A 57,671-nucleotide genomic window follows, 5' to 3' on the forward strand; every position below is an offset into this window, starting at 1 on the left:
GCCCGCCGCGGACCGCGCCGGCGTGCTGGCCGCCGCCGCGAAGGCTCTCGAGGCCCGCCGCGGCGAGCTCATCGAGGTCGCGGCCTCCGAGACCGGCAAGGTCTTCGCCGAGGCCGACGTCGAGGTGAGCGAGGCCGTCGACTTCGCGAACTACTACGCGGCGACGGCGCGCGAGCTCGACCGGGTGAGCGGCGCGGTGTTCGAGCCGGCGCGGCTGACCGTCGTCACCCCGCCGTGGAACTTCCCGATCGCGATCCCCGCGGGCGGCGTGCTCGCCGCGCTCGCCGCGGGGTCGGGCGTCGTGTTCAAGCCGGCGCCCCAGGCCCGGCGCTGCGCCGCCGTGGTCGCCGAGGCGCTGTGGGATGCCGGGGTGCCGCGCGACGTGCTGGCCCTGGTCGACATCGACGAGGGCGGGCTCGGGCAGACGCTCCTCTCGCACCCCGACGTCGACCGGGTCATCCTCACCGGTGCATGGGAGACGGCGGCGCTGTTCCGATCCTGGCGGCCCGACCTGCCGCTGCTCGCAGAGACCAGCGGCAAGAACGCCATGATCGTCATGCCGACCGCCGACCTCGACCTCGCGGCATCCGATCTGATCAAGAGTGCATTCGGTCATGCGGGGCAGAAGTGCTCGGCGGCGTCGCTCGCGATCCTCGTCGGACCGGTCGGTCACTCGCAGCGCTTCGCGCGTCAGCTGGTGGATGCCGCGGCCTCGCTGCGCGTGGGGCCGCCGTCCGACCCGCTCAGCGAGGTCGGACCCGTCGTCGAGGCGCCGCGCGGCAAGCTCCAGTGGGCGCTCACCACGCTCGACGAGGGGGAGTCCTGGCTCGTCCAGCCCCGTCAGGTCGACGGACCGCCCGAGTATGCGGGCCGGCTCTGGACGCCCGGCATCCGCACGGGCGTGCAGCCGGGGTCGCGCTTCCACCAGGAGGAGTTCTTCGGGCCGGTGCTCGGGATCATGCACGCGTCATCGCTCGCGCACGCGATCGAGCTGCAGAACGCCGTGTCGTACGGGCTCACGGCGGGCCTCTACACGCAGCACCCCGGCGACCTGGCCCTGTGGCTCGACCGGGTCGAGGCCGGCAACCTCTACGTCAACCGCGGCATCACCGGCGCTATCGTGCAGCGGCAGCCCTTCGGCGGCTGGAAGCGGTCATCGGTGGGAGCCGGCGCGAAAGCCGGCGGCCCGAACTACCTCGTCGGACTCGGCCGCTGGCGCGCGACCACCGGTGCGCCGCCGTCGGCGACGCTGCACCTGCGCGGGCTCGACACCCGCATCGCCGCCCTCATCGAAGCCGCCCAGCCGTCGCTGGACTACGAGGCGTTCGAGTGGCTGCGCCGCGGCGCGCTCTCGGACGCGATCGTGTGGGATCGCGAGTTCGGGCAGGTGAAGGACGTCTCCGGCCTCGGCATCGAGCGCAACCTGTTCCGCTACCGCCCGATCCCGGCCGTCGCGCTGCGGGCGACGGCGGACGCCTCGTGGCAGGCGGTGCTGCGCGTGGTGGTCGCCGGACTCCGGGCGGGCTCCGGTCTGACGCTGAGCACACCCGTCGGGCTCCCGGCCGCCGTGCGTCGCGTGCTCGCCGACGAGGACGTCGCCGTGTACGTCGAGACCGACGAGCAGTGGCTGCAGCGCATCGTGGTGGGCGACGACCTCATGGCGGCCGTCGCCGACGCGGACCCGGCTCCCCGGCCGTCGCGCGCGCGCCTCATCGGCCCGCGGGAGTCCGTCGCGGCGCTGCACGCCACGGTGGCAGCGGCTGTGGGCGGCGACCCCGACCTCGCGATCTACGACAACGAGGTCACCACCGCCGGGCGGCTCGAGCTGCTCCCGTTCCTGCGTGAGCAGTCTGTGACGATCACGGCGCACCGCTTCGGCAACCCCGACCCCTGGTCGGAGGCGGTCATCTGACGAAGGATCGCGGATGCCGCGGGCGGCGGCACCCGTGATCCTCCACGGCGCTAGTCGGCCGTGGTGTCGGCGAAGCCGGTCGATTCGCGCCGCACGATGCGGAAGGACGGCTTGACGGTCTCGGGCGGCCGGCGCTCGCCCTTCTCCTTGATGCGCGCGATGAGCCGGTCGACCGCGATAGCCGCGATCTCGGCGCGGCCGGTGTCGACCGTCGACATCGAGGGGACCGAGTAGTTGCTCTCGTCGATGTTGTCGAAGCCGATGACGGCGACGTCGTCGGGAACGCGCAGGCCCTCCTCGCGCAACGCGCGCAGCACGCCGAGGCCGAGGGTGTCGTTGAGGGCGAAGACCGCGTCGAACTCCACGCCCTCGCGCACCATGAGGTGGGTTGCCGCCGCGCCGCCGGCCCGGTTCCAGCGGAGCATCGCGGTCGGGCGGACGAGCTCCGGATCGAGCGGGATACCGGCCTGCTCGAGGGCACGCAGGTAGCCCTTCAGGCGCAGATTCGCCGAACTCGCCTCGTCGCGTCCGTGCAGGTCGGCGCCGACCAGCGCGATGCGTCGGCGCCCGATCTCGAGCAGGTGCTCCACCGCCGCCTGAGACGACGAGGTGTTGTGCATGGTGACGTGGTCGGTGGGTCCGCCGAAGATGCGTTCGCCGAGGAGCACGAGCGGTCCGTCGACGGCGAGCGCTTCGGCATCGTCCTGTCCGAGGCTCACCGGGCTGAACAGCAGGCCGTCCAGGAAGCGTGGACGGTTGCCGGTGACCGCGCGCAGCTCGGCCTCGCGCTCGCCGCTGGTCTGCTCCACCATGACACCGAGGCCGCGCTTCTCGGCCGCCCTGATCACCTCGTCCGCGAGTTCGGCGAAGTAGTTCTCGCGCAGTGACGGCACAGCCAGCCCGATGACACCTGTGCGGCCGGACCGCAGCCCCCGCGCCGAGAGGTTCGGGCGGTAGTCGAGCTGCTCGATCGCTTCATTGACGCGATCGCGCGTGCCGGGTCGGACGTGCGGATAGTCGTTGATGACGTTCGACACCGTCTTGATCGAGACGCCGGCCACTCGGGCGACGTCATGCATCGTTGCCCCCATCGATGCTCCCGCCTTCCCATGTGCGATCTCTGCACTCTACTGCGTTCCCGAGTCGGCGAGCGGTGTGCGCCGAGGGAGCCGCGGAGCGTATGCGACGCCGCAATGCAACGTTGTAAAAGAAGTGTATCGTGCCCGCGGTGCGCGTCATGGCGGACCGACGATGCGCCGAGGACGGAGTCCGGACGCGATCCCTTCCGTCGACTCCCGCCTCGCGTCGCGCCGCGGCCACCGCCCGCCATCTGCTCGACGCGGCTCGCAACGCGATCGCGACCGGGGCCGGAGCGCGCGCCGGAGATCGCGGCCTATCGCGATGAGGCGTACGCGGCCCTGTTGGCGCTCCTGGCCCGCCTGGGCAGCGCGCCGGTCACCTACTGACGGCAGAAGTTTCGCCCGCCGCCCAGAAAATCCCGCCGGCGTCTTGACAGCCGATGCGGCCGGTGGGAAAGTGACTACAACGTTGCTCTACAACGTTGTAGACCACCTGGACCGACCGTCGCCACCCGGGGCGGACCGGCCCTCGGAACGGTCGTGCACCGACGAAGAAGTCAGCAATACCGAAAGGAAACTCCAGTGAAGACGAAGCCTGTCCTTGCTGCAGTCACAGCGCTCGCCCTGGTCGGCGCTCTGGCTGCCTGCACCGCCGGAGGTGGCGGCGACAATGCCGACGGCGGCGGCAACGACGACGCGAACTGCACGAACTCCATCCCCAAAGAGGATCTGCCGGTCGTCACCATGTGGGCCTGGTACCCCAACATGGAGCTCGTCGTCGACAATTTCAACGAGCAGAACGACGAGGTCCAGGTCTGCTGGACGAACGCCGGTGCGGGCGGTGACGCCTACGACAAGTTCCAGACCGCGATCTCAGCCGGCAGCGGCGCCCCCGACGTCATGATGGTCGAGGCTGACCGGATCGCGACCTTCCAGGCGCAGGACGCCCTGGTCGAGCTGAACGACCTCGGCTACGAGGACGTGAAGGACAACTTCAGCGAGGGCGCGTGGAAGGACGTCTCCGTCGGCGACGGCGTCTACGGCGCTCCGGTCGACGGCGGCCCGATGGGCATGATCTACCGCACCGACATCTTCGATCAGTACGGCATCACTCCGCCCACCACGTGGGCTGAGCTCGAGACTGCCGCGCAGACGGTGAAGGATGCCGGGGGCCCGGTCTTCGCCAGCTTCGCCGCGAACCAGCCCGCCGAGGTCACGGCGCTGATGTACCAGAACGGCGCGCAGCCGTTCGAGTACGACCCCGCCAACGAAGGTGAGATCGGGATCGACCTCAACAGCGCCGAGGTCAAGGAGGTCCTCGACTACTGGAGCGGACTTGTCGAGAAGGGCCTGGTCGGCACGGAGGACCAGTTCACGCCCGAGTACATCGCGGGTGTCATCAACGGCGACTACGCCACCTACCTCTCGGCCGCCTGGGCTCCGGGCTACCTCCAGGGCGCGGGTGTCGGCGAGGGCGCGGATGCCGGTGTCTGGGCGACTGCCCCGATGCCGCAGTGGGATGCGAGCAACCCCATCGCTATCAACTGGGGTGGCTCCGCCTTCTCGGTGTCGAGCCAGGCGAGCGACCCCGACCTCGCGGCCCAGGTGGCGTTCGGTGTGTACGCGGACCAGGCTTCGCTGGACGACGGCTGGCAGAACCAGATCATCTTCCCGCTGAACGTCAACGTGCTGGAGTCTCCGGAGTTCCAGGACTATGAGGTGCCCTTCTTCGGCGGCCAGCAGGCCAACAAGGAGGTGTACGTGCCGGCGGCCAATGCCTACGAGGGCATGACCTACACGCCGATCGGCCAGTACTACTACTCGCAGCTCACGGAGCAGATCGCCCGCATCAACGAGGGGTCCGCAACCGGCTCCGAGGCGGCGGACGCCCTGCAAGAGGCCGTCGTGGCATATGCGGAGGAGCAGGGCTTCACCGTCAAGTGACGTGACCGCAGGGCCGGTCCGTGCTCCTGCGGACCGGCCCTCGGCCATCCCCTGCCAGACCTGGAGAAATCATGACTGCCTCAACCGCAACTCCCGCGAAGACGAAGCCCAGAAGGTCGACCACGCGGCGCCAGAACCTTTACGGCTGGCTCTTCGTCGGACCCTTCGGGATCGTCTTTCTCGCCCTTCTCATACTCCCGATCGGGTTCGCGCTCTATCTGAGCCTGTTCCAGAAGTCCCTCATCGGCGGGACGAGGTTCGTTCTCTTCGGGAACTATGTCAAGGCCTTCAGCGATCCGTCCTTCCTCGACGGCATGTGGTTCGTCATCCGGTTCTCGCTGGTGCTCATTCCGCTGCAGATGGCGATCTCGCTCGCGATCGCGCTGATCCTCGACATCGTGATCACACGGTTCGCGCGATTCTCGCGCCTGATGATCTTCATGCCCTACGCGATCCCGACCGTGATCGGTGCTCTGATGTGGGGGTTCCTCTACAGCGACAACTTCGGTCCCCTCGCGGAGATCTTCGAAAGTTTCGGCAGACAGGCCCCTGATTTCCTGAGCAGCAGCCTGATCTTCTACGGCCTGCTCAACATCGTCACCTGGCAGTGGGTCGGCTACTACATGATCATCCTGTACGCCGCGCTGCAGGGCATCGATCCGACGCTCTACGAGGCTGCTCGCATCGACGGCGCATCCCAATGGCAGATCGTCCTGCGGATCAAGATCCCGCTGCTCTCTCCAGCCCTGCTGCTGATCCTGGTGTTCGCCCTCATCGGCACCCTGCAGTTCTTCAACGAGCCCCAGATCCTGCAGCAGCTGGCCGCCGGAGCGATTCCGAACGACTTCACGCCGAACATGTACGCCTACCAGCAGGCGTTCTCGCTGGCGAACTACAACTACGGCGCGGCGATCTCGTTCGCGCTCGGGGCGGTCGTCTTCCTGTGCGTCTACATCTTCCTGTTCGCCACCCGCAAGCGAGGGAGCTTCTTCTCATGACCGTCACACCCATGGAGCTCACCGGCACGAACCCGAAGCCCCGGAGGCGCCTCGAGCGTCGAACGACTCCGCAGAAGCGCGGCCGCATCCCGATGAACATCGTGCTTGCGCTGCTGATGGTGTACTTCCTGATCCCGTTCTGGTGGCTCATCGTCAACAGCTCGAAGAGCTCGGCCGGTCTGTTCGGGGGTGGCAGTGCGCTCTGGTTCTCGGACGACATCGACTACATCGGCAATCTGGTCGAACTCTTCACCTACAGCGGGGGCATCTACGCACGGTGGCTGGCGAACTCCGCCCTCTACGCGATCGCCGGCGGCGTCGGGGCGACGGTGCTCGCCGTGCTGGCCGGCTACGGATTCGCGAAGTACAGCTTCACCGGCCGGCGTGCCGCGTTCGCGATCCTGCTGGGTGCCGTCATGATCCCGACGACGGCCCTCGTCATCCCCACGTTCGTGCTGTTCGCCCAGGTCGGCTGGACGAACACCATCTGGGCGGTGATCTTCCCCAGCCTGCTCAATCCGTTCGGGGTCTACCTCATGAACGTGTACGCGCGGGATGCGGTGCCCGACGAGCTGCTGGACGCCGCACGCGTCGACGGTGCGGGCGAGTTCAGGACGTTCCTGCAGGTGGCGCTGCCGCTCCTCCGCCCGGCGATCGTGACGGTGGTGCTGCTCTCCGTCGTGGCGTCGTGGAACAACTACTTCCTCCCGCTCGTGATGCTGTCGGACAACCGCCTCTTCCCGGTGACCGTCGGCATCGGGCTGTGGCAGTCCACCGCATCGACATACGGCGCAGCGGGCGGGCAGAGCCTGTGGAGCATCATCATCCTCGGCGCGCTCGTCTCCGTGATCCCGCTCATCATCGCGTTCCTCGGGCTTCAGAAGTACTGGCAGGGCGGGCTGTCGATCGGAAGCCTCAAGTGACCGCGCGGCACACGCCCCTGCCCCTTTCCCTCGTCGTTGGAAGAGAAGAATGAACCGAGCACACCTCACCCTCGACCCGCAGTTCACGATCGGACCCGTCGATCGCCGGCTCTTCGGCTCGTTCGTCGAGCACCTGGGCCGTTGCGTGTACGACGGCATCTACGAGCCGGGGCATGAGAATGCCGACGAGGACGGCTTCCGCACCGACGTCATCGAGCTCGTGCGCGAACTCGGGGTTTCGACCATCCGGTACCCGGGCGGCAACTTCGTGTCGGGCTACCGCTGGGAGGACGGCGTCGGGCCGCGAGAGGAGCGACCGCCACGGCTCGACCTGGCCTGGCACTCGACCGAGAGCAACGAGATCGGCCTCGACGAGTTCGCGACCTGGCTGAAGAAAGTCGACAGCGAGCTGATGTACGCGGTCAACCTGGGCACGCGTGGGGTGCTCGAGGCCCTCGACGTCCTCGAGTACGCCAATCTGCGCTCGGGCACCCATTGGGCGCAGCGACGCGTCGCGAACGGGCATCCCGAACCGCACGGCATCCGGATGTGGTGCCTGGGCAATGAGATGGACGGCCCGTGGCAGCTCGGCCACAGCACGGCTGAGGAGTACGGCAGGCTCGCGGCGAAGACGGCGAGCGCGATGCGGCAGATCGATCCCGATCTCGAGCTCGTCGTCTGCGGCAGCTCGAGCGCGCAGATGCCGACGTTCGGCGACTGGGAGCGTGTGGTCCTCGAGCACACCTACGACGACGTCGACTTCATCTCGTGCCACGCCTACTACGAGCCCAAGGGCGACGACTACGGCAGCTTCCTCGCGTCGGGCGTCAACATGGACCGCTTCATCGAGGCTGTCGTCGCGACGGCAGATCACGTGAAGGCGACCCGTCGCAGCGACAAGACCATCAACATCTCGTTCGACGAGTGGAACGTCTGGTACCAGTCCCGCTACAACGAGGTGGACAAGATCACCGACGTGGCCGAGTGGCCGGTCGCGCCGCGGCTGCTGGAGGACTCGTACTCGGTGCTGGATGCCGTCGTACTGGGCAGCCTCATGATCTCGCTGATCCGCCACGCCGACCGGGTGACCGCCGCCAGCCTCGCGCAGCTCGTCAATGTGATCGCGCCGATCATGACCGAGCCGGGCGGCCCCGCGTGGCGGCAGACCACGTTCCACCCGTTCTCGCTCACCTCGAGACTGGCCCGCGACGTCGCGCTCGAGCTCAAGCTCGACAGCCCGACCTACGACACCGAGCTCTACGGCGAGGTGCCGGTCGTCGACGCCGTCGCGACCCACGACGCGGCCGGCGGCGGAACGACGGTCTTCGCCGTGAACCGCAGCCTGACGGAGGAGGTCACACTCGACATCGACACCCGTGCGGTGGGTGCTATCGGCGACGTGCGGGCGACGTCGCTCTTCGACGGCGACATCCACGCGGCGAACACCCTGGATGATCCCGAACGCGTCACCCCGCGGGAGAACACCTCGGTGAGGGTCGGCGAGGGCACGGTCAGCATCACGCTGCCGCCTGTCTCGTGGACGGTTCTGACGCTCGACTGAGCGCAGCCGACCGATCCGTCTCAGACGTGCACACCGAGGAGGAGAGTCGATGACGCCGCACGGCATGCTCCGTGTCGACGGGACCCGCATCGTGGCCGACGACGGGCCGGTGACCCTGAGGGGGTTCGGGCTCGGCGGCTGGAACATGGCTGACGCCTTCTCGTTCGCCCACTGCCGGATCCGCGAGGGGCTGGCGACGATACTCCGGCGCGCGGCGCGCTAGCACGGGTGGTGTGATGGCGCGGGCCCAGCGGGTGACCCTCAAGGAGATCGCCGCACAGACCGGGGTGTCGCTGACGACCATCTCGAAGGTGCTCAACGGTGCGGCCGACGTGTCGTCGGCGACGCGCGCCCTCGTCGAGGAGCAGCTGCGCAGGAGCGGCTATCGACGCCGGAAGAGCAAAGAACGGCGCGAGTACATCGAGGTGGTGCTGCACGAACTCGACGGCGACTGGGCACTCGCCGTCATCGAAGGGGTTCGCGAGAGCGCCGCCGAGGTGGGCCTGGCGATCTCACTGTCGGTCAGCGGCGACAGGCGTGCGCCCGGACCCGAGTGGATCGATGCCGTCGTGCGCCGCGGACCTACCGGGATCATCCTGCTGTTCGCCGATGTGCCTCCGCAGGGTCGCGCAACGCTCAAGGCGCGAGGCATCCCGTTCGTCACCATCGATCCGGCAGGGGACCCGGCACCCGGCATCCCCTCCGTCGGGTCGGCGAACTGGTCCGGCGGTCTCGCGGCGACGAGGCACCTGCTGGAGCTGGGACATCGCCGGATCGCGGCGATCACCGGTCCCGAGGATGTCATGTGCTCCCTGGCGCGACTCGATGGCTACCGAGCGGCGATGACCTCCGCCGGGCTGGCGATCGAGCCGGAGTGGATCCGCTACGGCGACTTCCGGCGTGAGGGGGGCGAGAGGCATGCCTCCGAGCTGCTGCGACTCGCCGATCCGCCGACCGCGATCTTCGCGGGGAACGATCTGCAGGCCCTAGGTGTGGTGTACGCGGCGCAGGCGAGGGGAATCGCGGTGCCGAGCGGGTTGTCTGTCGTCGGCTACGACGACCTTGCGATCGCCGAGCTCGCGAGCCCGCGGCTGACGACCGTTCATCAGCCGCTTCGCGAGATGGCCGAGCAGGCGACGAAGCTGCTTCTCCAGCTGCTCGACGAGCCGCGGCCGGACGTCACCCGGGTCGAACTGGCCACGACTCTCGTCGTCCGCGATTCGACGGCCGCGCCCGCTCGATAGCTCGATGCAGAGCGTCAGACTGCGTGCGAGAAGGATGCCGGCAGTCGCTGCAGGCCTCGCACGAAGGCCGTGCGGGCGCCAGGCTACCGCCGATCCACGACGTTGTGAAGCGCCGTTTACGACGTTGTACTTTTCCCTTGACCAGATGTGACCGGCTCTGCAAGAGTGAGCGAGGACGGGAATTACTACGTTGTAAATGCGCGCGCTTCGCTGCGCGCCCGCCCGTCGCAGCCAGTCGGCCCCGGGGGCCAGCGTGCTCCCGGAGCCGGTCGAGTCACACGAGATGAGGAATCGATGGAGATCACATCCGAGGACCGGCGCTCCCGCCGGTTCGGGAGAGCGAGACGAGCCGTTGCCGTCGTGACTGCTGCAGTCCTGGCACTCACCGGGCTGATGGCGGCCGCGCCGGCGAGCGCGGCGGACCCCTGGATCGCGCAGCAGGAAGGCGGATATCTGCGGATCGCCGTCCCCAACGCCGCCGTCGAAGCCGCGGTCGGGCCGGTGTCGCAGGTGGTCGTCGAGGGCAATTTCGGACCCTCGCACAACTGGGCGCAGATCGGGCTGCAGCGCAGCGGCGCCAACTGGACCGCGACGTACGGGCCCTTCGAGCCCGGCCTGTACTACTACCAGGTCACGGGGGACGACAGCAAAGTCCTGAAGGACACGAGCAACCCGACGAGCGTCGCATCCGAACCGGAGTGGAGCACGTTCTTCATCCCCGGCGAGTCGGCGGCGCTGCTGGCGGATGCGCCCGAGCAGGCCGGCGTCGTCCAGACGCTCTCGTACGCCAGTTCCGTCGCGGGCGAGGAGCGCGAGGCGCTCGTCTGGGTTCCGCCGACCTACCGGCCCAAGGGGAAGAAGCTGCCCGTGCTGTACCTCCAGCACGGTGGCGGCCAGAGCTACCGCGACTGGGTCGAGGTGGGGCGTGCGGAGCAGATCCTCGACAACCTGTGGCTGCGGGGCCAGCTCGAAGACATGCTCGTCGTGATGGGCAACGGCAACGTCGACGACTTCTCGGCTGAGCTGCTCGAGAACATCGTCCCTGCCGTCGAGCGGACCTACAACGTCTCGCCCTCCAAGAACCATCGGGCGCTCGCGGGCCTGTCGATGGGCGGGGGCCAGGCATTCGAGGTGTTCAGCGAGCACCCGGGCGAGTTCGACGCGATCGGCACGTTCGGAGCCGGACGCTTCGGCGACCTCGACGCCATCCCCGTCGACAGGATGAACGACCGAACCGAGCTGTTCCGCGTCTATGTCGGCAACAAGACCGACATCGCGCACAACGACGTCTACGACTCGTTCCAGAAGTTCGACGAGCTCGGACTGGACTATCAGTTCGACGGTGTGAACCCGGATGCCGGACACAACTGGAACGCCTGGCAGGAGAACCTCATCGATTTCGCGCCGCGGCTGTTCACCGGTGTGGCATCCGATCCCGCCATGAGCGAGGGGCACACGGCGCTCACGGAGCGCTTCGAGCCGCCCGCCGCGGGCACGACGCCCACACCGTGGCTCACCGAGGACGACTTCGTGACGTTCGAGACGACGACCGACTTCGCCGATGCCGAGTACGTCTCGGTGTGGGCGAACTGGGCGCCCGGTGGCAGCTGGCTGCGGGTGGAGATGAACAAGGTCGGTGATCGCTGGAGGGCGACCGTCGGCCCGCTCGAGGAGAAGTTCTACCACTATCGGCTCATCGTCGATCGTCAGTCCGTCAAGGACACGTCCAACCCGACGAAGGTGACATCGGAGCCGGCGTGGAGCACCTTCCTCGTCCCCGGAGAGGGATCGCGACTGCTTGCCGACGTCGCCGAGGGTCAGGGCGGGGACCTGGACGTCATGACCTACGAGAGCACCGTGGCCGGCCAGCAGCGCAGTGCCTACGTGTGGACCCCGCCGGGATACGACCCCGACCGCGCCGAGCCCTATCCGCTGTTCGTGCTCAACCACGGCGGCGGTCAGAGCTGGACCGACTGGGTGGAGGTCGGGCGTGCACGCCAGATCCTCGACAACCTGTCGCTAGACGGCGCCATCGAGCCGATGGTCGTCGTGATGCCCAACGGCAACGTCGGGGACTACCCGCGGGAGCTGCTCGAGAACGTCGTACCGGTGACAGAGGAGCGCTACAACGTCAGCAGCGATCCCGCCGACCGGGCGCTGGCCGGGCTGTCGGCCGGCGGGGCGCGCACAGTGTCCGTGCTCAAGGCGCATCCCGGCGAGTTCGCCTGGATCGGGACCTTCGCAGCGGGCTTCGGCGGGACGGCAGGCGTCGACGTCGAGGCCATCAACGCGGGCACCGAGCTGTATCGCCTCTACACCGGTGACATCACGGACTTCACGTACGGGTCGGTGATGAACTCCTTCCGGTGCTGGATCAGCTGGGCATCGATTACGAGTTCGACGGCGTGACGGTCGGCCCTCACGGGTGGGACGTCTGGCAGAAGAACCTCATCGACTTCGCCCCTCGGCTGTTCCAGGACCCGAACGGGTAGCGGGCGGCAGCCGAGCCGACGCGCCGCCGTCTTCCCTCACGGGGAGGCGGCGGTGCCGTACGTCGCAGGTTCGAGTGTCACGATATGTGCCTTCACAGGCGCTGAGTCCACACAACGTGGCACTCGAACCGAGGGCTCCGCCCGGACGGGGGCCTCGACGCGAGCTGATGCCTCGGCCCACGGCATCCTGGAAGACTGGGGCGGGTGAGCGCATATCGAGTGATCGGCCGGAGTGACGGCGTCGCCGTCCGCGCTTACGAGGAAGGCGACCTCGAGGCGTACCGCCGTTGGCTGCAGCCCGAGCAAGACTGGCACAGGTGGGATGGGCCGTACTTCCCGAAGCTCTCGTCGTCCGAGATCGACGAGCGCCTCGATCGGTTCCGCGGCCACATCGCCTCGGGGGAGTATGCCGCCGAGTCACCTCTGGCGCGAGCCGTGATCGTGATGGACGAAGAGCCCGACGCGATGGTCGGCTCGATCTCGTGGCACTGGGAGTCCGAGGAGTCGGACTGGCGCCGCATGGGCCTGACCGTCTACGACCCCGCGACCCGGGGCCGCGGCGTGGGCACGGAGGCGCTGCGGATCTGGACCGACTACCTCTTCGCGGCGACCGAGGTCGTGCGTCTCGATTACTCCACGTGGTCGGGCAACTCGCGCATGCTCGGGGTCGGGCACCGGCTCGGCTTCGTCGAGGAGGCGCGCTTCCGCAACGCCCGCGAGGTGCGCGGCGCGCGCTACGACTCCGTCGTGATGGGTGTGCTGCGGGCTGAATGGGATGCTCTGCCGGTGCACGCGACACTCGCATGATCGGGCGACGGATGTCATGACGGATGCCGCTTCCCACGGCATCCGCGTCACCTGACCGGCTCGCCGATCAGTGCTACGGGGGCGGGCGCGATCGAGGTTGATTCCGCGGGTCGGAGTTCGAGCGCGACGCCGAGCTGCGCGTTGCCGAAGCTCTCGGCCGCGAGGGGGCCGCACCAGCAGAGAGCCCGGCATGCCGAATACGGCGAGGGCCAGGTAGGAGCTCGCCGGTCCAGCGAGGGGTCGCAGACGAACATTCATGTCGGGTCCTCTCAGATGTGTAAAAGATTCTTGACATGCGCGGCAGACCGGCCTAAGTTCAGTGTCAAGAATCTTTTACACACTGCCGGGGGCATCTCATGGTCTACGAAGAGCGCAACATCTGGGCGAGCCTCATCGCGAGCGTGGTCGGGGTCGCTGTCTACCTGATCCTGGTCATGCAGCAGGCGGGTGGCGGGCCGTTGACGGATGTCGACTGGGTGCCGCTGATGCTCTGGACGATCGGCGGCAGCATCGTCGCGGCGATCGTCATCAGCATCGTGTGGGGGATCCTCGCCGGCATGCGCGACCCCGACGGCGTCGGCACCAGCGATCAGCGCGACCGCGACATCAGCGCTATGAGCGGCAGGGTGGGCCAGGCGTTCACCGTCATCGCCGGTCTCGCCGTCATCGTGCTGTGCGCCTTCGAGGCCGACTGGTTCTGGATCGCCAACACGATGTTCTTCGGGTTCGCGATCTCGACGATCGTCGGCGGCATCGCCAGCGTGATCGCGTACCGCCGCGGACTCGTCTGATGGTCAAGCCGACCAAGGTCACCAACTCGATCCGCGCCGTGCGCGAGGCGGCCGGCATCACCCAGGCCGAGCTCGCCCGCCGGATCGGCGTGACTCGACAGACCCTCATCGCCATCGAGCAGGGCAAGTACTCGCCCACGCTCGAGCTCGCCTTCCAGCTCTCCCGCGCCTTCGGCGTGGGTCTCGACGACCTCTTCGACTATCCGGAGGAATGACATGTCCGATCCCCGTCCCTCGACGCTGCGCACCGACACGATGCCCGCGTGGACCCAGCACCGCTACGGCGAGGCCGACGCCATCGCCCGGGAGACGGTCGACGTCCCCGCACCCGGACGCGGCGAGGCCCTGCTGAAGCTTCGCGCGACCGGCCTCAACAACGGCGACATCCGCGTCATGCGGGGTGAGCCGCTCCTCGTGCGTCTCGCGTTCGGCCTGCGCCGGCCGCGTCAGCCGGTGCGGGGGATGGATGCCGCGGCAACCGTGGTCGCGATCGGCGACGGCGTGACGCAGGTGGCCGTCGGCGATGAGGTCGTGGGGGAGCTGCCCGGCGGCGGCGGGCTCGCACGCTACGCGCTGTCACCGGCCGCTCGGCTCGTGCCCCGCCCTCCCGCTCTCGACGCCGTCGTCGCGGCGGCACTCCCGATCGCGGGCGGGACCGCGTGGCAGGCGCTCGAGCGCGGCGGCGCGGCATCCGGTCATCGCGTTCTGGTGATCGGCGCCTCGGGCGGCGTCGGCACGTTCACCGTGCAGCTCGCGGTCCTGCGCGGCGCCGAGGTCTGGGCGCTGTGCGGTGAGCAGAACCGTGACCTCGTCGAAGGGCTGGGCGCGACGCGCACCTTGGACTATCGCCGTGTGCAGCCCGGTTCGCCGGAGCTCGAGGACGGCTCGTTCGACGTGGTCGTCGACATCGCCGGCACCGCGCCGCTGCGTGTGCTGCAGCGCCTCGTGCGCGACGGCGGCCGGGTCGTGCTCGTGTCGGGGGAGGGCGGTCGCCTGCTGGGACCGATGGGGCGGATCCTGGGCGCCTCCCTGCGCTCGATCGGCTCGCGACGGCCGCTTCGCCCGCTCGCGGCGACCGCGAAGCCCGACGTGCTCGCGGAGCTCATCGCCCTCGCCGCGGCCGGGTCGCTGCGCCCCGTCATCGAGCGGACGTTCCCGTTCGACGCCGCGCCCGCCGCGCTCGCCCACGTCGCCGCCGGGCACACGGTCGGGAAGGTCGTGGTGACGGCGGCCTGAGGCTGCCGCCGGGCCCACGCCCGGAGGCTCCGCAGCTGCGTGGAAACGGCGCGGGGACCTGCTCCCAGGGCGCGCACAACCTTCGTGAGAGAATGGTCGCGGCGTGCCCGGTTGTCCCCTTCCGTCGCGGTTCCTGAGCGAGCGCAGCGAGTCGAAGGGCCGCCGGGCCCCTGGACAGCGTCCGCCGCCCCTCGTACAGGAGCAAGATGTCCACGCAGAACACCGCGCCCGCCACCTCGACCAGTTCGGCGACCGAAGGTGCGACCGAGACCGCCGTCGCCGCGGGTCGCATCCAGCAGGTGCGCCGCTACCTGATGTGCCGCCCCGAGCACTTCATCGTGAGCTACCGGATCAACCCGTGGATGGAGCCGGCGAACCCGACCGACACGGCTCTCGCCGTCCGTCAGTGGCAGGCGCTGTACGACACCTACATCGCACTCGGCCACGAGGTGCACCTCATCGACCCCATCGATGGCCTGCCCGACATGGTGTACACCGCCAACGGCGGCTTCGTCATCGACAACGTCGCCTACGGCGCGAAGTTCCGGTTCCAGGAGCGTGTGCCCGAGGGCCCGGCCTTCATGGACTGGTTCCGCGCGAACGGCTTCGAGGTCGCCGAGCCCGTCGAGGTCAACGAGGGCGAAGGCGACTTCCTCCTGGTCGGAGACACGATCCTCGCCGGCACCGGCTTCCGCTCGACGGGTGACAGCCACCGCGAACTGGCCGACGTGTTCGGCAAGGAGGTCGTCAGCCTCAACCTCGTCGACCCGCGGTTCTACCACCTCGACACCGCCATCTCGGTGCTCGATCCGGTCGAAGGCACGGGCGGCGTCGAGAAGGCCAACATCGCCTACCTCGAGCAGGCGTTCGATGAGCGCAGCCAGGCGATCCTCGCCGAGCGCTACCCCGACGCGATCCGCGTCGCCGACGCCGATGGCGCCGTGTTCGGGCTCAACTCGGCCAGCGACGGGCTCAACGTCATCATCTCGCCGCGTGCGAAGGGCTTCGAGGCGCAGCTGCGCGAGCGCGGCTACAACCCGGTGCTCGTCGATCTGTCCGAGCTGCTGCTCGGCGGCGGCGGCATCAAGTGCTGCACGCTCGAGCTGCGGCGCTGACGGCGGGAAAGAGGAGCACCATGACCGCCACTTCGCCCTCCGTCGACGCGGCGATGAGCCAGATCATCGCCGCCGAAGAGGAGCACGTCGCGCACAACTACCACCCGCTGCCCGTGGTGATCTCCCGCGGGGAGGGCGCGTGGGTGACCGATGTCGAAGGCAAGCGCTACCTGGACCTGCTGTCGGCCTACTCGGCGCTCAACTTCGGTCACGGGCATCCGGCGCTGCTCGCCGCGGCGCAGGAGCAGCTGAACCGCCTCACGCTCACCAGCCGCGCGTATCACAACGATCGCCTGGGGCCGTTCGCGGCCGCACTCGCCGCGCTGTGCGGCAAGGATCTCGTGCTGCCCATGAACACGGGCGCAGAGGCGGTCGAGACCGGCATCAAGGTCGCACGTGCGTGGGGCTATCGCGTGAAGGGCGTGGCGCCGGATGCCGCGCGCATCGTCGTCGCCCACGGCAACTTCCACGGCCGCACGACCACGATCGTGGGCTTCAGCGACGACCCGCAGGCGCGGGCCGACTTCGGGCCGTTCACGCCGGGCTTCGTGTCGGTGCCCTTCGGCGACGCCGCCGTCATCGACGCGGCGATCACCGCCGACACGGTCGCCGTGCTCATCGAGCCGATCCAGGGCGAGGCGGGCGTCGTGGTGCCGCCCGAGGGATACCTCCGGGCGGTGCGCGAGATCTGCACACGCCGCGGCGTGCTGCTCATCGCCGACGAGATCCAGTCGGGCCTCGGCCGTGTCGGCGAGACGTTCGCGTGCGACCGCGAAGGCGTCGTGCCCGACGTGTACCTGCTCGGCAAGGCGCTGGGCGGCGGCATCCTTCCCGTCTCAGCGGTCGTCGCCGATCGCGATGTCCTCGGCGTGATCCACCCGGGCGAGCACGGCTCGACCTTCGGCGGGAACCCGCTCGCCGCGGCGGTGGGTCTCCGTGTCGTCGAGATGCTGCAGACCGGCGAGTTCCAGCGGCGCGCCAAGCTCTTGGGCGAGCACCTCGAGTCCAAGCTGCAGGCGCTCATCGGCCATGGCGTGACGGAGATCCGCGTCGCGGGGCTCTGGGCGGGTGTCGACATCGATCCTGCCGTCGGCACCGGCCGCGAGATCGCCGAACGGCTCATCGGCCGCGGAGTGCTCGTCAAGGACACGCACGGCCAGACCATCCGCATCGCACCGCCGCTCGTCATCCGCGGCACCGAGCTGGACTGGGCGGTCGAGCAGCTGCGCGTGGTGCTCTCCGCCTGAACCGGGTCGGCCCCGGCCGTCAGTCGAAGACCGACACCGTGCGCCAGTGCCAGCCGGTGGCCCCGTCCGGGGCGGGCGGCGCCGTCTTCTCGGTCTGCACCTCTCCGGCCTTGCTCGTCGCGCGGCATTCGATGACGTGGTCACCCGTCGTCGCCGTCCAGGGGAAGCTCCACTGCACCCACGTGTCGTCCGAGATGGCCGTCGCGAGGGCAGCCGGCATCCACTCGCCCTCGTCGATGCGCACCTCGACGCCCTCGACGCCCACCTGCTGCTGCCACGCCACGCCCGCGACGACCACTTCCCCGGCCTTCAGGCCCTGGCCGCGACGCGGCACGTCGATGCGCGACTGCAGCTTGATCGGTCCGCGCTCCGACCATCCGCGCGTCGTCCAGTACGCGGTCGCGCGGTCGAAGCGCGTGACCTCGAGATCGACGACCCACTTCGTCGCCGACACGTAGCCGTACAGCCCCGGCACCACCATGCGCACCGGGAAGCCGTGCTCCGTCGGCAGCGGGGCGTCGTTCATGCCGACGGCGAGGATCGCGTTGCGTTCGTCGGTGAGGGCGTCCAGCGGGGTGGATGCCGTGAACCCGTCGATCGAGCGAGACAGCACCATGTCGGCGTCCGCCGTGGGGCGGGCACGTGCCAGCAGCTCGCGGAGCGGGTAGCCCAGCCACCGCGCGTTGCCGATCAGGGTGCCGCCGACCTCGTTCGACACGCAGGCGAGCGTTGTGAACGACTCCTCGAGGGGCAGCGCCAGCAGCTCGTCCCACGTCAGCTCGAACTCGTTCGCCACCATGCCGTGCACGCGCAGGCGCCAGTCCGCGGGGTCGACCTCGGGCACGATGAGGGCGGTGTCGATGCGGTAGAACCGGTCGTTGGGCGTGACGACATCGGCGAGGCCGGCGATGTCGAGCTCCGCGCCGGCGGGGACGGCGGATGCCGCGACCGCCGGCTGCGGCAGCCTCACCGCCCGCCGGACGGCGGCGACCGTCGCCGACGTCGCACCTCGCACGCCGACCACTGTCGCGAGGATGCCGGCTGCCGCTGCGGCACCCGCCCACGCGAAGAACGCGCGCCGGCTGGGCGGCGAGGCGGCGGGCACGTCCGAGGCGGGAGCGGCAATGGGCGCTGCGGGTTCGGCCGGTGCGGGCCCGGCCGGTGCAGGCTCGGCCGGTGCCGGGTCGGCCGGTGCAGGGTCGGCCGGTGCTGGCCCGGCCGGTGAGGGGTCGGCCGGTGCTGGCCCGGCCGGCGCCGGCTGGAGCAGCCGGATCAGCAGCCAGAGCGCAACGGCGCCCACCGCACCTGCGACGAGTGCCGGCAGCCAGGCGAGTGCGCCGGCGCCGGGTCGCGTCGCCGCGACGATCGCGCCGGTGATGCCGAACGCGGCGATCACGACGACGCCCCACGGCGGACGGCGTGCCTGCAGCCAGCCGGCGAGCGCGGCGAGGACCAGCATCGCGAGGGCGATGCCGACCACGAGCGCGATCTTGTCGGCCGTGCCGAACAGGGCGATCGCGGTGTCTTTCGCCCACGGCGGCGCGAGGTCGATGAGGGCGGCGCCGATCGCGGCCACGGGGCTGGACGAGGGGCTGACGACGATGGCCGTCAACTCGCCGAGCCCCGCCCCGAGCAGCACGGCAGCCACGCCCGCGACCCACGTCAGCGGGGCCGGGGCGCGTCCCGCCGGTCGGGTCGCTGCCATGGTGCCAGCGTATGGTTCGTGAGCGTCCGCAGGGCGGTGTCCGGGATTACGGGGTTCTTACGGCGCACCGGTCCGCGGCGCGGTGCAGCGTGCCGTGAGCGGGATGGGCGCCGGTTCGCGGGTGTCGTCCCGCCGCCGGCGCTCGCGCTCACGGTGCTGCCGGCATCCGTCGAAACACCGCGGCAACACGGCCCGCATTAGGCTGTCCGGATGGGTGATCTGTTCGACGGCTACGGGTCCACGCTCGCGCCGCGCAAGACGCCCTCGGGGGTTCCCGCGTTCGACGAGATGTTCGGAAACCCGGCGCACCCGGGTGCGCCGGCCGAGTCGCGCGAGGCCTATCGAGAGCTCTACCAGGCGCTCGCGCAGATGACTCAGGAGGAGCTGCGCGGGCGCACCGATTCGCTCGCGAGCTCGTATCTCGCGCAGGGCGTGACGTTCGACTTCGCGGGCGAGGAGCGTCCCTTCCCGCTGGATGCCGTGCCCCGCGTGATCACGTTCGACGAGTGGTCGCGCATCGAGGCCGGTGTGAAGCAGCGCGTGCGCGCGCTCGAGGCCTTCCTCGACGACGCCTACGGGCATCAGTACTGCGTGCGCGACGAGGTGCTGCCCGCCGGGCTGATCGCGAGCTCGCAGTACTTCTACCGCCAGGCCGCCGGCATCCACTCCGCCAACGGCGTGCGCATCCAGGTGTCGGGCATCGATCTCATCCGCGACGAGCACGGCGAGATGCGCGTGCTCGAAGACAACGTGCGCGTGCCGTCGGGCGTCAGCTACGTCATCTCGAACCGGCGTGTCATGGCGCAGACCCTTCCCGAGCTCTTCGTCTCGATGCGGGTGCGCCCGGTCGGCGACTACCCGAACAAGCTGCTCGCGGCGCTGCGCGCCTCGGCGCCCGCCGGCATCGAGGACCCGAACGTCGTCGTGCTCACGCCCGGCGTCTACAACTCCGCCTACTTCGAGCACACGCTGCTCGCGCGACTCATGGGCGTCGAGCTCGTCGAGGGCCGCGACCTGCTGTGCATCGGCGGCAAGGTGTTCATGCGCACCACCCGCGGCCCCAAGCGCGTCGACGTGATCTATCGACGTGTCGACGACGAGTTCCTCGATCCGCTGCAGTTCCGCGCCGACTCGATGCTCGGCGCACCGGGACTCATGCTGGCGGCGCGGCTCGGCAACGTCACCATCGCGAACGCGGTGGGAAACGGCGTCGCCGACGACAAGCTGCTGTACACGTACGTGCCCGACCTCATCCGCTACTACCTGGCGGAGGAGCCGATCCTCAAGAACGTCGACACGTGGCGGCTCGAAGACCCGAACGCCCTCGAAGAGGTGCTCGACCGGCTCGACGAGCTGGTGGTGAAGCCGGTCGACGGCTCGGGCGGCAAGGGGCTGGTCGTCGGACCGGATGCCTCGCCCGCCGAGCTCGAGAAGCTCCGGCACAGCCTGCGCGCCGACCCCCGCGGCTGGATCGCTCAGCCCGTGGTCATGTTGTCGACGATCCCCACCCTCGTGGAGGACGGCATGCGACCGCGCCACGCCGACCTGCGGCCCTTCGCGGTCAACGACGGAGAAGACGTCTGGGTGCTCCCCGGAGGCCTGACCCGCGTCGCCCTGCCGGAAGGTCAGCTCGTCGTCAATTCCAGCCAGGGCGGCGGCTCGAAGGACACGTGGATCGTCGGCGGCTCCGCGCCCGGAAAGGTCGAGTACGGCCACGGCCGCGGCATGCCCGAGCTCGTCGCCGACCAGGCGTCGACGGTGACCGCCGCGGTGCCGATCATCTACGACGCCCAGACCGAGCCCACCCACTCGCCGCACGACCGGCCCCGCTCCCGCGTCGAGCAGCAGGAGCAGCAGCAACAGCAACAGCAGCGGCAGGCCGCGGTCGAGGGCGTTTCGTCTCGCATCGCCCGCTCAGCGACCGGGATTCCGGTCGTCGAGCGAGGGAGCGCCGGCGACCGGGACGAAACGCGTCGAGCTTCCGAGGACACGACATGCTGAGTCGCATCGCGGAGAGCCTGTTCTGGATCGGGCGGTACATCGAGCGCAGCGACGGCACGGCGCGCATCCTCGACGTGCACCTGCAGCTGCTGCTCGAAGACCCCTGGATCGACGAGGACACCGCCTGCCGGTCGCTGCTCAGCGTCATGGGCTCCGCCCCGCCGCCGGGAGTGGAGCACGTCCGCCGCGAAGACGTGCTGGCCCGCCTCGCGGTCGATCGCATGAACCCCTCGAGCATCGCCTACGCCCTCACGGCTGCGCGCGAGAATGCCCGCCGCGCGCGGGAGATCGTCTCGACGGAGCTGTGGGAGACGCTCAACACGACGAATGCACGGATGCCGCGGCGCCTGCAGAACGACCGCGTGCACGAGTTCTTCCAGTGGGTGCGCGAGCGCGCGGCGCTCGCCGTCGGCATCGTCGACTCGTCCACCAGCCGCGACGAGGCATGGCAGTTCTTCACGCTCGGACGCAGCATCGAGCGCACCGACATGACCGCGCGCCTGCTGGCGACACGGTCGCTGACCGAGGCATCCGGTCCGTCGTGGACGACGATCCTGCGCTCGTGCGGCGCCTACGAGGCCTACCTGCGCACGTACCGCGGCATGCCGAGCGCCGGCAATGCCGCCGAGTTCCTCCTGCTCGACCGGCTCTTCCCGCGCTCGATCATCTACTCGATCCAGCGCGCCGAGGAGTGCATGAGCGCGATCGACCCGCGCGCCGATCGCGTGGGCCACTCCAACACGGTGCTGCGCGCGCTCGGGCAGATCCGCAACGACCTCGAGTACCGGCCGATCTCCGAGATCCTCAGCGAGCTGCCCACGCACATGGACCGCGTGCAGACCGTCACGCGCGAGGCATCCGAAGCGATCCGCGGCCGGTTCTTCCCGACGCAGGCCGAGCCCAGCTGGATCGGAGAGATCTCATGAAACGCCTGCGCATCGAGCACCAGACCGGGTTCAGCTATCTGGGCGACGTGACGGCCTCGTACAACGAGGCGCGCATGCTCCCCGGCTCGACCGACAGCCAGTTCGTGCTGAACTCGTCGCTCGACATCGAGCCGTCGACATCCGTCAACCAGTACGTCGACTACTTCGGCACGCGGGTCGCGGCGTTCGACGTGCTGTCGCCCCACGCGTCGCTCACCATCACCGCGCGCTCGCTGGTCGAGGTGCGTCCGCGACCGCTCGAGCACATCGACCTCACGTGGGACGACCTCGCCCGCGAGTCCGCCCGCTCGATCGAGACCGTCGAGCAGTTGACGCAGACCGGGCGCACCCGCCCGCACGCCGAGGTCGCCGAGCTCGCGCGCGCCATCGCCGCGGAGCACGAGCACCCCGGTCGCGCCGCGCACGCGATCTCGGTCGCGGTGGGCGACGCCGTCGAGTACATGCACGGCATCACCGGCGTGCACTCGACCGCGAGCGAGGCGTGGGAGGCGCGCAAGGGCGTCTGTCAGGACATCGCGCACGTCACCCTCGGGGCGCTCCGCGAGGTCGGCATCCCGGCGCGCTACGTGTCGGGCTACCTGCACCCGCGTCCGTCGGCGGAGGTCGGCGTCGCGGTGACGGGCGAGTCCCACGCCTGGATCGAGTGGTACGCGGGGGAGTGGCAGGGCTTCGACCCCACGAACAACATCGAGATCGGCGACCGGCACGTGCTCGTCGGCCGTGGCCGCGACTACGGCGACGTGCCGCCGCTGCGCGGCGTGTACGCCGGCCCGTTCAAGAGCAACCTGCACGTCAAGGTGACGATCACGCGCGAGGCGTAGCCCCAGCTCGCCGTCCCCGGGCGCTGCCTGCCCCGGCGCGGCGAGGCATAGCCGCGGTTCGCCGTCCCCGGCGCTGCTGGCCGGCGTGGGTCGTCAGGCAGGCGGGTTGTCGGGGTCGAGGGTCTCGAGAGTGTCGGCTTCGACCGGGTTGTCCGCCTCGAGCTGCTCTTCGGTGGTCTCGTCCCCGCCCACCGGGTTCTCGTCGCCGCTGCTCGGCCTCTCGTCGCCCGGGATGCCGTCACGGGGCGTCTCGTCGTCGCTTCGCCGTTCGTCCATGCCGACACGCTAACCCCGACGGATGCCGCGCGCCGGGCCCTTGACATGGCCCTGCTGCGGCCCGCATGTGCGGGGACGGGAGAGATCGGCACGCTGCCGAGGTGGAGGCATTCCTCCGTCCCGGCGTGTGGAACACGGCGGAAGAAGCCTTGACGTTCACGGATGCGGCGTGCCACCGTAGAGCGGTCTACATATGTAGAGCGGTCTACGGATCGCTCCTCGACGGAGAGGAACGACGATGACGTTGTCCGAGAACGACCGACAGCCGCGCCGGATGCGCGGGCGGCGACGTGCGATCGCGGTGCTGCTGGGCGCCACGCTGGTGAGCACGGGGACGGTGATCGCGGTCGCCGCACCGGCCGCCGCGGTGGATTGCAGCACCGTGCCCTGGATGGATAACTCGAAGACCGCGGACGAACGCGCCCAGGCGCTGCTCGACGCGAGCTCGCAGCATCAGAAGTATCGCTGGCTGGTCGAGCAGCCGGCGAACGACCCCGCTCGTACGACGTGGAACCCCGGGTTCACCGGCGAAGAGCCGGTCGTGTACCCCGCACAGGTGGCCTGTACGCCGGTCGTCATCTACGCCAACGGACCGGACGGCGTCTATCAATCGGCGGGGACGACCGCGTGGCCGGGGCCGATCGCGGTCGCCGCGACATGGAACCTCGAGCTCGGCGAGCAGAAGGCGATCGCGCACGGCAGCGAGTCCTTCGACAAGCGCAGCGCGGTCGTCCTCGGACCGGGCATCGCGTCGGGCCGCACACCGCTGTCCGGCCGGGGCTCGGAGTACTTCGGCGAGGATCCGGTGCTCTCCGGTCTCATGGCGGCCGCGAACGTGCGCGGTCTGGAGGACGGGAACCCGGACAAGCCGGTGATCGCGAACCTCAAGCACTACGTGGCGAACGAGCAGGAGCTCGCGCGGCAGTCCAGCTCGTCGAACATCGACGAGCGCACGTTCAAGCAGATCTACGACCTGCCGTACGAGATCGCGGTGCGCAAGAGCGATCCCGGCAGCCTGATGTGCTCGTACAACCAGGTCAACGCGCGTGGGCGTGCGAGAACGAGATCCTCACGACGAGCCTGCGCGAGGACTATCCGTTCCAGGGCTACGTGATGAGCGACTTCGGGTCGGTGCACTCGACCGCTCCGTCGCTGAACGCGGGCCTCGATCAGGAGCTGAACCGGCCGCGCTGGTTCACGCCCGCGCGTCTGGACACCGCGCTCGCCGCGGGTGAGATCACGCAGGAGCGGATCGACGAAGCCGCCTTCCGCGTAGTGCGCTCCTACATCGCAGGAGGCCTGTTCGATCACCCGGTGCCTGCGACACCCGTCGCGAACGTCTCCACGCCGGAGCACAAGGCGCTCGCCCGCGAGATCGCCGAGCAGAGCACGGTGCTGCTCAAGAACGACGGGGTGCTGCCTCTCGCCGAGGGGGAGCTCACCGTCGCCGTCATCGGACAGACGGCGTCGAGCGTCCCCACCGGGGACGTCAGCGCGCAGACCGGCTGCGGCTGGGACTTCCCGTTCGGACCCGGTGGGCCGGTGCTGAACTGCACCGCGCTCGTCGACCCGCTCACCGCTCTCGCCGAGCGCGTGACGCAGGCCGGCGGAGAGGTCGTGTACGACAACGGAGCCGACCTCACGCAGGCCGCGGCGGTGGCATCCGCCGCGGATGTGGCGATCGTGTTCGGCCACTACACCATGGGCGAGAGTCAGGACCTGCCCGACCTCCGGCTGGACGGCAACGGCGATCAGCTGATCGAGGCGGTCGCGGCATCCGCTCCCGCCACGGTGGCAGTGCTCAACGCAGGCTCCGCCGTCGAGATGCCGTGGATCGCCGACGTCGACGCGGTGCTGCACGCATGGCACTCGGGAGAGCAGTTCGGCCCGGCGCTCGCGGCGCTCGTGTACGGCGATGCGAACCCGTCGGGCAAGCTGCCGATGACGTTCCCCGTCTCGCTCGCCGACACGCCGACCGCCGGCTCCGAGGCGCAGTATCCGGGGGTGCTCGACGCGTCCGGCATCCGGCAGGTCGACTACAGCGAGGGGCTGGAGGTCGGCTACCGCTGGTACGAGGCCGAAGGCATCGAGCCGCTGTTCGAGTTCGGGCACGGCCTGAGCTACACCGAGTTCGCCTACGACAAGGTGACGGTGACGCCGAAGTCGACCACCGGAGACAAGGAGATCCGGGTGCGGTTCAAGCTCACCAACACCGGCGATGTGGCCGGCACCGAGGTCGCACAGGTCTACCTCGAGCTGCCGGACGCCTCGGGTGAGCCCTCGAAACGCCTGATCGGCTGGGAGCGGGTGACGCTCGAGCCCGGCGAGCACCGGAACGTGCAGGTGACGCTGTCGGCCGAGGACCTCGCCGACATGCACCTGCTCGAGTACTGGGACACTGCGGCATCGGCCTGGACGACCGCGCCCGGCACCTACACGGTGACGGTCGGCGGGTCGGTCAGCGCCGACGCCGAGGCGTCCTTCTCGGTGAAGTAGCCCATGGCGCCGGATGGGGTGGTGGCGGCGCGTGCCGCCTCATCCGGCGTCGCTGCGCCGGCCGCCACTACCCTCGTGTCATGAGTGTCGAGCGACCGCGTGCGGCGACCATCGAAGACGTCGCGCAGGTGGCCGGAGTGTCGCGGGCGGCGGTGTCGAAGGTGCTGCGCGATGCCTACGGCGTGAGCGACGCCATGCGCGAGCGCGTGACGGCCGCCATGACGCAGCTGAACTATCGCCCGCGGATCGCCGCCCGCGCGATGCGCGGACGCACCTACACGCTGGGCATCGAGCTTCCGGATCTTGCCAACCACTTCTTCGCGCGCATCGCGCGCGGAGCGACCCGCGCTCTCGAGGGAACGCCGTACCAGCTCATCATCGCCCCCGCCGAGGCCGGCTCGCGCGAGGGCCTGCGCGCACTGGAGGCGCTCGTCGACCGCCAGGTCGACGGCGTCATCGCCGTGTCGCCCCGTGTGGACGAGGCGGGCCTCGAGCGCATCTCCGCCTCCGTCCCTGTCGTCATGTTCGGCCGGCACGACACGTCCGACCGCTACGACGTCGTCGCTGGCGACGATGCGTCGGGGGCGAAGGCTGCGATGCGGCACCTGCTCGCGCTGGGGCATCAGCACATCGCTCATCTGACCCTCCAGGAGTCCGGCGCGCACGAGCCGTTCCCGCACGGCGTGCGGCTGCGCGAGTACGAGGCGGAGATGGCGGCCGCGGGGCTCGGCGGGAACGCCGTGGTGTGGCGCACCGACGAGGGCGAGACCCCTTCGTACGGCGTGGTCCGTCGCATACTCGAAGCGGGCACCCCGGTGACCGCCGTGTTCGCCGCCCATGATGAGCTCGCGTTCGGGGCGATGCGCGCCGCCGCGGAGGCGGGGGTGCCTCTCGCCGTGGTCGGCTACGACGACGTGCCGATGGCGTCGCACCCCGCCCTGGGTCTCACGACGGTGCACCAGCCGGGCGAGGCGATGGGCGCGCGAGCGGTGCAGATGCTCCTGGAGCGCTTCGCGGGACGCACGGAGGCTGCGCGCGAGATCTTCGACGTCGAGCTGAAGGTGCGCACCTCCACAGGCGCGCCGCCAGCCTGACGCCGTCGCGTCGCGTCGCGTCGCGTCGCGTCGCGTCGGGCCGGCCGCCGTCGGGCGACGCCAGACGCCATCCTGCCGGTCCGGGACACCGTCACGCGACGGCCGGCGTCGCGGCGCTGTCAGACGCCCGCCACCACCGCGTTGTCGAGCTCGTCGACATCGACGCCGGGCCGTTCGGCCGCGTTCGTGAGCAGCACGTAGGAGACATCCGCGGTGGGGTGCACCCAGAACTCGGTGCCCGCCCATCCGGCATGGCCGAACACGTCGCGATCGATGAGGCCGGGTGCGCGCGTGCGGAGGTTGAACGTGAAGCCCCAGTCCTGCCCGCGCTCGGCGGGGTAGGGCTCGAGCCGCGGGATGTCGCCGGTGAGAGGGCGGCGCATCATCGTGAGCGTGGCCGGCTGCACGATGCCTCCGGCCTCGCCCTGCCCGATGCGCAGCAGCGCCGACCCGACGGCGAGCAGGTCGGCGGCCGTGCCGATCATGCCGGCCCCGGGATTGCGGTGGCTCGCGAATCCGCGCATGTCGAGCCCGAGACGCTCCGCGTCGACCACGGTGTGCGGGTCGACGGAGGGATCCAGCGTGAACCCGTTCGCGCCGAGATCAGGAGCCCACGTCGCGATGTCGGCATCCCAGTCCTGACCGGTCGCGTGCCGTACCAGTTCGGCGATGCCCTGGAACGCCACGGTCGAGTACCGCGAGGCGGCGCCGGCGGCGAAGTCGCGTCCGGGCGCGCGCAGCGCGGCGTGAAGTCCCGCTGCCGGGTCGAGCGTCGGCTCCCGGATGCCGGAGGTGTGGCTCACGAGGTGACGCAGGCGCACCACGTCCTCACGCCCGCTCGCGAACTCGGGAACGGCTGCGGCGAGCGGCGTCTCGGTGGTGAGCAGCCCGCGCTCGATCGCGCGCGCGGCCGTCAGGCCCGTCAGCACCTTCGTGATGGAGAACAGCCAGTACGGGTCGTCTGCCCGTGCCGGCCGGCCGTCGGTGGTCCCGAACGCGTCGAGCGCGACGACCCCGTCCGCTGTCGCGACTCCGAGCACGGCGGTCGGCAGACGCCCCGCCTCGACATGACGCCGCGCCCAGTCGAACGCCGCCCCGTAGCCGCTCACGCGCGCGGCTCGTACCGCTCGGGAGACACGGATGCCGCTACAACGCGCCGCAGATCCTCCAGGGAGGCGTCGGGGCCGAACCAGCCGTGCGCGCGCGCCTGCACGAGGACGTTGCCGAGCGCGGTCGCCTCGACCGGTCCCGCCAGCACGGGAAGCCCCGAGCGGTCGGCGGTCGCCTGGCAGAGCAGCCGGTTGAGCGCTCCGCCGCCGACGACGTGGATGACATCGATGTCGCGGCCGGTGAGCCGGGCGGCGGTGGCGACGGCGTCGGCGAACGCCTGCGCGATGCTCTCCACGATCGTCCGCGCGAACGCCTCCCGGGTCGCCGGCACCGTTGCGCCGGCCTCGTCGAGGACGGCTGCGACGCGGGCGGGCATGTCGCCCGGTGCCGACAGGCGCGGATCGTCGGCGTCGAACAGCGGGATGTCACCGGTGACGGCGGCCGCGGCATCCAGCAATGCCGGAAGATCGACCGTTGCGCCGTCCTCGGCCTCCCACGTGCGGACGGCCTCGCTCAGCAGCCACAGCCCCGTCACGTTGTGCAGGAACCGGACGCGCCCGTCGACGCCGCCCTCGTTCGTGAAGTTCGCCTCGCGGGCGGCGTCGCTCACGACGGGCTCGTCGAGCTCGACGCCGACCAGGCCCCAGGTGCCGCACGAGATGTAGGCGGCGTCAGGGGTGCTGAGCGGCACCGCCACCACCGCGGAAGCCGTGTCGTGCGAGCCGACCGCGATCACCTCGAGAGGTGCGCCGATGCGCTCGCGAGCCTCGCCGTGGAGGGTGCCGAGCACGGCGCCCGGGTCGACGAGCGGCGGCAGGACGGATGCCGGAATGCCGAGTCGTGCCGCGAGCTCGAGATCCCATTCGCCGGTGCGGACATCGACCAGCCCGGTGGTCGAGGCATTCGTGCGCTCGGCCACGCGGGTCCCGGTGAGGAGGAACGCGACGAGGTCGGGGATGAGCAGCGATGCCTCCGCATCGGCCAGCGCGGGCTCCACGGCGTACTGGTACAGCGTGTTGAAGGGGAGGAACTGCAGGCCGTTGCGGCGGTAGAGCTCCTCGAACGGGGCATCGCGGTGGACGATCTCGACCCCGCGGGCGGTGCGCTCGTCGCGGTAGTGGAACGGCTCGCCGAGCAGCTCGTCGCCGTGCACGAGCCCGTAGTCGACCGCCCACGAGTCGATGCCGATGCTCGCGATGCCCGGCTCGCGCCGGAACGCCTCCGCGAGCCCGTCGAGGATGTGGCGGTACAGCGCCGTGAAGTCCCAGTGCAGCCCGCCGTCGGGGCCGGGGACGGGACCGTTCGGGAACCGGGCGACCTGCTCGAGGCGCAGCATCCCGTCGCCCACGTACCCGAGCATGACGCGCCCGCTGGTCGCACCCAGGTCGACGGCCGCGACGATCCCGCCGGTCATGATGGGTCTCCTTGCGTTTCGACTCGCTTCGCTCGCTCAACGACCGGGATCCGGTCGCGGTCGTTGAGCGAGCGAGGAACGAGCGAGACGAAACGCCCCGAACGCGCTGTCATCGGAGGAACGCGGCGGCGACGCCGGAGTCGACCGGGATGTGCAGGCCCGTCGTGCGGCTGAGCTCGGGGCCGGTCAGCACGAATACCGCGTCGGCGACGTTCTCGGGCACGACCTCGCGCTTGAGGATGGTGCGGTTCGCGTAGTACTGGCCGAGGTCCTCTTCCTTGACGCCGTAGGTGGCGGCGCGGTTCGCGCCCCAGCCGGCGGCGAAGATGCCCGAGCCGCGCACGACGCCGTCGGGGTTGATGCCGTTGACGCGCACGCCGTGCTCGCCGAGCTCGACCGCGAGCAGGCGCACCTGATGCGCCTGGTCGGCCTTGGTCGCCGAGTACGCGATGTTGTTCGGGCCGGCGAAGACGGAATTCTTCGACGAGATGTAGATCACGTCGCCGCCGAGCTTCTGCTCGATGAGGATCTTCGCAGCGGCCTTCGAGACGAGGAACGAGCCCTTGGCCATCACGTCGTGCTGCAGGTCCCAGTCCTTCTCGGTGGTCTCCAGCAGCGGCTTCGACAGCGACAGTCCGGCGTTGTTGACGACGAGGTCGACCCCGCCGAATGCGAGCACGGCCGCGTCGAAGGCGGCCTGGATCGCGTCGGCGTCGGCGACGTTCGCGGCGACGCCGATGGCGACATCCGTGTTGCCGAGCTCGGCCGCAGCGGCCTGCGCCTTCTCGAGGTCGAGGTCGGCGATCACGACGCACGCGCCCTCGGCGGCGAGGCGGGTTGCGATGGCCTTGCCGATGCCGGATGCCGCGCCCGTGACGAGCGCGATGCGGCCCTGGTGCGTCTTGGGCTTCGGCATGCGCTGCAGCTTCGCCTCTTCGAGCGCCCAGTACTCGATGCGGAACTTCTCGGCGTCGGAGATGGGGGAGTAGGTCGACAGCGCCTCGGCGCCGCGCATCACGTTGATGGCGTTGACGTAGAACTCGCCGGCGACCCGGGCGGTCTGCTTGTTCGCGCCGTACGAGAACATGCCGACACCCGGGATCAGCACGATCAGCGGGTCGGCGCCGCGGATCGCGGGGCTCTCGGCGGTCGCGTGCGCGTCGTAGTACGCCTGGTAGTCGGCGCGGTACGCCTCGTGCAGCTCTGCGAGGCGCGCGATGGAGTCCTCGACCGACGCGTCGGACGGCAGGTCGAGGATGAGCGGCTTGACCTTGGTGCGCAGGAAGTGGTCGGGGCAGCTGGTGCCGAGCGCGGCGAGGGTGGGCGCCTTCTCGGACGCGAGGAAGTCCAGGACCTCGGGCGCGTCGGTGAAGTGGCCCACCATCGGCTTGTCGGTCGACGCGAGGCCTCGGATCGTGGGCGCGAGCGCGGCGGCCTTGGCCCGGCGCTCGGTCTCGGGCAGCGCCTCGAAGCCCGCGCGGACGCCGCCGAAGGGGTCGGCCTTGCCGTGCTCGGCGATGTAGGCGGCGGCGGTCTCGATGATCCAGAGCGAGTTCTGCTCGGCCTCGTCGGAGGTGTCGCCCCACGCCGTGATGCCGTGGCCGCCGAGGATGCAGCCGATCGCCTGCGGGTTCTTCGCCTTGATGTCGGCGATGTCCAGGCCCAGCTGGAAGCCGGGGCGGCGCCACGGCACCCACACCACCTTCTCGCCGAAGACCTTCGCGGTGAGCTCCTCGCCGTCGGCGGCGGTCGCGATCGCGATGCCTGAATCGGGGTGCAGGTGATCGACGTGCGCGGCATCGACGAGGCCGTGCATCGCGGTGTCGATCGACGGCGCGGCGCCGCCCTTGCCGTGCAGGCAGTAGTCGAACGCGGCGACCATCTCGTCCTCGCGGTCGACGCCGGGGTAGACGTTCACGAGCGCGCGCATGCGGTCCAGGCGCAGCACCGCGAGCCCCGACTCCTTCAGGGTGCCGAGGTCTCCGCCCGAGCCCTTGACCCACAGCAGCTCGACGGGCTCGCCCGTGACCGGGTCGGTCTCGGTGCCCTTCGCCGACGTGTTGCCGCCGGCGTAGTTCGTGTTCTTCGGGTCGGCGCCGAGGCGATTGGACCGGGTGATGAGGTCGGAGACGGCCGGGTTGGTCATGTCGGGATTCCTTCTGAGGTGGCTGGTGTGGCTCAGGCGAGTGAGGCCGGAGCGGAGGTGGGTGCGGCGGGGCGGGCGCCGGTGAGGGACAGGGAGGCGAGGCGGGTCGCGAAGCGGCCGAGGGTGACGGATGCCGCGGGCTCCTGCGGCCGGTTGAGATGCCCGTGATCGGTGCCCGGCTCGGTGACGACCTCGATCGGGCGCCCGGCGGCGCGCAGCGACGCGGCGAACGCCTCACCCGAGACGCGGAGCTCGTCGACGTCGCCGTTGATCATGAGCGTGGGCGGGAACTCCACGAGGTCGTCGGGGCGGGCGTTCCCGGGAATCGCCGCGAGCGGCGCGTCGTCGATCGGACCGCCCAGGAAGTTCTCGTACATCGCCCGGATCATCTCCGGGCGGAACCGGTCGGCCGCGGGCTGCGCATCCAGCGCGGCACGGAGCGCGACATCCGGCGCCGGCTGCACCGCCAGCAGCGTGGGGTAGGCGAGCAGAACGAGCGCGGGACGCGGCATCGACCGCTGCTCGACGAGCCGGAGCGTCGCCCCGGCGGCGAGGTTGCCGCCGGCGCTGGTTCCGCCGATCGCCAGCCGCTCGCGGTCGATGCGCAGGCGGTCGGCATTGTCGACGACCCACGCCCACGCCGTGAGCATGTCGTCGGATGCCGCGGGGTAGTGGTCTCCGCCACCGGACCGGCCGGCGGCATCCCACCCCTCCGGAACGGGCGCGAGGCGGTAGTCGACCGAGACGACCGTCGTGCCGCGGGCCGCGAGCTGCCCGGCGACCCAGTCGGACTCGGGCATGTCGAGGTCGCCGAACGCGAACGCACCTCCGTGCGCCCACACCAGGCCGGTGCCGTGGGGCTCGCGCGCGGGGTAGACGCGCACGAGGCCGTCGGCGGCGGAGTAGGGCTCGCTCATCTGGATCCTTCGGGTCCGGGCCCGGCATCGGTGCCGGGATCGAGGTGGTGCACCGGGGGAGCGGGGATCGGCATCCCGCACCCCCGGTGGGTCTTGGTCCGCGTCAGCGGCCGCGGGTTTGGGGCGTAGCCCCAATGGGTGCTGAGGACGTCAGGCGCCCCAGCCGGCCTGCGTGCCACCGACGCGGTCCGCAGCGATCTGCTGCTGGTAGCCGGATGCCGCGTACGCGGCCATCGGGTCGGCCGCGAGTCCGCGCGACTCGCGCCACTCGGCGAGGGCGGGCCGGACGTCGGTGTAGAAGGCGTCCATGAACACGGCGTTGGCACCGAGCACGTCGTTCGCCTGCTGCGCCGCGGCGAGGGCGTCGCGGTCGACGAGGAGGGCGCGGGCGGTCATCTCCTGCACGTTCAGCACCGAGCGGATCTGGCCGGGGATCTTGTCCTCGACGTTGTGGCACTGGTCGAGCATGAACGCCACGTCCGGGTTGTTGAGCCCACCGCCGCGCACCACCTCGAAGATGATGCGGAACAGCTGGAACGGATCGGCGGCGCCCACGATGAGGTCGTCGTCGGCGTAGAAGCGCGAGTTGAAGTCGAACGAGCCGAGCTTCCCGAGGCGCAGCAGCTGCATGACGATGAACTCGATGTTGGTGCCCGGCGCATGGTGGCCGGTGTCGAGGCAGACCATCGCCTTGTCGCCGAGCGAGGCGACCTGCGCGTAGGACGTGCCCCAGTCCGGAACGTCGGTGTGGTAGAACGCCGGCTCGAAGAACTTGTACTCGAGCACGAGCCGCTGCTCGTCCGACAGGCGGTCGTAGATCTTCTGCAGCGAGTCCTGCAGGCGGTCCTGACGCGCACGGATGTCGGCCTGCCCCGGGTAGTTCGACCCCTCGGCGAGCCAGATCTTCAGGTCGCGCGAGCCGGTGGCATCCATGATGTCGATGCACTCGAGGTGGTGGTCGATCGCCTTGCTGCGGATGCGGTCGTCGTGGTGCGTGAGCGCCCCGAACTTGTAGTCCTCGTCCTGGAAGGTGTTGGAGTTGATGGTGCCCAGGCTCACACCGAGGTCTTCGGCGTGGCGGCGCAGGTCGGCGTAGTCGTCGACCTTGTCCCACGGGATGTGCAGGGCGACGCTCGGGGCGAGCTTCGTATAGGCGTTGACCTGCGCGGCGTCGGCGATCTTCTCGTACGGGTCGCGCGGCGTGCCGGCGGTCGTGAAGACGCGGAAGCGCGTGCCGGAGTTGCCGAACGCCCAGCTGGGAAGCTCGATGCCCTGGCCTTCGAGCGCGGACAGGATGTCGGGTGACAGCGTCGTCATGATGCGGTGCCTTCTTCGTGGGTGGGGTCGGTAGGGGAGGAGTGCTCGGTCGTCGCGCCTCGAGCGGCGGCGAGCTGGTCGTGCAGGTTGAAGACCTCGGTCAGCGGCGTCGCCGCCTGGTCAGGGCGTCCGTCGAGACCGACGAAGAAACGGCCCATCTCGGCTTCCCAGCGGGCGGCGACCTCGGAGTTCGCGAGATAGGCCTGTGCGGCCGCGTCGTCGTCGGTCTCGTAGTACCCGATCAGCTGCCCGCCCTCGCCGAGGAAGAGCGAGTAGTTGCGGCGGCCGGCGGCGGCGATCTCGGCGAGCATCTCGGGCCACACCGGAGTGTGCCGGGCGATGTACTCGTCGAGCAGCTCAGAACGTATCCGCAGCTGGAAGCAGACACGCGTCGTCGCAGTGGTGCTTGTCATGCGCGGGGCGCTCCTCTGCCGATGTCGAAAGTGCGGGGATGACTCATCGCGTGGATGAATCGTTTCAACGATAAACGCTCAATACCGATTCCGCAAATGGGAAAACGCTTCCCGTCGCATGGTACGCGCCGGCCGCCCGGGTGTCGATAGCGTGGGAGCCGATTCGACGCGAAGGAGCACGGATGCTGCAGCAGGAACGGGCGCTCGCCGCCTACGTGGACTCGGTGAAGGGCGAACAGGGCGCGCTCGGCGTCGTGCTCGTCGGCTCCGTCGCGCAGGGGAGGGAGCGGGCAGACTCCGACGTCGACGTGTACCTCGTCGTCGACGACGACCGCTTCGCCGCTGAGACCGCGCGTGGCCGCTTCGCCTGGGTCGATCGCCGGGACCTCGACTATGCCGGCTCGTACATCGACATCAAGCTCGCGAGTCCGTCGTACCTCGCCACCGCCGTCGAGAAGGCGGACGACCCGACCCGCGCGTCGTTCGTCGGTGCGCGCATCGCGTGGAGCGTCCTGCCGGGCCTCGACGAGACGGTGGCCCGGATCGCGACGCTGCCCGACGACGTGTGGGAGGAGCGCGTGAGGTCCCACGTCGCGCAGGCGCGCCTGTACGGCGGCTACTTCCTTCGTCAGGCGGTCGAGCGCGGCGACGGATTCCTCCGCCGCCACGCCGGACTGCACCTCGCCCTGGCCGCCGCGCGGGCGACCCTCGCCGCGAACCACGTCATGCTTCCCGGCCCGAAGTACATCTCCCAGCTCGTGCGCTCGGTGCCCACCCCCGAAGGTTTCGTCGACAGCTGGAGTCAGGTGGTCGACGACCCCGACATCGAGTCGGGCCGCGAGCTGCTGCGCATCCTCGACGAGTGGCTGGGCGACGGTCTCACCCCCGACGAGGCGCTGTCGACGTTCATCCGCGACAACGAGCTCGCCTGGCTCCGCGGGACCGTCCCCGCGGAGTTCTGGTGAACGCACGGCGCATCACCCCTTGACCGCTCCGCTGGTCAGCCCCGCGACGATCTGCCGGTTGAAGAAGATGTACATGATCAGCGGCGGGATCGTGATGAGCAGGATGTCCATGAACAGCAGGTTCCACTGACTGAGGTTCTGGCTCTGGAAGTTGTAGAGCGTGAGCTGCACCGTCGCGTTGGCATCTCCGGGCAGGAAGTACAACGGGCCGGTGAAGTCGTTGAACACGCGCACCGCCTGAACGACGATGATCGTGATCATCACCGGGCGAAGCAGCGGCATCACGACCGAGAAGAACAGCCGCATGGGTCCGGCTCCGTCGATGATCGCCGCTTCGTCGAGCTCGCGCGGGATCGTCGAGACGAACGCGCGGAAGAGCAGGATGCAGAACGAGAGGCCGAAGGCCGCCTCGATGAGGATCATGCCCGGCATCGTCTTGAAGAGACCGAGACCCTGCAGCACCCAGATCGTCGGCACCACCGCCGGCGGGACGATGAGCCCGGCGAAGACGAGGAAGTAGACGATGGCGTTCCAGCGGGACTTCCGCCGCTGCAGCACATAGCCGACCGCGGCCGAGAAGACCACCATGATCGCGACGCTCACGACCGTCAGCACCGTGCTGTTGAAGAATGCGCGCAGGATGATGTAGTCCCGCGTCTGGAGCACCGCCAGGAAGTTCTCCCACAGGTACCAGCCCTGCTGAGGCAGCGTGAACTCGAAGAGCGAGGCCTCCTGCGGGTTCTTCGCGGCGGTGAGGAAGATGAACGCGAACGGGACGATGAAGACGATGATCGACAGGACGATCGCGATGACGCCCACGACGTACTTGCGCAGGAACCTCCGGAGCGTGAGCGGTCGACGATCCTCGCGTGCGGCGCGGCGGACCGCGCGGGCGTCCGCGGTCGTGATGGTGCGCGTGACGGTCATGATTCCACCTGCCGACGGTTGATGAAGTAGAAGATCGGCACGACGATGGCCGTGACGATGACGAAGAGCACCACGTTGCCCGCCGTCGACAGGCCGTAGAAGCCCGCCTGGTACTGCTTGTAGATCACCGACGCGATCACGTCGCTCGAGAACCCGGGGCCGCCTCGGGTCATCGCCCAGATCAGCTCGAACGATCTCAGGCCGCCGATGAGCGAGAGCAGCACGACGGTGCCCGTCGCCGGCGTGACGAGCGGCAGCGTGATGTTGCGGAAGACCTTCCACGCCCCGGCGCCGTCGACGCGGGCGGCCTCGAAGTACTCCTGGGGGATGGCGACGATGCCGGCGATGTAGATGAGCGTTGCGATGCCGACGCCCTGCCAGACGTCGACGAGTGAGACGGAGTACAGCGCGAGCGAGGGGTCGGTGAGCCACGCGGGGCCCTGGATGCCGATCGCGGCGAGCGACTTGTTGATGAGCCCGTCGAACGGATCCATCAGCACCTTGAACGTGATGCCGACGCCGATCGTCGACACGAGCACGGGGAAGAAGATCGTGGCGCGGAGGTACCCGCGACCGAGGATCGAGCCCGTCAGCAGCAGGGCGAGGGCGAGGCCGAGGACGACCTTCAGGCCGGAGGTGATGAAGCCGTAGATGAAGGTGTTGATCAGGCTCTGATAGAGCATCGGCTCCGTGAAGAAGGTCACGAAGTTCTGGAAGCCGATGAACTCGACGTCGAAGAGGGACCAGCGCGTGAGGCTGAAGTAGAACGACGCGAACGTCGGGACGGCGAAGAGGACGATGAAGAGGATCCCCGCCGGGATATAGAACCAGAGCGGGTACATGCTCCTCATCGAGCGCCGCGTGTGCGGCGGAGGCGCGGCGGTGTCTTTCCGCGCGGGGACTAGCGTCGTCATGTCATCTCCATTGATGTGAAAGGGGGGCCGCGCCGCGGACGACGCGACCCCCGAATCGGATGCTGTTCAGACTCGCGTCCGGGTCACCAGCCTTCGAGTCCGAGCTGCTGAGCCTGCTTGACGACATCCTCGTCGTAGAGGGCGGCGCCGGCCTCAGCCGTGCTGATGCCCGAGCCGACCTGCACCGTGATGTTCTCGAGGTTCGGTCCCTTGATCGGGGAGAGGAACTCGAGAGCCGGGTTGGTGTTGCCCTCGTCGAAGTACACCTGCATGTCCTTGAGGAGGCCCGGCACGTCGTCGGGCAGGACGCACGCGTTCGCGTAAGGACCGCTGGGCACCATCGCGGTGTTCTGGACCTCGCAACCGGCTTCGGTCTGCGTGAATGCGACGAACTTCTTCGCGGCCTCGAGCTTGTCGCCCTCGGTCGTCTTCGGGATGTAGATCGCGTTCGGGAGCCAGACGGTCAGCTTCGTGTCGGCCGCGTCCTGTGCGGGCAGCGGGAAGACGCCGACGTCTTCGAGCTCGTCGGGGTTGTTCTGTGCGATGGTCGAGACGATGCCGGTCAGGATCGGGTAGTGCGCTCCCTCGCCGGTCGCGATCATGCGGGCGCCATCATCGAACAGCGCGGAGCCGAAGTCCTCGTTCCACCAGCCGGCGTCGAAGCCCGCCTGCTGGTTGGCGAAGCCTTCCAGCGCCGGCTCGTCGACGTACTTGCGGTTGCCTGCCGTGTACTCCTCGGCCCAGTCGGGGTCCGCCGCCAGCACGTTGCCGAAGTCGCCGAGCACGAACAGCTGGCTCGTCCACGTGTCGCCGTAGGTCTGGATGACCGGGGTGATGCCGGCGGCCTTGATCGCTTCGTTGTTCGCGGCGAACTCGTCCCATGTGGTCGGGATCTCGAGGCCGAGCTCGGCGTAGATCGCCTTGTTGTAGACGACGGCGCCGGCCTGGGTCGCGCCCCAGGGCGCCCCGTACACGCCGTTGTCGGTCGAGACCACGGCGGTCATGGTGTCGATGAGGTCGCCTGGCCAGTCCTGGTCGTCGAGCGGGACGAGGTTCTGGTCGGGGTTGAGGGCCTGGAAGAGCGAGCCCGAGTTGTAGTGGAAGACGTCCTCCATCTCGCCGGTGGCCAGCTTGGTCTTCATCAGGTTGTCGCCCTCGGTGCCCGCGGGCTGCGTCTCGAGTTTGACCGAGATGTCGGGGTTCTCCTCTTCGAACGCCTCGATGAGCGCTTCCGCCGCAGTGACGTTGGCTTCGGCGTTCTGGGTGAGATACGTGATCTCGACCGTCCCGTCGTCGGATCCGCCGTCACCACTGCACGCGGCCAGCGGCAGGGCCAGTGCGACGATGCCCGCGCCTGCGAGGAGCACTTTCCTGGTCGGGGAGCTCTTCATCTTTACCTCCTTGTAAAGCTGAGCGGATGGTCCGCCCACGTTGCCGGATTCCCTGGTGCTTCGCCGAGTGGATCTCGATGCCTCGAGCATTGAAACCATTCAACCCTCGTAAGGTACGTCCGTTCCGCGGCGGGGTCAACAGTGGATTCCGAACTGGAGCGTCACGATCGTGTAACGGTCTACACTTCGATTGACAAGAACCATGAATCGTTTCACGATGGTGGAGCGGGTCGGCGATGCGGCCGACCGACGAAAGGACACAGCCATGGCGGCTCTTCCCTCTCCCTCGGCAGCGGATGCCGCGACGCGCGTCGTCGCACTCCGCACGCAGCACGGCCCCGGCCTCCTCGGTGTGCCCCGTGCAAGCCTGCGTGTGAGCTGGCGCGCCGAGACCGACGACGCCGGTGCCCGGATCGAGGGCTACCAGCTCGCGGAGGGTCCCGAGGGTGCCGAGCTCGTCCCATCGGAGCCGGTCGCATCCACCCGCACCGCGGGCGTCGCGATCCCCGGAGCGCTCGCGCCGCGCGAGCGCCGCGCCTTCGCGGTGCGGGTCGCGACGACGACCGGCTGGACCGCGTGGAGCGAACCGCTCGTGGTCGAGGCCGGCGTCGAGGGCGCCGACCTCGAGGCGGCCGTCATCGGCACCGACACGACCGCCGAAGGACCCGTCCCGCTGATGCGGACCGAGTTCGCCCTCGATCGCGTGCCCGCGTCGGCGCGCCTGCGCCTCAGCGCCCTCGGCCTCGTCGACGCGTGGATCAACGGCGTGCGCGCCACCGATGCGCTGCTCACACCGGGCTGGACCTCGTACCAGGAGCGCATCCTCGTCGACACGATCGACGTCACCCCGCTGCTGCGTGAGGGGACGAACGTCGTCGTGCTCGCGGTCGCCGACGGCTGGTACCGCGGCAGCTTCGGCTTCGCTCGGCGCCAGGCCATCTACGGCGACCGCACCGGCGCCCTCGCGCAGCTCGAGGCCGACGGTGAGATCGTGGCGAAGACGGATGCCACGTGGCGGGCCGGCTTCGGAGCCGTGCGCAGCGCCGGCATCTACGACGGCACCGTGACCGACCTGCGCCTCGACGACCCCGCCGTTCACGAGCCCGGGTTCGCCGCGGACGGCTGGTGCGCGGCATCCGTCATCGACATCGACCCGGCACGGTTCGAGCCGCGGTCCGCACCGCCCGTGCGTGTCGTCGCCGAGCTGCCCATGCAAGCCTCCGCGCACGACGGACGCACGCGCCTCGACGGCGGGCAGAACGTGTCGGGCTGGGTGCGGCTGACCGTCCGCGGCCACGCCGGCGATGTCGTGACCGTGCGCCACGCGGAGGTGCTCGAGCCTTCGGGCGACCTGCACGTGAAGGCCCTGCGGTCGGCGAAGGCCACCGACGTCTACACCCTGGACCGCGACGGCGAGCACACGCTCGAGCCGGCGTTCACCTTCCACGGCTTCCGCTACGCCGACGTCGAGGGCGCCGAGGTCGTCTCGGCGACCGCCGTCGCCATCTCGAGCGACCTCGCTCCCCGCAGCACGTTCTCCTCATCGCACGAGGCGCTCGACCGCTTCCACTCGAACGTCTTCTGGTCGCAGCGCGACAACTTCGTCTCGGTTCCGACCGACTGCCCGCAGCGCGACGAGCGCCTCGGCTGGACCGGTGACGCCCAGGCGTTCGCCGCGACGGCGAACACGCTCATGGACGCCGAGGCGTTCTGGATGTCGTGGCTGCGCGACCTCGAGATCGACCAGACCGACTCCGGCGGCGTGCCGGCGGTCGTGCCCGACATCATCCGTCCGCAGGACATGCTGATGGGCGGCGTGCCGACCGAGAACATGGGCCGTGCGGGATGGGCGGATGCCGCGACCATCGTGCCGCTCGCGGTGTACGAGTCATACGGATCGACGGAGGTGCTCGCGCGACAGCGGAGCAGCATGCGGCGCTGGGTGGAGCACCTCCGCCGCCGCGCCGGCGACGGCGTCGTGCTGCCGACCGGCGACTTCCAGTTCGGCGACTGGCTCGACCCCGATGCGCCCGGCGACCGGCCGTGGGAGGCGAAGGTCTCGAGCGACTTCGTGTCGAACGCGTTCTACGCGCACTCGGCTCGTCTCCTCGCCCGCGCGGAGCGGATCCTCGGAGACGCGGACAGTGCCGCGGAGTACGACGCGCTCGCCGACCGCGTCGCCGCCACCACCTTCGAGCGCTGGGGTGAAGAGGCGGTCCTCACGCAGAGCGGTGCCGCGATCGCCCTCGAATTCGGACTCGCGCCGACCGCACGCCGGGCCGAGATCGCCGACGGCCTCGCCGAGAACGTCCGCCGTGAGAACGGCCGCATCGCCACGGGCTTCCTCGGCACCCCGCTCGTGCTCTTCGCGCTGTCGCGCAGCGGCCACCTCGACGAGGCGTACCTCATGCTGCTGCGGCGCGAGGCGCCGTCGTGGCTGTACCAGGTCGACCGCGGCGCGACGACGGTGTGGGAGCGGTGGGATGCGATCCTCCCGGACGGCAGCATCCACTCCGGCGCAATGGACGCACTCCCCACCGAGGACGCCTCCGAGGACGAGACCGGCATGCTGTCGTTCAACCACTACGCGTACGGCGCGATGATCGACTGGGTCTACCGCACCGTGGCAGGACTCGCTCCGGATGCCGACGACCCCGGGTATCGCACCGTGCACGTCGCTCCGCGGCCAGCGGTGGGGCTGTCGCACGCGTCGGCGTCGATCGACACCCCGCAGGGTCGCCTGGCGATCGACTGGCGCGTCGACGGCGGGGTGTTCGAAGCCACGCTCGAGGTGCCGTTCGGCACGCGGGCCCTGCTCGATCTCCCCGTCACGGCGCAATCGACCGCCACTGTCGGCGAGGCCCCGGCGCCCGCCGAGCTCCGCCACGGCACGCACCGCATCGTCGTCACCGCACCCGCGGTCGCGGCATCCGGCGCCGTCGTACCGGCCTGATCCCGGCATCCGTCAGCGCACCCAGACAAACCCCACCACACCGACCATCCCCCAGAGGAGTGCCATGAGCAGCCCCGTTCCGCACATCGTCATCGACGCACCGCACGGCAGCGACGTCGTCGCGTCGCCCGCCCCCGAGCTCGGCTGGCGCACCGAGACCACGACGCCGGACTGGCTGCAGGCGGTCGCCGGCATCGAGATCACACGTGACGGCGACCTGTCGACCCACCGCATCGACGGGCGAGCGTCCACGCGCATCGCCTGGCCCTTCACTCCGCTGACGCCGCGCGAGCAGGTGTCGCTGCGCGTGCGCGTGACCGGCGAAGACGGCGTGGAAGGTGCGTGGAGCGCGCCCCGCCGCGTCGTCGCGGGCTTCCTCGGCGATGACGAGTGGCAGGCCGCGACCATCGGACTCGCCTCGCCGTCCGAGACGGCGCAGCCCGCGTACCTCCGCACCGAGTTCGAGGCGATCGGTGCGGTCACCCGCGCCACGCTCTACGCGACCGCCGTCGGCGTGTACCAGGTGGCGATCGGCGGCATCGACGTCGACGACCAGGTGATGAAGCCGGGCTGGACGCCGTACGAGCAGCGGACGATCCACGAGACGACCGACGTCACCGCCCTCATCGCGGAGGGGCGCAACGCGATCGGCGTGCGGCTGGCCGGAGCCTGGGCGACCGAGCGCTTCGGGTTCCGCGACAGTGCGCGGCCGCTCTACGGCGACCAGCCGAGGTTCGCCGCGCAGCTGCTCGTCGAGTACGCCGACGGATCGAGCGAGTGGGTGGTGACGGATGCCTCGTGGCAGGCGTCGACCGGCCCCATCACCGCCAGCGGGCTCTACGCGGGCGAGGACTACGACGCCCGCTCGGCGCTCGTCGACGGCGATGGCCGCGGCTTCGCCGAGGCGGGTTTCGCCGCCGAGGGCTGGGAGGCGGCCGCCGAACAGGAGCCGATCCACACGCCCGAAGCGCGGGTATCGCCGTTCGTGCGACGCATCGAAGAGCTGAGCGTCCAGCAGGTCATCACGACGCCGGCCGGCCGGACGGTCCTCGACTTCGGACAGAACTTGGTCGGCCGGCTGCGGCTGCGGGTGTCGGGTCCCGCGGGCACCGAGCTCACGCTGCGTCACGCCGAGGTGCTCGAGCACGGCGAGCTCGGCACGCGACCGCTGCGCGCCGCCGCTGCGACCGACCACTACATCCTGTCGGGCGAGGGCCTCGAGGAGTGGGAGCCCGAGTTCACGTTCCACGGCTTCCGCTACGCGGAGGTCGAGGGCTGGCCGGGCGAGTTCGACCCGGCGGACGTCACCGCGGTCGTGATCCACAGCGACATGGAGCGCACCGGCTGGTTCGAGGCATCCGATCCCCTCGTCAACCAGCTGCACGAGAACATCGTGTGGGGTCTGCGCGGCAACTTCCTGTATCTGCCGACCGACTGCCCGCAGCGCGACGAGCGGCTGGGCTGGACGGGTGACATCCAGGTGTTCGCGCCGACGGCGTCGTTCCTGTACGACGTGCGCGGGTTCCTCGACTCGTGGCTGCGGGACCTCGCGATCGAGCAGGTCGACGGTGTCGTGCCCTTCGTCGTGCCGAACGCGCTCGGCGTCGCGCGTCCCGCCGCCGCGTGGGGAGATGCCGCCACCGTCGTGCCGTGGGTGCTCCACGAGCGCTACGCCGACGTCGCGACCGTCGAGCGCCAGTACTCGAGCATGAAGGGATGGGCGGACGTGCTCATCGACCTCGCCGGCCCGCGCCGCCTGTGGGAGGGCATGTTCCAGTTCGGCGACTGGCTCGACCCCGACGCGCCGCCGCACCTTCCGGCCAACGCCAAGACGGATGGCGACATCGTGGCGTCGGCGTACCTCTTCCGGTCGGCCGACGCCGTGGCGCGCGCCGCGGCGCTCCTCGGCAGAGATGACGAAGCGCGACAGTATGCGGAGATCGCCGAGGAGGTGCGCACCGCGTTCCTGGCCGAGTACGTGACCCCCGCGGGACGCATGATGTCGGACGCGCAGACCGCCTACGCGATGGCGATCGTGTTCGACATCGCGCCCGCCGACCAGCAGGAGACGCTCGGCGCCCGGCTCGCCGAGCTCACGCGGCTGTCGGGGTACCGCATCGGCACGGGGTTCGTCGGCACGCCGATCATCCAGGACGCCCTCACCCGCACCGGTCACCTCGAGACGGCACGGCGCCTGCTCACACAGACCGAGAACCCGTCATGGCTGTACCCGGTGACGATGGGCGCGACCACCATCTGGGAGCGCTGGGACTCCATGCTCCCGGACGGCTCGATCAACCCGGGCGAGATGACGTCGTTCAACCACTACGCGCTGGGCGCGATCGGCGACTGGCTGCACCGCGTCGTAGCCGGTCTCGCCCCCGACGCGCCCGGGTACGCCCGCCTGCGCATCCAGCCGCACCCGCTCGCGGAGTTCGATCACGCGTGGGCCGAGCACCTCACCCCGTACGGCACCGCGCGCGCCGGCTGGACCCGCGCCGACGGTGTCGTCCGCGTCGAGGCGGTCGTCCCGCCCAACACGACGGCGGTCGTCGTGCTGCCCGACGGGCGCGAGCTCGAGGTCGGCTCGGGCACCCACCAGTGGGAGATGGAGGATGCCGCGCCGCCGGCCGCCGCGTCACGCATCGATCTCGACTCGACCCTGGCCGCCGTCATCGACGACCTCGACGCCTACCGTGCGATCGGGGAGGTGCTCGAGGCGGCGAACCCCGAGTCGGCTCACGCGTTCCGCACGAACACCAAGTGGTCGGAGCGCCGTGAGCTCGGCGAGGCGCTGTTCATGCACGCGGGTCCCGACACGCAGCGCGAGATCGCCGAGCGCCTCGCCGAGCTGTCGGCGAAACGCGAGGGGGCGAGGGTCGATGCCTGAGTGCGGACCGGGGAGGCGGGCGACCGCTTCCCCGCCCACGGGGGCCTCGCCCCACACCCCTGGGCGCTGCCGCGCGCCCGTGCCCTACACTCGCGGAGAGCAGAAGGTCGTTCGGGGAGTGCCATGGTGGTGAGTGTGCGGGATGTCGCGGCTGCGGCGTCCGTCTCCGTCGGCACCGTCTCGAACGTGCTCAACCGCCCCGAGAAGGTGTCGCCGGCGACCGTCGAACGCGTCACGCAGGCGATCGAGGAACTCGGCTTCGTGCGCAACGACGCGGCCCGTCAGCTGCGCGCCGGACGCAGCCGCAGCGTCGCGCTCATCGTCCTCGACGCGGGCAACCCGTTCTTCGCCGAGGTGGCCCGCGGCGCCGAGGATCGCGCCGCCGAGTCGGGCATGAGCGTGCTGCTCGGCAACAGCGACGAGCGGTCGGACCGCGAAGACGCCTACCTCGAGCTCTTCCGCGAGCAGCGGGTGAACGGCGTGCTGGTCACGCCCGTCGACCGCGATCTCGAACGGCTCGCGCGCCTGCAGCGCGGCGGCGTGCCGGTGGTGCTGGTCGACCACGAGGACACCGAGCGGGCGTTCGGATCGGTCTCGGTCGACGACGTCGAGGGCGGCTATCTGGCCGTGTCGCACCTGCTCTCGACCGGTCGCCGGCGCATCGCGTACATCGGCGGCCCGCGTTCGCTCCGGCAGGTCGCCGACCGGCTCGAAGGCGCCCGCCGGGCGGTCGCCGAGGTGCCGGGTGCGACGCTCGAGGTCATCGAGATGTCGGCGCTGTCGGTGCTGCAGGGACGCGAGGCAGGCGAGCTGCTGCGAGGACGCGCTGCGGCCGACCGGCCCGACGCCGTGTTCGCGGCGAACGATCTGCTCGCGGTCGGTGCGCTGCAGGCGTTCACGCTCATGGGCGACCTGCAGGTGCCGCGCGACATCGCGCTCATCGGTTACGACGACATCGACTTCGCCTCGGCGACCGTCGTGCCGCTCAGTTCGATCCGACAGCCCGCGCACCTCATCGGCTACACGGCGGTCGACCTGCTGCTGAAGGACATCGAGGATCCGGAGGGCGCCCACGACCGCACCGTGCGCTTCCAGCCCGAGCTCGTGGTCCGCGAGTCCACCGCCGGCTGAGCGGGCCCGCGCCGGCGAGTCCGTCCCGCCGGTCGCTGAGCGAGCATCGGCCCGTCCGTCTTATCCGGTCGCTGAGCGAGCGCCGGCGAGACGAAGCGTCAGCCCGCGCCGGCTACGGGCGCGTCGCCTCCTCCAGCAGCTCGAGCACGTGGCGGTAGTCGGCGCCGGTCGCGCGTGTCATGCCCAGCTCGCATGTGCGGTTGCACGACGCGTGCGCATCGGCGTCGAGCGCTCGCACCTCGGCCGCCTCGGGCGCCGTGGCCGACGCTGTCAGCTCGGGATGCAGCATCCCGCGGTCGCCGGCGAAGCCGCAGCACGACCACGCGTCCGGCACGACGACCTCGGCCGCGACGACGCCGGCGACCCGGCGCAGCGACGGGTCGAGTCCGAGCTGGGTCGACGAGCACGTGGGGTGCAGGGCGAGCGTGCCGACGCGCGGCGTCACGGTGCCCAGGCGAGGGAGGATCACGCGCTCGGCGAACGCCACGGCGTCTTCGACGCGGGCGTCCACGCCGGCGTCGGCGAGCAGGTGGAGGAAGCCCTCGGTGCAGCTCGAGGCGTCCGTCACGATCGTCAGCTCGCCGCCGCGTGACGCCTCGGCGATCGACGCGGCCACTCGCCGGGCCATGACCTCTCGTCCGCCCGCGTATCCCTTCGACGTCCACGGCGTGCTGCAGCACAGGGAGTCGACGTGCTCCGGCACCGCGAGCCGCACGCCCGCGCGCTCCGCCAGGCGGCGGAAGGCCTCGGTCACGCCGATGCCGTCGCCTGCCGCGCCGAACATCGTGTTGACGCAGGCCGGCAGGTACACGGCGACGGGTGCGCCATGGCCCGAGCCGACGCTGTCGCCGAGGCGCGAGCGCGAGCGGCCGCCGCCGGGCAGGTCGCCGGAGTACCGCGGCACGGTGTCGGCGCCCAGCACGGCGCGGCCGAGGTCCGTCGCAGCGGTGACGATCCTGGCGGGGAGGTGGTCGGCGAGCGTCAGCCCGGCGCTCGCGACGCGTGTGGCGGTGCCCCAGGCGGGTGCGGCGCCCTTCCAGGCGGCGCTCGCCGCGGGGGCGGCATCCTCTCGTCGCAGTCGCTTGACGAGGCTTCCGGTGTTGATCAGCACCGGGCAGGCCGTCTGGCACATGCCGTCCACCGCGCACGTGTCGATCCCGGCGTAGTCGTAGTCGCGTTCGAGCTCGCCCACGAGTGCGTGATCTCCGGATGCCTCGGCCCGCGCGATCGCGCGGCGCGTGACGATGCGCTGCCGGGGCGTGAGGGTCAGGTCCTTGCTCGGGCAGACGGGCTCGCAGTAGCCGCACTCGACGCAGCGGTCGGCCTCGGGCTCGATCGGGTCGGCGAGCTTGATGTCGCGCAGGTGCGCCTCGGCGTCGTCGCCGATGATCACGCCGGGGTTCAGGATGCCGCTCGGGTCGCAGAGCGCCTTGAGCTCGCGCATGACGTCGTGCAGCTCATCGCCGTACTGGCGGCGCACGTACGGCGCCATGACGCGACCGGTGCCGTGCTCGGCCTTGAGGTTGCCGCCGGCGTCGAGCACGAGGTCGACCATGTCTTCGGTGAACGCCGAGTACCGGGCGAGCTGATCCGGCGACTCGAAGCGGTCCGTCAGCATGAAGTGGATGTTGCCGTCCTTGGCATGCCCGAAGATCACGCTGTCGCGATAGGCGTACCGGTCGAAGAGCGTCTGCAGGCTCGCGCAGGTGGCGGCGAGGCCCCCGACGGGCACCACGACGTCTTCGAGCAGGGCGGTGGTGCCGGTCGGACGCGCACCGGCGACGGAGGCGTAGAGGCCCTTGCGCAGCTTCCACGCGGCGGCGCGCTCGACGGCGTCGGATGAGAAGGCGGCCGCCGCCTCGAGCGGCTGCGCGGCCAGCGCCCGGGAGCCGCGGTCGACGAGGACGGCGAGCTCCTCGTCGTCGTGCGCGTGGTACTCCACCAGCAGGGCGGCCTGCGAGCGCACGGTCAGGCCGGCGATCTCGCGCGGTGCGCCGGCGAGCGACTGGCCGACGCGGAGGGATGTCGCGTCCATGAGCTCGAGCGTGGCCGCGCCGGTCGCGACGAGCTCCGGCAGAGCCTGCGTCGCCGCGTCGAGGTCGGGGAAGACGGTGAGCGCCGTCGCCATCCGGGGCAGGATCGGAACCGTGCGGTAGGTCGCCTCGGCCACGAACGCCAGCGTTCCCTCGCTGCCGACGATGAGGTGTGCGAGCAGCTGGGCCGGCGTCTCGAAGTCGAGGAATGCGTTGACCGCGTACCCCATGGTGTTCTTCATCGCGAACTGGCGCCGGATGATCTCGACCGACGTCGGATTCGACACGACCCGGTCGCGCAGTCGCATGAGCCGCTCCACGAGCTCTGGTTCTGCCGCCCGCAGCGCGGCGTCGGCGTCGGGTGCTCCGGAGTCGACCACGGTGCCCGAGGGGAGCACGAAGACGAGGGACTCGAGCGTGCGATACGTGTTCTCGGTGATGCCGCAGGCCATGCCGCTGGAGTTGTTGCTCACCACGCCGCCGATCGTGCAGGCGATCTCGCTCGCGGGGTCGGGGCCGAGCCGGAAGCCGTGCCGCGCGAGGCGGGCATTGACCTGGCGCACGGTGGCGCCGGGCTGGACGCGGACGCGCTGCCCGCCGCTCTCGACGTCGATGCGGCGGAAGCGCTGGCGCACGTCGACCAGGATCCCGTCCGTCGACGCCTGGCCGGACAGGCTCGTGCCGCCGGAGCGGAACGTCAGCCGTGACCGGCTCTCGGTCGCGGCGCGCATGACGGCGCCGACTTCGGCGGCGTCGGCGGCGACCACCACCGCCTGCGGAGTGAGGAGGAAGTGCGACGCGTCGGAGGCGTAGGCCACGCGATCGATCGCTCGGGTCTTGACGCGGGACGGCTCTGCGACCGTGCGCGAGATGGCTCCGGGAACCGCCGCCTGCGCCAGGGTCGTCGCCGCCGCCGTGGTCGCTTCCGCCGCAGCGGTCGCCGCCGATCGCCTCGATGATGAGCGCGGGATGGTTCTTGCCACGGGGGACTCCTCGCTGAGTTAGACTGCAATCGCATTCGACCAAGAATGGATATGCACACTCCTATGGATATGCAGAATAGCGGACTCTCCCGCGGTGCGGGCTTCGAGCGATATTGGGAGAGCACCGCGCCGGGTGCCGGTCGACGGATGCCGCGGGCCGACGCCCAGAGCGACGCCCGCGTGCTGAGCCTCAACGGCACCTGGCGCTTCCGGCTCTCACCGACCGCAGCGGGTACGGGCGAGGAGTTCCTCGCGGACGACTTCGACGATGCGGCGTGGGATGAGATGCGCGTCCCCTCGCACTGGGTGATGGAGGAGTTCACGCCGCTCGCCGGTGGACCGGCGCGGCGCATGCTCGGCACCGAGGAGGGTCCTCTGTACACGAACACGGCGTATCCGATCCCGCTGGATCCGCCGCACGTCTCCACCGAGAACCCCACCGGCGATTACCGGCTCGTCTTCGATGTGCTCGCGGACTTCGGCCCGGCGGTGCTGCGCTTCCAGGGTGTCGACTCCTGCGCCAAGGTCTGGCTGAACGGCGACGAGCTCGGCTGGTCGACGGGCAGCCGGCTGCCGTTCGAGTTCGGTGCGCCGGTGCGCCCGGGGCGAAACGTGCTGTGCGTGCGGGTGCACCGATGGTCGGCCGGCACGTACCTGGAGGACCAGGACATGTGGTGGCTCCCGGGCGTCTTCCGCGATGTCGAGCTGCTCTCGCGTCCCGCCGGGGCCGTCGACGACCACTTCGTGCACGCCGACTTCGACCCCGAGACCGGAATCGGCACGCTGCGGGTGGATGCCTCGATCGCCGCGATCGTCGAGATCCCCGAGCTCGGCGTCCGGATCCCCGCGGGGGAGACCGTGGCCGTTCCGGTCGAGCCGTGGAGCGCCGACAGCCCTCGCCTGTACCGGGGGACGCTGCGCTCGAGCGGCGAGGTGGTCGACCTGGCCGTCGGCTTCCGCCGGGTCGAGATCCGGGACGGCGTGTTCACGGTGAACGGTCGCGCGGTGACGTTCCGCGGCGTGAACCGGCACGAGCACCATCCCGACACCGGCCGGACGCTCGATCGCGACACGATGATCCGCGACATCGTGATGATGAAGCGCGCGAACATCGACGCCGTGCGCACGAGCCACTATCCGCCGCATCCGGAGTTCCTGCGGCTGTGCGACGAGTACGGCCTGTGGGTCGTGGTCGAGGTCGATCTCGAGACGCACGGGTTCATCTACGAGGGGTGGGCGCACAATCCGCCGGCGCTGCCCGAGTGGCGCGACGCGCTGATGGATCGCCTGCGGCGCACCGTCGAGCGTGACAAGAACCGTCCGAGCGTGGTGGTGTGGTCGCTCGCGAACGAGAGCATGACCGGAGACGGCTTCGCCGAGATGCGGCGATGGCTCGACGAGCGGGATCCTTCGCGACCCGTGCTGTACGAGCGCGATCCGAGCTATCGCGACTCCGACTTCTACTCGCTGATGTATCCCTCGCTCGAGCTGCTCGAGCAGATCGGCCGCCATGACGAGCCGCGCGGGGGCCGCCTCAGTATGCACGGCATGGTGTTCGGGGAGTCGGATGCGGTTGCGCCGCTGCCCGACGGGGTCACGGAGGCCGACGAGGAGCGCCGGCGTGCGCTGCCGTTCCTGCTGGTCGAGTACGCGCACGCGATGGGCAACGGTCCCGGATCGCTGCAGGACTACTGGCGCATCATCCGGGCGCACGACCGCCTGTGCGGGGCCTTCGTGTGGGAGTGGATCGACCACGGCTTCCACTCGGCGACCGAGCAGGGTGTGCCCTTCGTGATGCACGGCGACGACGTGGACTACGAGCCCCGGGGCGGGCGCTTCAGCCTGCACGGCCTCGTGTTCAGCGATCGCACGCCGACTCCCGGCCTCGTGGAGCTCGCCAAGGCGCACGAGCCCGTCACCGTCGAAGTGGGTCCGCGCTCGGTACGCATAGCGAACAACCGACACTCTGTGGACACCTCGGATCTGGTGTTCCGCTGGTCGGTCGAGGTGGGCGGCGAGGTGGTCGCGCACGGGGTGCTGGATGTCCCGCCGGTGCGTGCGGGCGACTCTCGCGAGATCGCGATTCCGGATGCCGCCGCTCGCGGCCTCGCCCACTCGGGCGTGCTCTCCGCGGAGAGCGCTGCGGGCCCGGCATCTGCTTCCGTCGATGTCGTCCTGACGATCGAGGCCGCGCTCGCGACCGACCGCCTGTGGGCGCCTGCGGGCCATGTCGTGGCATGGGGACAGCGGATGCCGGATGCGGAGGCAGTCGCGAGCGCCAGCGCGATCGCGTCGTCGGGTGGGGCCGACGCCACCACTCGGCGCGCAGCCGGAGACACCACCCAGGATGCGGTCGCCGACACCCGGCGGGCGGACCTCGCGCGTCCACTCGTCGCGAACGCGACCGTGGAGGTGGGCCCCGGCGTCTTCGATGCGGCGACCGGCCGGCTCGTCCGGCTCGGCGAGCTCGAGATCGAGGGGCCGGTGCTCGACCTCTACCGAGCGCCCACCGAGAACGACCACGGCCAGGGCGACCTCAACGACCTCGCGTCGGTGTGGCGCAAGACCCAGCTGCATCGGCTGCTGCACCGGGTCGACGAGCTCGACGGCGGCGAGGGGTGGCTGCGGGTGTCCGGGCGCACAGCGCCGCGGACGCATCCGCACGGCGTCGAGTGGACGATGACCTGGACCGTGGACGGCGACGGGCTGCTCCTCGATGTCGACGCCGATTTCGTCGGACCGTGGACGAACACCCCGTACATGCACCGCGACATCCTGGTACCGCGGCTCGGTCTGCTCTTCGGTCTGCCAGGGGTGACGGAGCGCGTGAAGTGGTTCGGCCGTGGACCCGGAGAGACGTACGTCGACTCGTTCGAAGGATCCCGCGTGGGGCGTTTCGAGCGGCCGATCGACGACCTGCAGGTGCCCTACCCGGTGCCGCAGGAGAACGGCAACCACGTGCAGACGCGTTGGCTGGAGGTCTCGGCGCCCGGCGCGCCGACGCTGAGAGTCGAGGGTCGGCCTGAATTCGACTTCACCGCCCGCCGCTGGACATCGCACGACCTCGATCGGGCGACCAAGCCGCATGAGCTTGCGGACTCGGGCCGCGTGTGGCTCAACATCGATCATGCGCAGCAGGGGCTGGGATCGGCATCCGTGGGTCCCGCGCTGCCTGAGCAGTACCGCGTGCCCCGCGAGCGCACCGTGTGGAGTGTGCGGCTGGCGGCGCGCTGAGTCGCGGAGACCGTCGTGGACCCGGCGACCCGGTGGGTCAATCCGGGGCGCGCGGGCGGCCGACCAGCTCGGCGGGTGGTGCGGGGAACGCGCCGGCGGGGTAGAGCTGGTTGGCGGTGGCTTGGATGTCACGGCTCATCGGCAGGCGGATCGTCGACAGCACGCGGCCGTTGTGCGAGACACGGAAGACGTCGCCTTCTCCGTTGGCGTTGCCCACCCAGACGGCGGTGGTCACCCGCGTGCTGGACTGGACCAGCCACGTCTGGATCTGCTCGTGCGTGCCGGTCTTGCCCATCATCGGCGTGCCGTCGTTCGGGTTGGCGCCCGACCCGGTGCCGCCGGGCCGCATGACGCCCTGCAGCGCGAACGCCGCCGCGGCGGCTACTTCAGGGCTGATCGCCCGCGTGCACCGGTCGCCGGGCACGGGAAGCTCCTTGCCGTCCGCATTGACCACACGCTCGATCGCGCGCGGCACGCAGGAGACGCCATCGTTGGCGACCGCGGCGAACGCCGAGGCCAGCGCGACCGGTGCGATGTTGTTGGTTCCGATGATCGCCGCGGAGCCGTCGATGTCCACCGGCTCGCCGGTCCCGCGTGTCACGCCCAGCCGCGCCGTGACGTCTTCGATGTCGCAGAGGTCGAGCTTCTCCGCCATCGCGAGGAAGCCGCTGTTCAACGACTGCGCGGTGAACTGCATCGGCGTTCCGGTGTAGCCGGGAACGCCCCCGAAGTTGCGCACGACGTGGTTCTCGCGGTTGATCCACGTGCCCTCGCAGCGGTCCTGCAGGCGGGGGATCGCGCGCAGCCTTCCGTTGACGCTCTCGGACAGCGAGTGCCCCTTCTCGAGCCAGTCGACGAGGGTGAACAGCTTGAACGTGGATCCGGTCGCGAACCCTTTGGAGACCCCGTGCTCGAGGTCGCCGGCGTACACGAGCGACGTGTAGACCGGATCGGTGGCGGCGAGGTCGCGGTCCTCCGTGAACCTGTTGTTCTGGCTGATCGCGAGGATGCGCCCGGTGGTGGCTTCGATGCTGACCGATGCCGACCCGAAGTCCATGCCCGCCACGGTCTCGGGCGCGTAGCGCCGCATGGCGTCCTGCGACGCGTTCTGCAGCTGCCAGTCCAGCGTCGTGTAGATGTTGAGGCCCTCGCGCGTCAGCGACTGCTGTCGCTCCTGCTCGGTCTCACCGAAAGCCGCCGCGTAGTCCGGGTCGGAGCGCACGGTGTTCACCACGTACTGACAGAAGAAGGGCGCGGACGTCGCCACGCACCCGACATGTGCGGGCTGCACCGCGGGAGCGATCGGCTCGATCGCCGCCGCGACGTACTGATCGACGGTGATGCGCCCGTCCTCGCGCATCCGGTCGAGCACGTAGAGCTGGCGTCCTTTGGTGGCACTGTAGGCATCGCCGGCCGCGAGGTGCTGCTCCGGCGTGATGGTGCCGTCGGCGAGGAGCGAATCCAGTCCTGCGAGCGTGCCGGGCGTCACATCGTCGATCGAGCCGTCGGCGGCCTTGTTGTAGGTGGTCCCATCGGCGCCGGTGATCGACCCGCTGGTCCGGTCGATGCGGAACGTGTTGGGATTCTGCACGATGCCTGCGAGCGTCGCCGCCTGGGTCAGCGTGAGCCCCGCCGACGTGGTGCTGAAGTAGTAGCGGGCTGCGGCTTCGATGCCGTAGGTCGTGCCGCCGAAGTTCGCGATGTTCAGATACCCCAGCAGGATGTCGTTCTTGGAGTACTTCTGCTCGACCTGCACGGCGTAGCGGATCTCCTGGAGCTTGCGCTGATAGCCCTCGACACCGCTCGCCTGAGTGGCGTCGTGCCAGCAGTCCCGCAGCACCTCGTCGCGAGACTGGGTCTCGGTCGCGACGGCGTCCCGCTCGCAGCGCTGCACCAGCACGTTCTTCACGTACTGCTGGCTGATCGAGGAGCCGCCCTGGGTCGCACCGCCCTGAGCGTTCTTGATGAGAGCGCGGGTCGTGCCGACGATGTCGATGCCGCCGTGCTGGTAGTAGCGGGGATCCTCAGAGGCCAGGATCGCGTCGTACATGACGGGCGCGACCTCATCGAACGTGACCGGAACGCGATTCTGGTCGTAGAAAGACGTCAGCTCGACGTCCTGCCCGCTCGCCGGGTCGCGCGCGTAGATCGTCGTCGGCAGCATGAGCCGATCGATCGCGAGGTAGCTCGGCATGCCGTCGAACAGCGAGACCGCTGTGCTCGCCGCGTGTCCTGAGATCGCGAGGACAGGTGCGAGCGGAGCGACCACCAGCAGGCCCGCTATCGCGCTGAGCACCACGAGCCCCGCGAGACCACCGAGAACGCCGGCGAATGTGCGCGTGTAAGGCGGCGCTGGCGCCTTCGCCGAGTCCTTCGATGACCGCTTCATGACGACTTCCAATGTGCGGTGGGAGACAGCATGACAGACCGCTCCGGATTCCGAAACGGGTACTTCATCCCGCCGGTCACGCGGCGGGGTGGCGGCCATCCCTCATCCCGCCGGTCACGCGGCGGGGCGGAATCTTCGCGGTGGGGGCTGGAGGTCGCCGAAGGCGTAGCGGCGGGCGAGGCGCGGGACGAGCGCGAGCGGTGGGGTGTCGTCGGGGGGATGAAGGAGGAAGTCTCCGTCGCCGTGGCGAGTGATGCGCCATCCGCCGTGGTGGAGCTGCATGTGGTGGAAGCGGCACAGCAGGATGCCGCGGTCGATGTCGGTCTTGCCGTGGTCTCGGTGCCAGTGATCGATGTGGTGGGCTTCGCAGTAAGACGCCGGCCGATCGCAGCCGGTCCAGCGGCAGCCGCCGTCGCGGATCGCGAGGGCGATGCGCTGCTTCGGCGAGTACAGGCGGGCCTCACGGCCGAGGTCGAGGGGGTTTCCGTGCTCGTCGTGGATGACCGCCCGGGTGCCGACGCTGCAGGCGTGCTGGGCGACGAGCCAGCCAGGTACCGACGTACCGGAGTCTTCCAGGAGCGCGACAGCCGGTCGACCGTCGACCGCGTCGCGGTGAGCGGTGGTCGTGCTGACGATCCGGATGCCCGGCTGGCGGGTGCCGAACACGGTGGGGGCGTCGGCGAGCGCGCCCGCACGCAGTACGTCGATGATCAGGTCGTAGGCGAGCTGGTCGTTGCTGCGCGGATCGGCGACGAGGTCGGCGGCGCGCGTGCGTTCATCGGAGTCGACGAACCGGGGGCCGCCGCGGCGGGGGCGCAACGCGGTGCCGATGATGGCCTCGATCCACGCGCCTCCCTCGTCTTCGAACTGGAAGGCTCCCCGGCGTGTGCCGTCGCGGTCGGTCCAGGTCCGGAATGATCTGCCGTGGAACCTCTCCTCGAAGCGGCGGTCCGCGCCGACCGGGTCGAGCACGTCGCGGATGCTGCGCGCAGCAGAGCCGAGCTCTTCCACCGTCCGCAGGGCGGCCTCGTCGATCAGCTGGCCGGCCGCGGTCTCCCACGCGGCGGTGACATCCGCGGAGATCGAGGAGGCTTCGGACGCCTCGAGGCCGCCGTCATCGCCGGCCGAGAGCAGGGGTGGCGCGCCGAGTCCGCGGTAGATCGCGTCGTGCTGCGCAGAGGTCAGCTTCCCTGTCATCAGCGCGTCGCCGAGCGCGGCGTGCCAGGGCCGGGCCCGGACCGGCGTCGGCGCCGCGACCGGCTCACTCGCCGCGCCCACGGCACCCGTTCCTCGGTCGATCAGGTCACCCGCGAGGGCCGGCACGTTCTCAGCGAGCGCTTCGCCGAGCCGCACCTGCTTGGCCGCGTCAGCCCGGGTGGTGCCGGTGAGGTCCTGGATCAGCGACACGGGGGAGCGGTGCCCGCGCGTCTGCGCCAGTCCGCCGTGACCGGCATCCCGGGTCGACCGCGCGGCGACCACGCCCGACCCGGCGATACGCAGCGACTCGCCGCCCCGCACCAGCACGGTCGCCTGCTCGATCAACGTGATGACACCGTCATCGGTCAGTCGCTGCACCGCCGCAGCGACCTCACCCGACTCGATATCGTCTCCGATTACCGCACGCAGCTCTTCGAGCGCCGCCTGCATGTCGGAGAAGAAGCTCATACTTCATCGTGGCATCAGCCTCCGACATTCGAATAGACGTTCTAGAACCCGCGGCTCAGCAGTGTCGCGCCAGCGCCGTCGCGAAGCGCGACGAGCGCCTCCCGCTCGTACTCCGGCATCCGCTCGGGCAGCGCGTCGAGGTCGAACCACGCGATCTCGGCGCACTTGCGGGGCTCGAGGATCTGCGGCTCGCCGGCCCAGTCGTCGCACACGAAGAACCAGTCCACGCGCTGCTCGATCGGGTTGTCGGTCCCGTCGGTGCGCTGCATCACCGCGATGGCCGAGAGGGCCTCCGGCGCGAGCATGAGACCCAGCTCCTCGCGCGCTTCGCGGATCGCGGCCGCGACGGCGGTCTCGCCGAGCTCGACGTGGCCGGCCGCACCGGCCGCCCAGCATCCGTCCATGTACCCGGTGTTGTGCCGCAGCTGCAGCAGCACGGCTCCGCCCCGGCGGAGATAGACGTATGAGGAGGGGACGATGGAGAAGCGGCTCACGGCGATCCAACCTAGCGGCCGGGTCAGGAGCCCAGCGCCGCCACGTCGATGAAGAGCGAGTCGGCCCCGACCTGGCCGCCCTTGAGCAGCAGTTCGAGCCCGTCGATCGCCGGGTCCTCGGCATGGGCGCTCAGCAGCACGACGTTGCCCCACGGGTTCGCCGCGATCGACAGGGACTCGACCCCGAGCAGGCGGGTCACACGGCTCGACGTATCGCCGCCGCAGACGATCACGCGCCGCGCCGCGCCGTCGCGCGCGACGGTGGAGATCACGGATGCCGCGGCCTCGGCGATCGCCTCCAGCACCGGCCTCGCGCCCGAGGTTGCAGTGTCGGCGTCGTCGGAGGTCAGCACGACCCCGCGGCCTGCCCGCAGCGCCTCGACGACCTCGGAGGACACGGACGCCGGCACTGCGCCGTCGAGCGGAAGCGGGCGGACCAGCCAGCCCGCGGCGGCTGCGGCATCCGCCTGCCGTCGTGTCTGCGCGGAGCGGCTGCCCGACACGACCAGCACCGGGCCCTGCGCGGCGGTCGACGTGGGCAGCGCCGGGGCGTCCCCCGGCGCAGCGGCGGCGACGCCATGGGACAGCCCGCCCGAGCCGATTGCGAACACCGGTGCGGGGAGCGCGCCGAGCGCCTCGCCGATGGTGACGAGGTGCTCGTCGGTGAGGGTGTCGAGCACGAGGCCGGCTTCGGTCGCGTCCTGAAGCCGCGCCGCGAGGCCGTCGAACTCGACCAGCGGCACCGCGCCGATCGGAAGCTCCGTCTGGCGGCCGACGTGCACGGCGAGGTCGGCCTCGGTCATAGGAGTCGAGGGGTGCTGCGACATCGTCGGCTGCCGGTCGAGCCGGTACACGGTGCCTCGCTCGGCGGCGAAGTGCTGGCCGAAGAGCGTGTAGCGGCCGAAATCCGGCTGGGCGAAGAGCATCGGCACGGCGCGGTCGCCGAAGACCTCGCGAGCGAGCTCGACGACCCGGCCCAGGCTGCCGACGTGCGGTGCGGAGTCCGCGGTCGAGCAGGCCTTGTACTGCACGAGCTGCGGCTCGAGGTCCGCGAAGGCGGCGAACACCGGTCGGAGCTCGTCGTCCATGTCCGCCGGCGCGAGGGACCGCGAGATGCCGGCCACGCCGATCACGTCGACCTCGTCCGCCGCGCGACGCAGTGTCGCGGCATCCGGAAGCCCCGTGAAGAGGCGCCCGGTCCACCCGCGCCGCGCGAACTGCAGCAGCGCGTCGACGCTGCCGGTGAAGTCGTCGCCGTAGAAGGCGACGCGCGCCCTAGACACGGACGGGGCCGAACAGCTCCGCCGCCCGGCGCAGCGCGGCGGAGTTCTCGAAGGCGTGGTCCGCGCTCTCGCCGCGCGCGGCCGACGCCCACGCCTCGCGCATGCTCGCCACCCCGGCGGCCGCACCGTCCGGATGACCGTGGATGCCGCCGCCGGCGAGCACGAGCAGGTCGGTGGTGCCGACCGCGGCGTAGGTGGCGTGGGCGAGGCCGCCCCATTGTCCCGACGACAGCACCGGAAGCGTCGGCGTGAGGCCGAGGAGCGGCTCGCGCACCGCCGCGATGGAGTCGAGCACCTGGTCGTCCGTCTCGTAGAACTTGTTGCTGATGCCGTTGGTGTGCAGGTGGTCGGCGCCGGCGAGGCGCGCGAGCTTCTGCCACGCCCGGAACCCTATCCCGACCTGCTCGGAGCGC

At 70.3% G+C, this 57,671-nt stretch carries 44 protein-coding genes (1 of these 44 running past the window's edge); 26 read left to right on the forward strand and 18 right to left on the reverse strand.

Going from position 1 to position 57,671, the window contains the following annotated elements:
- A partial coding sequence (locus ACI3KX_RS08775) for an aldehyde dehydrogenase family protein (protein ID WP_404909435.1) occupies positions 1 to 1,912 on the forward strand: 1,912 nt, incomplete at its 5' end.
- 50 nt (positions 1,913 to 1,962) lie between these two features.
- On the opposite strand, the gene ACI3KX_RS08780 is transcribed toward ACI3KX_RS08775, so the two are convergent.
- Positions 1,963 to 2,991 carry a LacI family DNA-binding transcriptional regulator gene (locus tag ACI3KX_RS08780; protein WP_404909436.1) on the reverse strand — a complete coding sequence of 343 codons (1,029 nt, stop codon included), beginning with the start codon at positions 2,989 to 2,991 and terminating at the stop codon, positions 1,963 to 1,965.
- Between the two features lie 582 nt (positions 2,992 to 3,573).
- Here ACI3KX_RS08780 and ACI3KX_RS08785 point away from each other — a divergent pair.
- From ACI3KX_RS08785 to rocD, 14 genes are all read left to right on the forward strand, one after another.
- Positions 3,574 to 4,935, forward strand: coding sequence for an ABC transporter substrate-binding protein (locus tag ACI3KX_RS08785; protein WP_404909437.1), 1,362 nt, complete (start codon positions 3,574 to 3,576; stop codon positions 4,933 to 4,935).
- A gap of 71 nt (positions 4,936 to 5,006) precedes the next feature.
- Positions 5,007 to 5,933, forward strand: coding sequence for a sugar ABC transporter permease (locus tag ACI3KX_RS08790; protein WP_349425338.1), 927 nt, complete (start codon positions 5,007 to 5,009; stop codon positions 5,931 to 5,933).
- Positions 5,930 to 6,856 carry a carbohydrate ABC transporter permease gene (locus ACI3KX_RS08795; protein ID WP_349425337.1) on the forward strand — a complete coding sequence of 309 codons (927 nt, stop codon included), beginning with the start codon at positions 5,930 to 5,932 and terminating at the stop codon, positions 6,854 to 6,856. The genes ACI3KX_RS08790 and ACI3KX_RS08795 overlap by 4 nt, the downstream gene beginning before the upstream one ends.
- A gap of 49 nt (positions 6,857 to 6,905) precedes the next feature.
- Positions 6,906 to 8,417 carry an alpha-N-arabinofuranosidase gene (locus ACI3KX_RS08800; RefSeq protein ID WP_404909438.1) on the forward strand — a complete coding sequence of 504 codons (1,512 nt, stop codon included), beginning with the start codon at positions 6,906 to 6,908 and terminating at the stop codon, positions 8,415 to 8,417.
- 49 nt (positions 8,418 to 8,466) lie between these two features.
- The gene (locus ACI3KX_RS08805; RefSeq protein ID WP_404909439.1) at positions 8,467 to 8,640 is read left to right on the forward strand and encodes a hypothetical protein; all 174 of its coding nucleotides are present in this window, start codon (positions 8,467 to 8,469) and stop codon (positions 8,638 to 8,640) included.
- A gap of 13 nt (positions 8,641 to 8,653) precedes the next feature.
- A complete protein-coding gene (locus ACI3KX_RS08810) occupies positions 8,654 to 9,661 on the forward strand; it encodes a LacI family DNA-binding transcriptional regulator (protein WP_363355060.1) in 1,008 nt (335 codons plus the stop codon).
- A gap of 360 nt (positions 9,662 to 10,021) precedes the next feature.
- Positions 10,022 to 12,070: an alpha/beta hydrolase-fold protein gene (locus ACI3KX_RS08815; protein WP_404909440.1), complete on the forward strand. Its 2,049-nt coding sequence runs from the start codon at positions 10,022 to 10,024 to the stop codon at positions 12,068 to 12,070.
- Positions 12,028 to 12,153: a hypothetical protein gene (locus ACI3KX_RS08820; protein WP_404909441.1), complete on the forward strand. Its 126-nt coding sequence runs from the start codon at positions 12,028 to 12,030 to the stop codon at positions 12,151 to 12,153. The genes ACI3KX_RS08815 and ACI3KX_RS08820 overlap by 43 nt, the downstream gene beginning before the upstream one ends.
- Before the next feature lie 204 nt (positions 12,154 to 12,357).
- Positions 12,358 to 12,960, forward strand: coding sequence for a GNAT family N-acetyltransferase (locus tag ACI3KX_RS08825; protein WP_404909442.1), 603 nt, complete (start codon positions 12,358 to 12,360; stop codon positions 12,958 to 12,960).
- Between the two features lie 356 nt (positions 12,961 to 13,316).
- On the forward strand, positions 13,317 to 13,751 hold the full coding sequence (locus ACI3KX_RS08830) for a hypothetical protein (protein WP_404909443.1): 435 nt from the start codon (positions 13,317 to 13,319) through the stop codon (positions 13,749 to 13,751).
- Positions 13,751 to 13,966: a helix-turn-helix transcriptional regulator gene (locus tag ACI3KX_RS08835; RefSeq protein ID WP_349425330.1), complete on the forward strand. Its 216-nt coding sequence runs from the start codon at positions 13,751 to 13,753 to the stop codon at positions 13,964 to 13,966. The genes ACI3KX_RS08830 and ACI3KX_RS08835 overlap by 1 nt, the downstream gene beginning before the upstream one ends.
- Before the next feature lies 1 nt (position 13,967).
- On the forward strand, positions 13,968 to 14,987 hold the full coding sequence (locus ACI3KX_RS08840) for an NAD(P)-dependent alcohol dehydrogenase (protein ID WP_404909444.1): 1,020 nt from the start codon (positions 13,968 to 13,970) through the stop codon (positions 14,985 to 14,987).
- 206 nt (positions 14,988 to 15,193) lie between these two features.
- Positions 15,194 to 16,102, forward strand: a complete 909-nt coding sequence (gene ddaH / locus ACI3KX_RS08845) for a dimethylargininase (protein WP_404909445.1) — start codon at positions 15,194 to 15,196, stop codon at positions 16,100 to 16,102.
- Positions 16,103 to 16,122: 20 nt separating this feature from the next.
- Positions 16,123 to 17,349, forward strand: coding sequence for an ornithine--oxo-acid transaminase (gene rocD / locus ACI3KX_RS08850; protein ID WP_349425328.1), 1,227 nt, complete (start codon positions 16,123 to 16,125; stop codon positions 17,347 to 17,349).
- A 19-nt stretch (positions 17,350 to 17,368) separates the two neighbouring features.
- Here the strand turns inward: rocD and ACI3KX_RS08855 are convergent, their stop codons facing one another.
- Complete coding sequence (locus tag ACI3KX_RS08855; RefSeq protein ID WP_404909446.1) at positions 17,369 to 19,054, reverse strand: molybdopterin-dependent oxidoreductase; 1,686 nt, start codon at positions 19,052 to 19,054, stop codon at positions 17,369 to 17,371.
- A gap of 210 nt (positions 19,055 to 19,264) precedes the next feature.
- Between ACI3KX_RS08855 and ACI3KX_RS08860 the strand changes: the two genes are divergently transcribed.
- From ACI3KX_RS08860 to ACI3KX_RS08870, 3 genes are read left to right on the forward strand one after another with little or no spacing between them, the layout of a single operon-like run.
- On the forward strand, positions 19,265 to 21,055 hold the full coding sequence (locus ACI3KX_RS08860; RefSeq protein WP_363355044.1) for a circularly permuted type 2 ATP-grasp protein: 1,791 nt from the start codon (positions 19,265 to 19,267) through the stop codon (positions 21,053 to 21,055).
- Complete coding sequence (locus ACI3KX_RS08865) at positions 21,049 to 21,981, forward strand: alpha-E domain-containing protein (protein WP_363355042.1); 933 nt, start codon at positions 21,049 to 21,051, stop codon at positions 21,979 to 21,981. Before ACI3KX_RS08860 ends, ACI3KX_RS08865 begins: the two co-directional genes overlap by 7 nt.
- A complete protein-coding gene (locus ACI3KX_RS08870) occupies positions 21,978 to 22,823 on the forward strand; it encodes a transglutaminase family protein (RefSeq protein WP_349425324.1) in 846 nt (281 codons plus the stop codon). The genes ACI3KX_RS08865 and ACI3KX_RS08870 overlap by 4 nt, the downstream gene beginning before the upstream one ends.
- A 93-nt stretch (positions 22,824 to 22,916) precedes the next feature.
- Here the strand turns inward: ACI3KX_RS08870 and ACI3KX_RS08875 are convergent, their stop codons facing one another.
- Positions 22,917 to 23,099, reverse strand: a complete 183-nt coding sequence (locus ACI3KX_RS08875) for a hypothetical protein (protein ID WP_349425323.1) — start codon at positions 23,097 to 23,099, stop codon at positions 22,917 to 22,919.
- Between the two features lie 238 nt (positions 23,100 to 23,337).
- On the opposite strand from ACI3KX_RS08875, the gene ACI3KX_RS08880 reads away from it, so the two are divergent.
- The 3 genes from ACI3KX_RS08880 (at position 23,338) to ACI3KX_RS08890 (ending at position 26,689) form a co-directional block, all read left to right on the forward strand.
- On the forward strand, positions 23,338 to 24,213 hold the full coding sequence (locus tag ACI3KX_RS08880; protein WP_404909447.1) for a glycoside hydrolase family 3 N-terminal domain-containing protein: 876 nt from the start codon (positions 23,338 to 23,340) through the stop codon (positions 24,211 to 24,213).
- A complete protein-coding gene (locus ACI3KX_RS08885; protein WP_404909448.1) occupies positions 24,213 to 25,595 on the forward strand; it encodes a glycoside hydrolase family 3 C-terminal domain-containing protein in 1,383 nt (460 codons plus the stop codon). Before ACI3KX_RS08880 ends, ACI3KX_RS08885 begins: the two co-directional genes overlap by 1 nt.
- An 80-nt stretch (positions 25,596 to 25,675) precedes the next feature.
- On the forward strand, positions 25,676 to 26,689 hold the full coding sequence (locus tag ACI3KX_RS08890; RefSeq protein WP_363355037.1) for a LacI family DNA-binding transcriptional regulator: 1,014 nt from the start codon (positions 25,676 to 25,678) through the stop codon (positions 26,687 to 26,689).
- A 119-nt stretch (positions 26,690 to 26,808) separates the two neighbouring features.
- Here ACI3KX_RS08890 and ACI3KX_RS08895 read toward each other — a convergent pair whose 3' ends face one another.
- The 6 genes from ACI3KX_RS08895 to ACI3KX_RS08920 all read right to left on the reverse strand — a co-directional run bounded on the left by ACI3KX_RS08895 (position 26,809) and on the right by ACI3KX_RS08920 (position 34,006).
- Positions 26,809 to 27,798: a serine hydrolase domain-containing protein gene (locus tag ACI3KX_RS08895; protein ID WP_404909449.1), complete on the reverse strand. Its 990-nt coding sequence runs from the start codon at positions 27,796 to 27,798 to the stop codon at positions 26,809 to 26,811.
- Positions 27,795 to 29,213, reverse strand: a complete 1,419-nt coding sequence (locus tag ACI3KX_RS08900) for a rhamnulokinase family protein (RefSeq protein WP_404909450.1) — start codon at positions 29,211 to 29,213, stop codon at positions 27,795 to 27,797. Before ACI3KX_RS08900 ends, ACI3KX_RS08895 begins: the two co-directional genes overlap by 4 nt.
- Positions 29,214 to 29,322: 109 nt before the next feature.
- Positions 29,323 to 31,359, reverse strand: coding sequence for a bifunctional aldolase/short-chain dehydrogenase (locus ACI3KX_RS08905; RefSeq protein ID WP_363355031.1), 2,037 nt, complete (start codon positions 31,357 to 31,359; stop codon positions 29,323 to 29,325).
- Between the two features lie 32 nt (positions 31,360 to 31,391).
- Entirely contained in the window at positions 31,392 to 32,276 is an 885-nt protein-coding gene (locus ACI3KX_RS08910; protein ID WP_363355029.1) for an alpha/beta hydrolase fold domain-containing protein, read from the reverse strand.
- Positions 32,277 to 32,426: 150 nt separating this feature from the next.
- Complete coding sequence (rhaI, locus tag ACI3KX_RS08915) at positions 32,427 to 33,593, reverse strand: L-rhamnose isomerase (protein WP_404909451.1); 1,167 nt, start codon at positions 33,591 to 33,593, stop codon at positions 32,427 to 32,429.
- On the reverse strand, positions 33,590 to 34,006 hold the full coding sequence (locus ACI3KX_RS08920) for an L-rhamnose mutarotase (RefSeq protein ID WP_363355025.1): 417 nt from the start codon (positions 34,004 to 34,006) through the stop codon (positions 33,590 to 33,592). Before ACI3KX_RS08920 ends, rhaI begins: the two co-directional genes overlap by 4 nt.
- A gap of 182 nt (positions 34,007 to 34,188) precedes the next feature.
- On the opposite strand from ACI3KX_RS08920, the gene ACI3KX_RS08925 reads away from it, so the two are divergent.
- Positions 34,189 to 34,971 (forward strand): nucleotidyltransferase domain-containing protein, encoded by a 783-nt coding sequence (locus tag ACI3KX_RS08925; RefSeq protein ID WP_404909452.1) that lies wholly within the window; start codon positions 34,189 to 34,191, stop codon positions 34,969 to 34,971.
- Positions 34,972 to 34,983: 12 nt separating this feature from the next.
- Here the strand turns inward: ACI3KX_RS08925 and ACI3KX_RS08930 are convergent, their stop codons facing one another.
- From ACI3KX_RS08930 to ACI3KX_RS08940, 3 genes are all read right to left on the reverse strand, one after another.
- A complete protein-coding gene (locus ACI3KX_RS08930) occupies positions 34,984 to 35,898 on the reverse strand; it encodes a carbohydrate ABC transporter permease (protein ID WP_363355021.1) in 915 nt (304 codons plus the stop codon).
- Positions 35,895 to 36,812, reverse strand: a complete 918-nt coding sequence (locus ACI3KX_RS08935; RefSeq protein ID WP_404909453.1) for a carbohydrate ABC transporter permease — start codon at positions 36,810 to 36,812, stop codon at positions 35,895 to 35,897. The genes ACI3KX_RS08930 and ACI3KX_RS08935 overlap by 4 nt, the downstream gene beginning before the upstream one ends.
- A gap of 83 nt (positions 36,813 to 36,895) precedes the next feature.
- On the reverse strand, positions 36,896 to 38,203 hold the full coding sequence (locus ACI3KX_RS08940) for an extracellular solute-binding protein (protein WP_363355017.1): 1,308 nt from the start codon (positions 38,201 to 38,203) through the stop codon (positions 36,896 to 36,898).
- Positions 38,204 to 38,468: 265 nt separating this feature from the next.
- Here ACI3KX_RS08940 and ACI3KX_RS08945 point away from each other — a divergent pair, with 265 nt between their 5' ends.
- The 3 genes from ACI3KX_RS08945 to ACI3KX_RS08955 all read left to right on the forward strand — a co-directional run bounded on the left by ACI3KX_RS08945 (position 38,469) and on the right by ACI3KX_RS08955 (position 45,177).
- Positions 38,469 to 41,156 carry a family 78 glycoside hydrolase catalytic domain gene (locus tag ACI3KX_RS08945; protein WP_404909454.1) on the forward strand — a complete coding sequence of 896 codons (2,688 nt, stop codon included), beginning with the start codon at positions 38,469 to 38,471 and terminating at the stop codon, positions 41,154 to 41,156.
- Between the two features lie 64 nt (positions 41,157 to 41,220).
- Complete coding sequence (locus ACI3KX_RS08950) at positions 41,221 to 44,046, forward strand: family 78 glycoside hydrolase catalytic domain (RefSeq protein ID WP_404909455.1); 2,826 nt, start codon at positions 41,221 to 41,223, stop codon at positions 44,044 to 44,046.
- A gap of 123 nt (positions 44,047 to 44,169) precedes the next feature.
- Positions 44,170 to 45,177, forward strand: coding sequence for a LacI family DNA-binding transcriptional regulator (locus ACI3KX_RS08955; RefSeq protein ID WP_404909456.1), 1,008 nt, complete (start codon positions 44,170 to 44,172; stop codon positions 45,175 to 45,177).
- Positions 45,178 to 45,289: 112 nt separating this feature from the next.
- Here ACI3KX_RS08955 and ACI3KX_RS08960 read toward each other — a convergent pair whose 3' ends face one another.
- A complete protein-coding gene (locus ACI3KX_RS08960; protein WP_404909474.1) occupies positions 45,290 to 48,109 on the reverse strand; it encodes an FAD-binding and (Fe-S)-binding domain-containing protein in 2,820 nt (939 codons plus the stop codon).
- Between the two features lie 147 nt (positions 48,110 to 48,256).
- Between ACI3KX_RS08960 and ACI3KX_RS08965 the strand changes: the two genes are divergently transcribed.
- Positions 48,257 to 51,427, forward strand: coding sequence for a glycoside hydrolase family 2 TIM barrel-domain containing protein (locus tag ACI3KX_RS08965; RefSeq protein ID WP_404909457.1), 3,171 nt, complete (start codon positions 48,257 to 48,259; stop codon positions 51,425 to 51,427).
- Positions 51,428 to 51,464: 37 nt separating this feature from the next.
- Here ACI3KX_RS08965 and ACI3KX_RS08970 read toward each other — a convergent pair whose 3' ends face one another.
- The 5 genes from ACI3KX_RS08970 to ACI3KX_RS08990 all read right to left on the reverse strand — a co-directional run.
- Positions 51,465 to 53,816 carry a transglycosylase domain-containing protein gene (locus ACI3KX_RS08970; RefSeq protein ID WP_404909458.1) on the reverse strand — a complete coding sequence of 784 codons (2,352 nt, stop codon included), beginning with the start codon at positions 53,814 to 53,816 and terminating at the stop codon, positions 51,465 to 51,467.
- Positions 53,817 to 53,930: 114 nt separating this feature from the next.
- Positions 53,931 to 55,481 (reverse strand): DUF222 domain-containing protein, encoded by a 1,551-nt coding sequence (locus ACI3KX_RS08975; RefSeq protein WP_404909459.1) that lies wholly within the window; start codon positions 55,479 to 55,481, stop codon positions 53,931 to 53,933.
- Positions 55,482 to 55,522: 41 nt separating this feature from the next.
- The gene (locus ACI3KX_RS08980; RefSeq protein ID WP_404909460.1) at positions 55,523 to 55,975 is read right to left on the reverse strand and encodes an NUDIX domain-containing protein; all 453 of its coding nucleotides are present in this window, start codon (positions 55,973 to 55,975) and stop codon (positions 55,523 to 55,525) included.
- 23 nt (positions 55,976 to 55,998) lie between these two features.
- Positions 55,999 to 57,258, reverse strand: a complete 1,260-nt coding sequence (locus ACI3KX_RS08985; RefSeq protein WP_404909461.1) for a four-carbon acid sugar kinase family protein — start codon at positions 57,256 to 57,258, stop codon at positions 55,999 to 56,001.
- Positions 57,251 to 57,671: the 3' portion of a ribulose-bisphosphate carboxylase large subunit family protein gene (locus ACI3KX_RS08990; RefSeq protein ID WP_363354999.1), read on the reverse strand. Its footprint extends 836 nt past the window's final position; 421 of the gene's 1,257 nt are visible here — the last part of the coding sequence; its start codon lies beyond the right edge, outside the window; the stop codon is at positions 57,251 to 57,253. Before ACI3KX_RS08990 ends, ACI3KX_RS08985 begins: the two co-directional genes overlap by 8 nt.

Source organism: Microbacterium sp. ZW CA_36, from assembly GCF_044987475.1.
Taxonomy (GTDB): Bacteria; Actinomycetota; Actinomycetes; order Actinomycetales; family Microbacteriaceae; genus Microbacterium.

Excerpts from the sequence above, each read along its gene's own strand:
- ACI3KX_RS08780 (WP_404909436.1), bottom strand. The coding sequence starts at position 2,991 with ATGCATGACGTCGCCCGAGTGGCCGGCGTCTCGATCAAGACGGTGTCG.
- ACI3KX_RS08790 (WP_349425338.1), top strand. The coding sequence starts at position 5,007 with ATGACTGCCTCAACCGCAACTCCCGCGAAGACGAAGCCCAGAAGGTCG.
- ACI3KX_RS08795 (WP_349425337.1), top strand. The coding sequence starts at position 5,930 with ATGACCGTCACACCCATGGAGCTCACCGGCACGAACCCGAAGCCCCGG.
- ACI3KX_RS08800 (WP_404909438.1), top strand. The coding sequence starts at position 6,906 with ATGAACCGAGCACACCTCACCCTCGACCCGCAGTTCACGATCGGACCC.
- ACI3KX_RS08805 (WP_404909439.1), top strand. The coding sequence starts at position 8,467 with ATGACGCCGCACGGCATGCTCCGTGTCGACGGGACCCGCATCGTGGCC.
- ACI3KX_RS08810 (WP_363355060.1), top strand. The coding sequence starts at position 8,654 with ATGGCGCGGGCCCAGCGGGTGACCCTCAAGGAGATCGCCGCACAGACC.
- ACI3KX_RS08830 (WP_404909443.1), top strand. The coding sequence starts at position 13,317 with ATGGTCTACGAAGAGCGCAACATCTGGGCGAGCCTCATCGCGAGCGTG.
- ACI3KX_RS08835 (WP_349425330.1), top strand. The coding sequence starts at position 13,751 with ATGGTCAAGCCGACCAAGGTCACCAACTCGATCCGCGCCGTGCGCGAG.
- ACI3KX_RS08840 (WP_404909444.1), top strand. The coding sequence starts at position 13,968 with ATGTCCGATCCCCGTCCCTCGACGCTGCGCACCGACACGATGCCCGCG.
- ddaH (WP_404909445.1), top strand. The coding sequence starts at position 15,194 with ATGTCCACGCAGAACACCGCGCCCGCCACCTCGACCAGTTCGGCGACC.
- rocD (WP_349425328.1), top strand. The coding sequence starts at position 16,123 with ATGACCGCCACTTCGCCCTCCGTCGACGCGGCGATGAGCCAGATCATC.
- ACI3KX_RS08855 (WP_404909446.1), bottom strand. The coding sequence starts at position 19,054 with ATGGCAGCGACCCGACCGGCGGGACGCGCCCCGGCCCCGCTGACGTGG.
- ACI3KX_RS08860 (WP_363355044.1), top strand. The coding sequence starts at position 19,265 with ATGGGTGATCTGTTCGACGGCTACGGGTCCACGCTCGCGCCGCGCAAG.
- ACI3KX_RS08865 (WP_363355042.1), top strand. The coding sequence starts at position 21,049 with ATGCTGAGTCGCATCGCGGAGAGCCTGTTCTGGATCGGGCGGTACATC.
- ACI3KX_RS08870 (WP_349425324.1), top strand. The coding sequence starts at position 21,978 with ATGAAACGCCTGCGCATCGAGCACCAGACCGGGTTCAGCTATCTGGGC.
- ACI3KX_RS08875 (WP_349425323.1), bottom strand. The coding sequence starts at position 23,099 with ATGGACGAACGGCGAAGCGACGACGAGACGCCCCGTGACGGCATCCCG.
- ACI3KX_RS08880 (WP_404909447.1), top strand. The coding sequence starts at position 23,338 with ATGACGTTGTCCGAGAACGACCGACAGCCGCGCCGGATGCGCGGGCGG.
- ACI3KX_RS08885 (WP_404909448.1), top strand. The coding sequence starts at position 24,213 with ATGAGCGACTTCGGGTCGGTGCACTCGACCGCTCCGTCGCTGAACGCG.
- ACI3KX_RS08890 (WP_363355037.1), top strand. The coding sequence starts at position 25,676 with ATGAGTGTCGAGCGACCGCGTGCGGCGACCATCGAAGACGTCGCGCAG.
- ACI3KX_RS08900 (WP_404909450.1), bottom strand. The coding sequence starts at position 29,213 with ATGACCGGCGGGATCGTCGCGGCCGTCGACCTGGGTGCGACCAGCGGG.
- ACI3KX_RS08905 (WP_363355031.1), bottom strand. The coding sequence starts at position 31,359 with ATGACCAACCCGGCCGTCTCCGACCTCATCACCCGGTCCAATCGCCTC.
- ACI3KX_RS08910 (WP_363355029.1), bottom strand. The coding sequence starts at position 32,276 with ATGAGCGAGCCCTACTCCGCCGCCGACGGCCTCGTGCGCGTCTACCCC.
- rhaI (WP_404909451.1), bottom strand. The coding sequence starts at position 33,593 with ATGACGACGCTGTCACCCGACATCCTGTCCGCGCTCGAAGGCCAGGGC.
- ACI3KX_RS08920 (WP_363355025.1), bottom strand. The coding sequence starts at position 34,006 with ATGACAAGCACCACTGCGACGACGCGTGTCTGCTTCCAGCTGCGGATA.
- ACI3KX_RS08925 (WP_404909452.1), top strand. The coding sequence starts at position 34,189 with ATGCTGCAGCAGGAACGGGCGCTCGCCGCCTACGTGGACTCGGTGAAG.
- ACI3KX_RS08930 (WP_363355021.1), bottom strand. The coding sequence starts at position 35,898 with ATGACCGTCACGCGCACCATCACGACCGCGGACGCCCGCGCGGTCCGC.
- ACI3KX_RS08935 (WP_404909453.1), bottom strand. The coding sequence starts at position 36,812 with ATGACGACGCTAGTCCCCGCGCGGAAAGACACCGCCGCGCCTCCGCCG.
- ACI3KX_RS08940 (WP_363355017.1), bottom strand. The coding sequence starts at position 38,203 with ATGAAGAGCTCCCCGACCAGGAAAGTGCTCCTCGCAGGCGCGGGCATC.
- ACI3KX_RS08945 (WP_404909454.1), top strand. The coding sequence starts at position 38,469 with ATGGCGGCTCTTCCCTCTCCCTCGGCAGCGGATGCCGCGACGCGCGTC.
- ACI3KX_RS08950 (WP_404909455.1), top strand. The coding sequence starts at position 41,221 with ATGAGCAGCCCCGTTCCGCACATCGTCATCGACGCACCGCACGGCAGC.
- ACI3KX_RS08955 (WP_404909456.1), top strand. The coding sequence starts at position 44,170 with ATGGTGGTGAGTGTGCGGGATGTCGCGGCTGCGGCGTCCGTCTCCGTC.
- ACI3KX_RS08965 (WP_404909457.1), top strand. The coding sequence starts at position 48,257 with ATGGATATGCAGAATAGCGGACTCTCCCGCGGTGCGGGCTTCGAGCGA.
- ACI3KX_RS08970 (WP_404909458.1), bottom strand. The coding sequence starts at position 53,816 with ATGAAGCGGTCATCGAAGGACTCGGCGAAGGCGCCAGCGCCGCCTTAC.
- ACI3KX_RS08975 (WP_404909459.1), bottom strand. The coding sequence starts at position 55,481 with ATGAGCTTCTTCTCCGACATGCAGGCGGCGCTCGAAGAGCTGCGTGCG.